The 56,726-nt window shown below is 61.1% G+C and carries 51 protein-coding genes, 1 tRNA gene and 2 pseudogenes (1 of these 54 running past the window's edge); 33 read left to right on the top strand and 21 right to left on the bottom strand.

The window, feature by feature from the left end; genetic code table 11:
* The 7 genes from HX875_RS27530 to HX875_RS27500 form a co-directional block, all read left to right on the top strand.
* Positions 1-703, top strand: partial view of an acetate--CoA ligase family protein gene (locus HX875_RS27530; RefSeq protein ID WP_177047498.1) — the 3' end only. It extends 1,397 nt beyond the left edge of the window; the window shows 703 of its 2,100 coding nt (coding positions 1,398-2,100); its start codon lies beyond the left edge, outside the window; its stop codon occupies positions 701-703.
* A gap of 11 nt (positions 704-714) precedes the next feature.
* On the top strand, positions 715-2,325 hold the full coding sequence (locus HX875_RS27525) for a 5-guanidino-2-oxopentanoate decarboxylase (protein WP_177047497.1): 1,611 nt from the start codon (positions 715-717) through the stop codon (positions 2,323-2,325).
* A 12-nt stretch (positions 2,326-2,337) separates the two neighbouring features.
* Positions 2,338-3,924: an ABC transporter substrate-binding protein gene (locus tag HX875_RS27520; RefSeq protein WP_177047495.1), complete on the top strand. Its 1,587-nt coding sequence runs from the start codon at positions 2,338-2,340 to the stop codon at positions 3,922-3,924.
* Positions 3,925-4,081: 157 nt separating this feature from the next.
* Entirely contained in the window at positions 4,082-5,041 is a 960-nt protein-coding gene (locus HX875_RS27515) for an ABC transporter permease (protein ID WP_017475430.1), read from the top strand.
* A gap of 3 nt (positions 5,042-5,044) precedes the next feature.
* On the top strand, positions 5,045-5,872 hold the full coding sequence (locus HX875_RS27510) for an ABC transporter permease (protein ID WP_177047493.1): 828 nt from the start codon (positions 5,045-5,047) through the stop codon (positions 5,870-5,872).
* Positions 5,873-5,874: 2 nt separating this feature from the next.
* The gene (locus tag HX875_RS27505) at positions 5,875-7,494 is read left to right on the top strand and encodes an ABC transporter ATP-binding protein (protein WP_177047491.1); all 1,620 of its coding nucleotides are present in this window, start codon (positions 5,875-5,877) and stop codon (positions 7,492-7,494) included.
* A 9-nt stretch (positions 7,495-7,503) separates the two neighbouring features.
* A complete protein-coding gene (locus HX875_RS27500; protein ID WP_177047489.1) occupies positions 7,504-8,205 on the top strand; it encodes an NAD(P)H-dependent oxidoreductase in 702 nt (233 codons plus the stop codon).
* 116 nt (positions 8,206-8,321) lie between these two features.
* Here the strand turns inward: HX875_RS27500 and HX875_RS27495 are convergent, their stop codons facing one another.
* Entirely contained in the window at positions 8,322-9,404 is a 1,083-nt protein-coding gene (locus HX875_RS27495) for a 3-deoxy-7-phosphoheptulonate synthase (protein WP_177047487.1), read from the bottom strand.
* Between the two features lie 619 nt (positions 9,405-10,023).
* On the opposite strand from HX875_RS27495, the gene HX875_RS27490 reads away from it, so the two are divergent.
* Together HX875_RS27490 and HX875_RS27485 are read left to right on the top strand one after the other, a co-directional pair.
* A complete protein-coding gene (locus HX875_RS27490) occupies positions 10,024-10,776 on the top strand; it encodes a carbon-nitrogen hydrolase family protein (protein WP_177047485.1) in 753 nt (250 codons plus the stop codon).
* Between the two features lie 13 nt (positions 10,777-10,789).
* A complete protein-coding gene (locus HX875_RS27485) occupies positions 10,790-11,224 on the top strand; it encodes a GNAT family N-acetyltransferase (protein ID WP_177047484.1) in 435 nt (144 codons plus the stop codon).
* 64 nt (positions 11,225-11,288) lie between these two features.
* Here HX875_RS27485 and HX875_RS27480 read toward each other — a convergent pair whose 3' ends face one another.
* A complete protein-coding gene (locus HX875_RS27480; RefSeq protein ID WP_177047483.1) occupies positions 11,289-11,528 on the bottom strand; it encodes a DNA-binding protein in 240 nt (79 codons plus the stop codon).
* 81 nt (positions 11,529-11,609) lie between these two features.
* On the opposite strand from HX875_RS27480, the gene HX875_RS27475 reads away from it, so the two are divergent.
* The 5 genes from HX875_RS27475 (at position 11,610) to HX875_RS27455 (ending at position 15,340) form a co-directional block, all read left to right on the top strand.
* The gene (locus HX875_RS27475) at positions 11,610-11,975 is read left to right on the top strand and encodes a helix-turn-helix domain-containing protein (RefSeq protein WP_177047481.1); all 366 of its coding nucleotides are present in this window, start codon (positions 11,610-11,612) and stop codon (positions 11,973-11,975) included.
* 151 nt (positions 11,976-12,126) lie between these two features.
* Positions 12,127-12,768, top strand: coding sequence for a response regulator transcription factor GacA (gene gacA, locus HX875_RS27470; RefSeq protein ID WP_008436066.1), 642 nt, complete (start codon positions 12,127-12,129; stop codon positions 12,766-12,768).
* A 1-nt stretch (position 12,769) separates the two neighbouring features.
* A complete protein-coding gene (gene uvrC / locus HX875_RS27465) occupies positions 12,770-14,608 on the top strand; it encodes an excinuclease ABC subunit UvrC (protein ID WP_029616035.1) in 1,839 nt (612 codons plus the stop codon).
* Positions 14,609-14,640: 32 nt separating this feature from the next.
* Positions 14,641-15,201: a CDP-diacylglycerol--glycerol-3-phosphate 3-phosphatidyltransferase gene (gene pgsA / locus HX875_RS27460; protein WP_003208929.1), complete on the top strand. Its 561-nt coding sequence runs from the start codon at positions 14,641-14,643 to the stop codon at positions 15,199-15,201.
* A 63-nt stretch (positions 15,202-15,264) separates the two neighbouring features.
* Positions 15,265-15,340: transfer RNA gene (locus tag HX875_RS27455), tRNA-Gly, on the top strand.
* Between the two features lie 49 nt (positions 15,341-15,389).
* On the opposite strand, the gene HX875_RS27450 is transcribed toward HX875_RS27455, so the two are convergent.
* On the bottom strand, positions 15,390-16,391 hold the full coding sequence (locus HX875_RS27450) for a GlxA family transcriptional regulator (protein WP_218172020.1): 1,002 nt from the start codon (positions 16,389-16,391) through the stop codon (positions 15,390-15,392).
* Positions 16,392-16,459: 68 nt separating this feature from the next.
* On the opposite strand from HX875_RS27450, the gene HX875_RS27445 reads away from it, so the two are divergent.
* Positions 16,460-17,191, top strand: a complete 732-nt coding sequence (locus tag HX875_RS27445) for a DJ-1/PfpI family protein (protein ID WP_177047479.1) — start codon at positions 16,460-16,462, stop codon at positions 17,189-17,191.
* Positions 17,192-17,299: 108 nt separating this feature from the next.
* On the opposite strand, the gene HX875_RS27440 is transcribed toward HX875_RS27445, so the two are convergent.
* On the bottom strand, positions 17,300-18,247 hold the full coding sequence (locus HX875_RS27440) for a GlxA family transcriptional regulator (RefSeq protein ID WP_177047478.1): 948 nt from the start codon (positions 18,245-18,247) through the stop codon (positions 17,300-17,302).
* A gap of 204 nt (positions 18,248-18,451) precedes the next feature.
* Between HX875_RS27440 and HX875_RS27435 the strand changes: the two genes are divergently transcribed.
* From HX875_RS27435 to HX875_RS27425, 3 genes are all read left to right on the top strand, one after another.
* Entirely contained in the window at positions 18,452-18,838 is a 387-nt protein-coding gene (locus HX875_RS27435; protein ID WP_177047476.1) for a nuclear transport factor 2 family protein, read from the top strand.
* Positions 18,839-19,083: 245 nt separating this feature from the next.
* Positions 19,084-21,354: a catalase/peroxidase HPI gene (katG, locus tag HX875_RS27430; RefSeq protein WP_177047474.1), complete on the top strand. Its 2,271-nt coding sequence runs from the start codon at positions 19,084-19,086 to the stop codon at positions 21,352-21,354.
* A gap of 234 nt (positions 21,355-21,588) precedes the next feature.
* Positions 21,589-22,896, top strand: coding sequence for a chloride channel protein (locus tag HX875_RS27425; RefSeq protein ID WP_177047472.1), 1,308 nt, complete (start codon positions 21,589-21,591; stop codon positions 22,894-22,896).
* 13 nt (positions 22,897-22,909) lie between these two features.
* Here HX875_RS27425 and HX875_RS27420 read toward each other — a convergent pair whose 3' ends face one another.
* Complete coding sequence (locus tag HX875_RS27420) at positions 22,910-24,688, bottom strand: sensor domain-containing phosphodiesterase (protein WP_177047470.1); 1,779 nt, start codon at positions 24,686-24,688, stop codon at positions 22,910-22,912.
* Positions 24,689-25,077: 389 nt separating this feature from the next.
* Between HX875_RS27420 and HX875_RS27415 the strand changes: the two genes are divergently transcribed.
* The 7 genes from HX875_RS27415 (at position 25,078) to HX875_RS27385 (ending at position 33,372) form a co-directional block, all read left to right on the top strand.
* On the top strand, positions 25,078-28,011 hold the full coding sequence (locus tag HX875_RS27415) for a PAS domain-containing hybrid sensor histidine kinase/response regulator (RefSeq protein ID WP_177047512.1): 2,934 nt from the start codon (positions 25,078-25,080) through the stop codon (positions 28,009-28,011).
* Between the two features lie 190 nt (positions 28,012-28,201).
* Positions 28,202-29,233 (top strand): phosphate ABC transporter substrate-binding protein PstS, encoded by a 1,032-nt coding sequence (gene pstS / locus HX875_RS27410; RefSeq protein ID WP_177047468.1) that lies wholly within the window; start codon positions 28,202-28,204, stop codon positions 29,231-29,233.
* 74 nt (positions 29,234-29,307) lie between these two features.
* Positions 29,308-30,276 (top strand): phosphate ABC transporter permease subunit PstC, encoded by a 969-nt coding sequence (pstC, locus tag HX875_RS27405; protein ID WP_177047466.1) that lies wholly within the window; start codon positions 29,308-29,310, stop codon positions 30,274-30,276.
* Positions 30,273-31,166, top strand: coding sequence for a phosphate ABC transporter permease PstA (gene pstA, locus HX875_RS27400; protein WP_177047464.1), 894 nt, complete (start codon positions 30,273-30,275; stop codon positions 31,164-31,166). Before pstC ends, pstA begins: the two co-directional genes overlap by 4 nt.
* Before the next feature lie 76 nt (positions 31,167-31,242).
* Positions 31,243-32,004 (top strand): phosphate ABC transporter ATP-binding protein PstB, encoded by a 762-nt coding sequence (gene pstB, locus HX875_RS27395; RefSeq protein ID WP_218171024.1) that lies wholly within the window; start codon positions 31,243-31,245, stop codon positions 32,002-32,004.
* A 31-nt stretch (positions 32,005-32,035) separates the two neighbouring features.
* Positions 32,036-32,734 carry a hypothetical protein gene (locus HX875_RS27390; protein WP_177047460.1) on the top strand — a complete coding sequence of 233 codons (699 nt, stop codon included), beginning with the start codon at positions 32,036-32,038 and terminating at the stop codon, positions 32,732-32,734.
* Positions 32,734-33,372 carry a hypothetical protein gene (locus tag HX875_RS27385; protein ID WP_177047458.1) on the top strand — a complete coding sequence of 213 codons (639 nt, stop codon included), beginning with the start codon at positions 32,734-32,736 and terminating at the stop codon, positions 33,370-33,372. The genes HX875_RS27390 and HX875_RS27385 overlap by 1 nt, the downstream gene beginning before the upstream one ends.
* Positions 33,373-33,508: 136 nt before the next feature.
* Here the strand turns inward: HX875_RS27385 and HX875_RS27380 are convergent, their stop codons facing one another.
* The 3 genes from HX875_RS27380 to HX875_RS27370 form a co-directional block, all read right to left on the bottom strand.
* Complete coding sequence (locus tag HX875_RS27380; RefSeq protein WP_177047456.1) at positions 33,509-33,799, bottom strand: type II toxin-antitoxin system RelE/ParE family toxin; 291 nt, start codon at positions 33,797-33,799, stop codon at positions 33,509-33,511.
* Positions 33,792-34,037 (bottom strand): type II toxin-antitoxin system ParD family antitoxin, encoded by a 246-nt coding sequence (locus HX875_RS27375; protein WP_177047454.1) that lies wholly within the window; start codon positions 34,035-34,037, stop codon positions 33,792-33,794. Before HX875_RS27375 ends, HX875_RS27380 begins: the two co-directional genes overlap by 8 nt.
* A gap of 85 nt (positions 34,038-34,122) precedes the next feature.
* Positions 34,123-34,953: an EcsC family protein gene (locus HX875_RS27370; protein WP_177047452.1), complete on the bottom strand. Its 831-nt coding sequence runs from the start codon at positions 34,951-34,953 to the stop codon at positions 34,123-34,125.
* Positions 34,954-35,116: 163 nt separating this feature from the next.
* On the opposite strand from HX875_RS27370, the gene HX875_RS27365 reads away from it, so the two are divergent.
* Both HX875_RS27365 and HX875_RS27360 read left to right on the top strand, forming a co-directional pair.
* Entirely contained in the window at positions 35,117-36,244 is a 1,128-nt protein-coding gene (locus tag HX875_RS27365) for an alpha/beta hydrolase (RefSeq protein ID WP_177047449.1), read from the top strand.
* A 103-nt stretch (positions 36,245-36,347) separates the two neighbouring features.
* A complete protein-coding gene (locus HX875_RS27360) occupies positions 36,348-37,169 on the top strand; it encodes a DeoR/GlpR family DNA-binding transcription regulator (protein ID WP_177047448.1) in 822 nt (273 codons plus the stop codon).
* An 88-nt stretch (positions 37,170-37,257) separates the two neighbouring features.
* On the opposite strand, the gene otnI is transcribed toward HX875_RS27360, so the two are convergent.
* The 5 genes from otnI to ltnD all read right to left on the bottom strand — a co-directional run bounded on the left by otnI (position 37,258) and on the right by ltnD (position 42,632).
* Positions 37,258-38,040, bottom strand: coding sequence for a 2-oxo-tetronate isomerase (otnI, locus tag HX875_RS27355; RefSeq protein ID WP_177047447.1), 783 nt, complete (start codon positions 38,038-38,040; stop codon positions 37,258-37,260).
* 10 nt (positions 38,041-38,050) lie between these two features.
* On the bottom strand, positions 38,051-39,511 hold the full coding sequence (locus tag HX875_RS27350; protein WP_177047446.1) for a GntT/GntP/DsdX family permease: 1,461 nt from the start codon (positions 39,509-39,511) through the stop codon (positions 38,051-38,053).
* A gap of 184 nt (positions 39,512-39,695) precedes the next feature.
* On the bottom strand, positions 39,696-40,334 hold the full coding sequence (gene otnC, locus HX875_RS27345) for a 3-oxo-tetronate 4-phosphate decarboxylase (protein ID WP_177047445.1): 639 nt from the start codon (positions 40,332-40,334) through the stop codon (positions 39,696-39,698).
* Positions 40,331-41,623 carry a 3-oxo-tetronate kinase gene (gene otnK, locus HX875_RS27340; RefSeq protein ID WP_177047444.1) on the bottom strand — a complete coding sequence of 431 codons (1,293 nt, stop codon included), beginning with the start codon at positions 41,621-41,623 and terminating at the stop codon, positions 40,331-40,333. Before otnK ends, otnC begins: the two co-directional genes overlap by 4 nt.
* A 10-nt stretch (positions 41,624-41,633) precedes the next feature.
* Positions 41,634-42,632: an L-threonate dehydrogenase gene (ltnD, locus tag HX875_RS27335; protein WP_256348184.1), complete on the bottom strand. Its 999-nt coding sequence runs from the start codon at positions 42,630-42,632 to the stop codon at positions 41,634-41,636.
* Between the two features lie 122 nt (positions 42,633-42,754).
* Between ltnD and HX875_RS33275 the strand changes: the two genes are divergently transcribed.
* The 3 genes and pseudogenes from HX875_RS33275 to HX875_RS33265 all read left to right on the top strand — a co-directional run bounded on the left by HX875_RS33275 (position 42,755) and on the right by HX875_RS33265 (position 44,109).
* Positions 42,755-43,378: a PAS domain-containing protein gene (locus HX875_RS33275; RefSeq protein ID WP_256348183.1), complete on the top strand. Its 624-nt coding sequence runs from the start codon at positions 42,755-42,757 to the stop codon at positions 43,376-43,378.
* Positions 43,318-43,470 (top strand): annotated as a pseudogene (locus HX875_RS33270) (PAS domain-containing protein); the annotation flags it as partial. The gene HX875_RS33275 and the pseudogene HX875_RS33270, both read left to right, overlap by 61 nt.
* Positions 43,471-43,491: 21 nt before the next feature.
* A complete protein-coding gene (locus HX875_RS33265; RefSeq protein WP_371131991.1) occupies positions 43,492-44,109 on the top strand; it encodes a methyl-accepting chemotaxis protein in 618 nt (205 codons plus the stop codon).
* A 105-nt stretch (positions 44,110-44,214) separates the two neighbouring features.
* Here the strand turns inward: HX875_RS33265 and HX875_RS27325 are convergent, their stop codons facing one another.
* Complete coding sequence (locus tag HX875_RS27325) at positions 44,215-45,258, bottom strand: LLM class flavin-dependent oxidoreductase (RefSeq protein ID WP_177047441.1); 1,044 nt, start codon at positions 45,256-45,258, stop codon at positions 44,215-44,217.
* A 188-nt stretch (positions 45,259-45,446) separates the two neighbouring features.
* On the opposite strand from HX875_RS27325, the pseudogene HX875_RS33260 reads away from it, so the two are divergent.
* Together HX875_RS33260 and HX875_RS33255 are read left to right on the top strand one after the other, a co-directional pair.
* Positions 45,447-46,535 (top strand): annotated as a pseudogene (locus HX875_RS33260) (cache domain-containing protein); the annotation flags it as partial.
* Positions 46,536-46,625: 90 nt separating this feature from the next.
* Positions 46,626-47,393, top strand: a complete 768-nt coding sequence (locus tag HX875_RS33255; protein WP_371131990.1) for a methyl-accepting chemotaxis protein — start codon at positions 46,626-46,628, stop codon at positions 47,391-47,393.
* A gap of 42 nt (positions 47,394-47,435) precedes the next feature.
* Here HX875_RS33255 and HX875_RS27315 read toward each other — a convergent pair whose 3' ends face one another.
* Positions 47,436-47,921: a flavin reductase family protein gene (locus tag HX875_RS27315; protein WP_177047437.1), complete on the bottom strand. Its 486-nt coding sequence runs from the start codon at positions 47,919-47,921 to the stop codon at positions 47,436-47,438.
* A 322-nt stretch (positions 47,922-48,243) separates the two neighbouring features.
* Between HX875_RS27315 and HX875_RS27310 the strand changes: the two genes are divergently transcribed.
* On the top strand, positions 48,244-49,650 hold the full coding sequence (locus tag HX875_RS27310; protein WP_177047435.1) for a purine-cytosine permease family protein: 1,407 nt from the start codon (positions 48,244-48,246) through the stop codon (positions 49,648-49,650).
* Here HX875_RS27310 and HX875_RS27305 read toward each other — a convergent pair.
* From HX875_RS27305 to purU, 6 genes are read right to left on the bottom strand one after another with little or no spacing between them, the layout of a single operon-like run.
* Complete coding sequence (locus HX875_RS27305; RefSeq protein WP_177047433.1) at positions 49,638-50,204, bottom strand: sarcosine oxidase subunit gamma; 567 nt, start codon at positions 50,202-50,204, stop codon at positions 49,638-49,640. The genes HX875_RS27310 and HX875_RS27305 overlap by 13 nt on opposite strands.
* Before the next feature lie 3 nt (positions 50,205-50,207).
* Entirely contained in the window at positions 50,208-53,105 is a 2,898-nt protein-coding gene (locus HX875_RS27300) for a 2Fe-2S iron-sulfur cluster-binding protein (protein ID WP_177047431.1), read from the bottom strand.
* The gene (locus tag HX875_RS27295; RefSeq protein WP_177047429.1) at positions 53,102-53,401 is read right to left on the bottom strand and encodes a sarcosine oxidase subunit delta; all 300 of its coding nucleotides are present in this window, start codon (positions 53,399-53,401) and stop codon (positions 53,102-53,104) included. Before HX875_RS27295 ends, HX875_RS27300 begins: the two co-directional genes overlap by 4 nt.
* 14 nt (positions 53,402-53,415) lie before the next feature.
* Positions 53,416-54,657, bottom strand: coding sequence for an FAD-dependent oxidoreductase (locus tag HX875_RS27290; protein WP_177047427.1), 1,242 nt, complete (start codon positions 54,655-54,657; stop codon positions 53,416-53,418).
* Entirely contained in the window at positions 54,639-55,544 is a 906-nt protein-coding gene (folD, locus tag HX875_RS27285) for a bifunctional methylenetetrahydrofolate dehydrogenase/methenyltetrahydrofolate cyclohydrolase FolD (protein WP_177047425.1), read from the bottom strand. The genes HX875_RS27290 and folD overlap by 19 nt, the downstream gene beginning before the upstream one ends.
* Positions 55,541-56,407, bottom strand: a complete 867-nt coding sequence (purU, locus tag HX875_RS27280; protein ID WP_177047423.1) for a formyltetrahydrofolate deformylase — start codon at positions 56,405-56,407, stop codon at positions 55,541-55,543. The genes folD and purU overlap by 4 nt, the downstream gene beginning before the upstream one ends.
* Between the last annotated feature and the right edge of the window lie 319 nt (positions 56,408-56,726).

Below are 56,726 nucleotides of genomic sequence, written 5' to 3'. Positions count from 1 at the left end.
ATCGATACTGGTTCCGCTGTGTCCACCAGCGCTTGCAGACCTCGGGCAGCCGCTGAATGAATGGGATTCCAAGCAGGCGCTACGGGCTTTCGGGCTGACCACGCCGGCAGGTGTGTTGAGCACGCCCGAGCGAGCCATTGCCGATGCAAAACTGCTGGGCTACCCGTTGGTCCTCAAAGCCGTCAGCGCCGATCTACCGCATAAAACCGAAGCCGGTGCCGTTGCGCTCAACCTGCGAGACGGCTTCGCCTTGACTGCCGCCCTGGCGCATATGCGCGAGCAAATCGCCGCCTATGCGCCGGATGTGTCGTTCGATCACCTGCTGCTGGAATCCATGGCCACGCCACCCCTGGCCGAGTTGATTGTGGGCATCAAGCGCGAAAACGACTTCGGCCTGGCGCTGGTGATCGGCGCTGGTGGAATCCTCGTGGAATTGCTCAAAGACAGCCGCAGCCTGTTGCTGCCGACCACCGACGACGCGATCCGCAATGCCTTGCTCAGCCTGCGCAGCGCGGCATTGCTGCAAGGCTTTCGTGGGCGTGAAGTGGCCGACATGGAAGCGCTGGTGATGGCGATTCGTGCCGTGGCCGACTACGCCTGCGCCAATGCCGGGCAGTTGTTGGAACTGGATGTGAACCCATTGCTGGTCAATGCCCGGGGCGCCACGGCGGTCGATGCATTGATCCGTCTCGCCCACGCGTGAAGGAGATGACGATGCAAAGCAAAACCTTGACGGGCGGCCAGGCCCTGGTGCGATTGCTGGCCAACTATGGCGTCGACACCGTGTTCGGGATTCCCGGCGTGCATACCCTGGAGCTGTATCGCGGCTTGCCCGGCAGCGGCATTCGTCACGTCCTGACGCGCCACGAACAGGGCGCCGGCTTCATGGCTGACGGTTATGCGCGGGTCAGCGGCAAACCGGGGGTGTGCTTCATCATCACCGGGCCCGGCGTGACCAATGCCGCGACGGCCATCGGCCAGGCCTATGCCGATTCGATTCCGCTGCTGGTGATTTCCAGCGTCAACCATACCGCCAGCCTCGGCAAGGGTTGGGGCTGCCTGCATGAAACCCAGGACCAGCGGGCGATGACAGCGCCCATCACCGCGTTCTCGGCGGTGGCGTTGAGTGCCGAGGACCTGCCGGAATTGATCGCGCGGGCTTACGCTGTGTTCGACAGTGAGCGGCCACGCCCGGTGCATATTTCGGTGCCGCTGGATGTGCTGTCGGCGCCGATCAAAAGGGACTGGAGCAATGAAGTGGTGCGCCGTCCCGGACGTGGTTTGCCATCGGCTGAAAGCCTCGATCAGGCGGTGGCGAAACTGGCTGCGGCCAAGCGCCCGATGATCATCGCCGGTGGCGGCGCATTGTTGGCGGCGGATGCCTTGCAACGCTTGAGCACGCAATTGGCGGCGCCGTTTTTCAGCAGTGTGGCCGGCAAGGGATTGCTGCCGGTGGAGCACCCGTTGAATGCCGGTTCGACCTTGTGTGTCGAGCCCGGCTGGCAGTTGATCGCCGAGGCGGATGTGGTGTTGGCCATCGGTACCGAAATGGCCGATACCGACTTCTGGCGAGAACGCCTGCCGATTAATGGCGAGCTGCTGCGAGTGGATATCGACCCGCGCAAGTTCAACGACTTTTATCCCTGCGCCGTGGCCTTGCACGGTGACGCCCAACAAACCGCACTGGCCTTGCTGGAGCGCCTGCCGGCCACGCCGCGCAATGCTGATGCAGCGGCCGAAGCAGTTGCAGCCTTACGCCAGGCAGTCAGCACCGGGCATGGTCCGTTGCAGCGCATTCACCAGGCGATTCTCGACCGCGTGGCCGCCGAGCTGCCGGCCAATGCTTTCATCAGCAGCGACATGACCCAACTGGCCTACACCGGCAACTATGCCTTCGCCAGCAACGCCACCCGCAGTTGGTTGCATCCCACCGGCTACGGCACCTTGGGCTATGGCCTGCCGGCGGGTATCGGCGCCAAGTTCGGCGCGCCTGAACGCCCGGGCCTGGTGCTGGTGGGCGACGGCGGGTTTCTCTACACCGCCCAGGAACTGGCCACGGCGGTGGAAGAACTGGACAGCCCGCTGGTGGTGTTGCTGTGGAACAACGACGCCCTGGGGCAGATTCGCGACGACATGCTGAACCTGGACATCGAACCCATCGGCGTGTTGCCGCGCAACCCGGACTTTGCCGCCCTGGCGCGGGCCTTCGGTTGCACGGTCAGCGAGCCACAGAACCTGGATGAGCTGCAGACGGATTTGCGTAACGGTTTCAAGCGCAACGGCGTGACCTTGATCGAGTTGAAGCATGCCTGTGTGAACCTTTAGAGGAGCGACACCATGAGCGAAAACAACAACAAAATGACTCAAGCGATGCACCGACGGGATTTCCTCAAACACAGTGCCGTAGCCGGTGCGGTGGCCGCCGCGTTTTCCATGGGCCTGCCATTGCAGGCCTTCGCCGAAGAGGCCGTGCCCAAGCCGGGTGGCGTGCTGCGCATGGGCCTGGCCGGGGGCAGCACCACCGACTCTCGCGACCCGGGTTCGTGGGTCGACACTTTCACCTTCGTCGGCTTTTCGGCGGTGTACAACACCCTCACTGAAATCGCAGTGGACGGCAGTGCCATCCCCGAACTGGCCGAAAGTTTTGAGTCAACCCCCGACGCGCGTATCTGGACCTTCAAGTTGCGCCAGGGCGTGACTTTCCATAACGGCAAGAGCCTGACCGCCGAAGACGTGGTGGCCTCGATCAACCACCACCTCGCCGCCAACTCCACCTCGGCGGCCAAGACGGTGATCGGCGATGTGGCCAGTGTCAGCGCCAAGGGCAGCGATGCGGTGGTGTTCGAGTTGCACTCGGGCAATGCCGATTTCGCCTATGTGGTCGCCGATTACCACCTGGTGATCATGCCCGCCAAGGACGGCGCCGCCGACTGGCAGGCCGGGATCGGCACCAGCGGTTATCGCCTGAAAAGCTTCGAGCCCGGCGTGCGCATGGACCTGGAACGCAACCCCGATTACTGGAAACAGGGAAGGGCACATTTCGCCAGTGCCGAGCTGATCGCCATTGCCGACGGCGCGGCGCGGGTCAACGCGCTGGTCACCGGGCAAGTGGATGTGATCAACAAGGTCGACTTGAAAACCGTGGCCCTGCTCAAGCGCAATCCCACGCTGGTCATCGAAGAAACCAAGGGCGCTCAGCACTACACTTTCCCTATGTTGTGCGACAGCAACGAGTTCAAGAACAACGACATTCGCATGGCAATGAAGCATGCGGTCAACCGTGAAACCCTGCTGGCGTCGGTGCTGCATGGCTATGGCCTGGTGGGCAATGACCACCCGATCCAGCCCGGCAGCCGTTTTATCAACGCCGCGCTGGAGCAGCGTACCTACGACCCGGACAAGTCACGCTTCTACCTGCGCAAGGCCGGTGTGGATTCGCTCAAGGTACGCCTGCAAGCCTCCGACGCCGCCTACACCGGCGCGGTGGACGCCTCGGTGCTGTTCAAGGAACAGGCACGCCAGGCCGGGATTGATATCGACGTGGTGCGCGAGCCGGCGGACGGGTTCTTCTCCAACGTCTGGATGAAGCAGCCGTTCACCACCTCGTTCTGGTACAGCAGCCTGACCGCCGACCGCATGTTCAGCATCGGCTACGCCAAGGGCGCGGCGTGGAACGAAACCCATTGGGATAACGCCCGCTTCAACCAGTTGCTCAACGCCGCGCGGGGCGAGATGAACGCGCCGCTGCGCCAGGAGATGTACAACGAAATGCAGAGCCTGTGCCGGGACGATGGCGGGGCGATTGTGCCGCTGTTCGCCAGCTCGGTGGCGGCACGCTCGAACCGCGTCAGCCATGGACCGCTGACGGCGCCGTATGGGGAACTGGATGGGTTGCGGCTGATCGAGCGGTGGTGGCAGGCGTGATTCTTGTGCAGGGCGCTATAGCTCAGGCAATGAAGCTCAACTGTAGGAGCTGGCTTGCCAGCGATGCAGGCACCTCGGTGTTTCAGGAATATCCAGGCGATGCCATCGCCGGCAAGCCAGCTCCTACACAAGCGTGCCCGACTCAAGGAACTGCACGATGAATAGCCTGTTCAAACTGGTGCTCCAACGCCTGGCCCTCGGCCTGCTGTCCTTGTTCGCCGTCTCGGTGATCATCTTTCTGGCCGTGGGCATGCTCCCCGGCGATATCGCCCAGGCCATGCTCGGTCAGTCCGCCACGCCGGAAACCATCGCAGCGTTTCGCGCCCAACTGGGCCTCGACCTGCCGCCCCTGAGTCGCTTCGTGCAATGGTTGCTGCGCCTGCTGCACGGCGACCTCGGCGCCTCCCTGGCCAACCAGCGGCCCATCGCCGAACTGATCGGCGCACGCCTGGGCAACACCTTGCGCCTGGCGGCACTGGCCGCGCTGGTCTCGGTGCCCCTGGCGCTGGTGCTGGGGATGCTCGCCGCGTTGTACCGCAACAGCTGGTTCGACCGCCTGCTCAATACCTCGGCCTTGAGTGCGGTGTCGTTCCCGGAGTTCTTTGTTGCCTACCTGCTGATCCTGGTGTTTTCGGTCAAGCTGGGCTGGTTTCCCAGCCTGTCCAACCTGGCGCCGGACGCCTCATTCGGCACCATCCTCGAACGCTCGGTCCTGCCGGTCGCCACCCTGAGCCTGGTGGTGATCGCGCAAATGATGCGCATGACTCGCGCCTCGCTGATCAACCTGTTGGCCAGCCCCTATATCGAAATGGCCCGGCTCAAGGGCATCAGCCAATCGCGGATTATCTGGCGCCACGCGCTGCCCAATGCCCTGGCGCCGATCGTCAACGTGATCGCGCTGAACCTGGCGTACCTGGTGGTGGGCGTGGTGGTGGTCGAAGTGGTGTTTGTCTACCCGGGGCTCGGGCAGTTGCTGGTGGACTCGGTGTCCAAGCGCGATATCCCGGTGGTGCAGGCCTGCAGCCTGATCTTCGCCGCCACCTACATCCTGCTCAACACCGGCGCCGATGTGCTGTCCATCGCCACCAACCCACGCCTGATGCATCCCAAGGGGTAGTCCATGAGCCTTCTCACACAACTGGCCCGGGCGCCATTGAGCGCGAAGTTCGGCCTGCTGATTATCGTGCTGTATGTGCTGGTGGCGCTGTTTGCACCGGTGCTCGCGCCTTATGGGGAAACCCAGGTGGTGGGCGACGGGTTTGCGCCCTGGAGCGGCCAGTTTTTGCTGGGCACCGATAACCTCGGGCGGGATATGTTCAGCCGCCTGGTGTATGGCGCGCGCAACACCCTGGGCATCGCGTTCCTGACCACGGTGCTGGCGTTTTTGCTGGGGGGCTTGAGTGGCCTGGTTGCGGCGATCAAGGGTGGCTGGGTCGACCAGGGATTGTCGCGGGTGGTGGACATCCTGATGGCGATCCCGCAACTGATCTTCGCCTTGTTGATTCTCAGCGTGGTGGGCACCAATGCCACTTCGCTGGTGCTGGTGATTGCCCTGCTGGATTCGACCCGGGTGTTTCGCCTGTCACGGGCCGTGGCGATGACCGTGGTGGTGCAGGATTTCGTCGAAGCCGCGCGGCTGCGCGGGGAAGGGCTGTGGTGGCTGGTCACCCGCGAAGTGTTGCCCAACGCCGCGGCGCCGTTGATTGCCGAGTTCGGTCTGCGGTTCTGTTTCGTGTTCCTGTTTATCAGCGCGCTGTCGTTCCTTGGCCTGGGGATTCAACCGCCCACCGCCGATTGGGGCAGCATGGTCCGCGACAACGCGGTGCTGATTACCTTCGGCGACATCAGCCCGTTGCTGCCGGCCCTGGCGGTGGCGCTGATCACCGTCAGCGTGAATTTTGTCGTCGACTGGATGCTGCACAAATCCAGCGGCCTGAAGGAGTGTTGAGGATGGACAAGCCACTGCTGGAAATCCGCAACCTGCAGATTGAAGGGCATTACGAGGACGCCTGGCATCCGCTGATCAAGGGCATCGACCTGACCTTGCAACGGGGCGAGGTGTTGGGGCTGATTGGTGAGTCTGGCGCGGGTAAGTCAACGCTTGGCCTGGCAGCCATGGGCTTTGCCCGCGATGGTTGCCGCATCACCGGGGGCTCGGTGTGCTTTGACGGCATCCAGCTGTTGCAGGCCAAGCCCGAAGCCTTGCGCAAGCTGCGCGGCCTGCGCATTGCCTATGTTGCGCAAAGCGCTGCCGCGTCGTTCAACCCGGCGCACCGGCTGATTGACCAGCATGTGGAAACTGCCGTGATCAACGGCGGCATCAGCCGTGCCCAGGCCGAACGCGAGGCGGTGGAGTTGTACCGTGTGCTGCGCCTGCCGAATCCGGAAACCATCGGCCAACGTTATCCGCACCAGGTGTCCGGCGGGCAACTGCAACGGGTGATGACCGCCATGGCGATGGCCTGTCACCCTGACCTGATCATCTTCGATGAACCCACCACCGCTCTCGACGTCACCACCCAGATCGAAGTGCTGGCGGCGATTCGTGATGCGATAAAAACCTTCGGCAGCGCCGCGCTGTATATCAGCCATGACCTGGCGGTGGTCGCGCAAATGGCCGACCGTATCATGGTGCTGCGTCACGGCAAGCTGGTGGAAGAGGCCGAGACCCGCACCATGCTCAGCGCACCGCAGCAGGACTACACCAAATCCCTGTGGGCGGTGCGCAGCTTTCGCACCGAGCCCAAGGCCTGTCCGCAGCAGCAAGTGCCGCTGCTGGAAGTGCGCCAGGTGTGTGCCAGCTACGGGCATCAGCCGGTGCTGCACGACGTGTCGATGAGCCTGTATCGCGGCCAGACGCTGGCGGTGATCGGGGAGTCCGGCAGCGGCAAAAGCTCCACGGCGCGGCTGATCACCGGATTGCTGCCGGCCACGGCGGGGCAGGTGTTGTATGACGGTGAAGCGTTACCGGCGGACTTCCGGCGGCGCAGCAAGGAGCAATTGCGGCGGATCCAGATGATCTACCAGATCCCCGACACGGCCCTGAATCCGCGCCAGCGCATCGTCGACATCATCGGTCGGCCGCTGACCTTCTACCTCGGTCTCAAGGGCAAAGCCATGCGCGCCCGGGTCGCCGAGTTGCTGGAGATGATCGAACTGGACCCGGCCACCTTCATGGAGCGTCAGCCCCGTGAACTGTCCGGCGGCCAGAAACAGCGGATTTGCATCGCCCGCGCCCTGGCGGCTGACCCTCAACTGATTATCTGCGACGAAGTGACCTCGGCCCTGGACCAACTGGTGGCCGAAGGCGTGCTGAAGCTGCTCAACCGTATCCAGCAGCAGTTGGGCGTGGCCTATCTGTTTATCACCCACGACGTGGCCACGGTGCGCGCCATCGCCGATGAAGTGGTGGTGATGCAGCGGGGCAGGGTGGTGGACCAGGGCAGCCGCAGCGCGATCTTCACCCCGCCGTATCAGGATTACACCGGCCTGCTGTTTTCATCGGAGCCGGAAATGGACCCCGACTGGCTCGACCATTTGCTGGCCGAACGGGCCGCGCTTACTTCCTGAGGAGTTTTTATGAAGGTGTTGATTGTCCACGCCCATCCCGAGCCGCAGTCGTTTACCGCGGCCTTGCGCGACCAGGCGATTTCCACCCTGCAGGCGCAGGGGCATGAGGTGCAGGTCAGCGATCTTTATGCGATGAACTGGAACCCGGTGGCCAGTGCCTCGGACTTCACCGCGCGGGAGAATCCCGAGTACCTGGTGTATGCGCTGGAGCAGCGACTGGGGGTGAAAAGCCAATCCATCGCGCCGGATATCCAGCAGGAGTTGGACAAGCTGCTGTGGGCCGATTTGCTGATCCTCAACTTCCCGATCTTCTGGTTCTCGGCGCCGGCCATGCTCAAGGGCTGGATTGACCGGGTGCTGGTGTCGGGCGTGTGCTATGGCGGCAAGCGCTTTTATGATCAGGGCGGGCTCGCCGGCAAGAAGGCGCTGGTCACGGTCACCCTCGGCGGGCGCGAGCATATGTTTGGCGAGGGGGCGATTCATGGACCGCTGGAAGATATGCTGCGGCCGATTCTGCGGGGCACGCTGGCGTATGTCGGGTTTGAGGTGCTGGAGCCGTTTGTGGCGTGGCATGTGCCGTATATCAGCGCCGAGGCCCGGGAGGAGTTTCTGCAAAGTTACCAGCGGCGGCTGGAACGGCTGGCGGATGACCAGCCGTTGGTGTTTCCCAAGTTGGCGCAGTTTGATGAGGGGCTGTATCCACTGCCTTGAACTCAGTGAAGATCCACTGTGGGAGTCGGGCTTGCCCGCGATGGCGGTGCATCAGTCAGCCTATTAGTTCACTGATACACCGCTATCGCAGGCAAGCCAGCTCCCACATTTGATCCTCATTGTCCGCCGGGGTTGTGTGCCCGCAAGCGCTCGGCAGCGCTGCGCAGCAACTGCTCGGTACCGTCCCAGCCCAGGCAGCCATCGGTGATCGACACGCCGTATTTCATCGACGGGCCGAGCGGCTGGCAGCCTTCGAACAGGTGGCTTTCGATCATCATGCCGATCAGCGACGTGTCGCCCTGCAAGCGCTGCTCCAGCACATCGTTGAACACCGCCGGTTGGCGCAGCGGGTCTTTGCCGCTGTTGGCGTGGCTGCAATCGACCATGATCCGTGGCGCGACTTTGCTCTTGGCCAGGTCGGCGTGAACCTGGGCCACGCTCTGGCGATCGTAGTTCGGCCCACGGTGGCCGCCGCGCAACACCAGGTGCGTGTCGGGGTTGCCGGGGGTCTGAATGATCGCCGGATGGCCCTGGCTGTCGACACCAAAGTGGCGGTGTGGGTGAGCCGCGGAGCGCATGGCATCACAGGCGATGGCGACGCCGCCGTCGGTGCCGTTCTTGAAGCCCACGGGCATGCCCAGGCCGCTGGCCATTTCGCGGTGGATCTGCGATTCGGTGGTACGTGCGCCAATCGCGACCCAGCTCAGCAGGTCATCGAAGTAGCCGGCAGCCATGGGTTGCAGCAGTTCGGTGGCGACCGGCAAACCCAGGCGCAGCATTTCGCGCATCAGTTCCCGGGACAGGCTCAGGCCGGCGGCCATGTCGTCGCTGCCGTCCAGGCGCGGGTCGTAGGCCAGGCCTTTCCAACCGATGGTGGTGCGGGGTTTTTCGACGTAGGCGCGGATTACCAGCAGCATCTGGTCACTGACTTCATGGGCCAGTTTCTTCAGGTTGCGCGCGTAGTCCATGGCCGATTCCGGGTCGTGGATCGAGCAGGGGCCGACGATCACCAGCAGGCGTGAGTCTTCACCCTTGAGGATGGCGCGCACGGCTTGGCGATGGGCGTGGATCTGTTCGTTGAGGAACGGGCTCAGGGGCAGTTGGTGCTTGAGCTCAAGGGAACTGGGCAAACGCTGGGTCAGCGCTTCATTGGCGCAGGACAGGGTAGAAACAGGCAGAGCGGCGATCGAGGAGTTCATATTCGGGCTTCCTGGGCAAGCGGCGGGCTGTTCCCGCACGCTCTGCCCTACTGGGGTGTTCGACAATTGGCCGTATTGGCTACGTGTGTTGGCTTGCCACCAATAGGTGACCGATCGGAGGCGGCAGGCTGTCCCGAACGGAGCTTGCTAAATCGCCAGGCGGTGGAGGTGTCGTAGCGGTAATAGGTGGCGTAGTTCATGTCGTGAGTCCTTTAAGTGTTCGGTGTGTGGCAAAAGTAATAAGGGCTGAAAAAACAAAACCCCCGGTCGGGGAGCCGACCGGGGGTTAGATTTCTCTGGTAGGCGACCCCTTGAGTAGTGGGCGCCGATTTCAGGTATCAGGCGCGCCAGTGGCTAAACCAATACCCAAAATAAAAGCTGACCAGTGCGCTCAAACCGCTCACACGGGTAGCCACGACCGAGCGCTGGGCGCTGGCAGCAGGGCAAACCTGAGTGTGGGTGAGTTGCAACATGGTGTTTCTCCAAATTATGGGAGGGAGCTTAACTGAGGCGAGCGGGTGGATTCAATCAGTAATTTCTATCGCGGCTGGGTACTTACGGCTATGACCCAAGTGTCGATATGCTGCACGGACTTCCCAATGATTGCCAGGATGCGACCATGACTGCCTTGACCATTGCTGCTGCCCAATCCATCTCTATTGCGGGCGACGTGCCGGGCAATATCGCCCGTCACCTGGCATTCATGCGCAAGGCGGCGGAGCACGGCGTGCAGTTGCTGGTGTTTCCTGAGCTGTCCCTGACCGGCTATGAGCCGTCGCTGGCCGCCGGGTTGGCGATCGCGCCGGACGATGGCGTGCTGGCGCCGCTGCGGGAGATGGCCCGCGAGCTGCGCATCACCGCCGTGGTGGGTATGCCAATTCGCCTGGGGGCGGCCAGTGAGGTGCTGATCGGCGCGCTGGTGCTGGGGCCGGATGGCTCGGTGGCTGTCTATACCAAGCAGCATCTGCATCCCGGCGAAGAGGCGGCGTTTGCGGCAGGGCAGGGCGGCGATGCCCTTGAGTGGGGCGACGACCGCATCGCCCTGGCGGTATGCGCAGATTTCTCCCATGCCAGTCATCCACGGCAGGCTGCCGAGGCCGGGGCGAATATCTATGCCGCCGGTGTGCTGATCAGCGAAGGCGGCTACGCTCCTGATACCACCGTGCTACAGGGCTACGCCGCCGAGCATCACATGGTGGTGCTGATGGCCAACCATGGCGGCCCAACCGGTGGCTGGGCGTGCGCCGGGCGCAGCGCAATCTGGGGCGCTGATGGCGGTTTGATCACAGCTGCCCCGGGTGTGGGCGATACGCTGGTGATTGCACGCCGCAACACGGCCGGCCAGTGGCACGGGGAACAGCTGGCGATTTAGGGAGCGCAGGCTCATGGCGTTTCAACTGCAGGCCGCAACCAGCCAACATCTGGCGTTCGCCCGAACCCTGACTCATCAGGCCATGGGCAACTACTATCGCCAATACGACTTGTCGTGGTCCGACGCCGGGTTCGATACCGCCTGGGCCGGTCGGGAGAATTGGCTGGTGTGCCGCGATAACGAAGTGCTGGGGTTTGTCAGCCTCAGTCGTGACCCCAAGGCGCTGTATATCCGCGAATTGCACATCCTAGAGGCATTTCGTCATCAAGGGGCGGGCGGTTGGGTCATCGAGCAGATGGTGTACAAGGCGCGCGCCGAAGGGCTGGGTCTTTTACGGTTGACCGTTTTCAAGACCAACCCGGCGCGAAGGCTCTATCAGCGCAAGGGCCTGGACATCGTGGATGCGGAGGATTGCTTCTGGCGCATGGAGCGCAATTGCCAGCCGTGATCAGGTGCGGATTTGTCTGATTTCAGGAAAACAGGCACGTGGTTTTAATAAGCGCATACTGACTTCACGGAGTGACTTCCTGCTCTTGCCTCACGACTTCATCATCATTTGGAATGATGCCGTCCTTCATGCCCAACAGGACCGCCACCTTGTGGGCTTCTCCGCGCCGTCCTTTTTTGCGCCCAGCGAGCACTTGATAAGTGGTTGCCGGGTCCACGCCATGTTCCCGGGCGAACGCTTGAACAGACTTACCTTGATGTTCCAGCCAGGCCTTGGCTTGTGCAGCAGTGCGAATACCGGGCATAGTTCAAAACCGTTCAAGTTTGTGTAAAACGAGATGAGTGTGTCACCTCTTGAGGTGTGCCAAATAGGATCATACATCCAAATGAGTGGAATCGGTTTCCGGTTAAGGCAAGAAAGAGAGCGGCTCGGCCTGTCGCAGAAAAATTTTGGTGAAATAGGAGGAGTAGAGGCAAACGCACAGGGTAAATATGAAAATGGCGGCCGCGCGCCCAAGGCTGATTACCTGTCTCGCGTAGCAGAAAGAGGTGTCGATATCCTGTACGTGTTGACCGGCACACCAACGCCGACTCAACTTGAAAACCTGAGTCAGGTCGAAGAGAAAGTGCTGGGCAACTACCGGGCGATGTTCAAGGAAGACCAGGATGCAATCCATCGTTTAACCTCTACGCTGGCCGAGCATTCAACCTTGAGCAACGGGAAAAACAGGTCGTCGGCCCAGGATTCTTGACCTTTTACCCAGGAAACTAAGCCGCCAGCCGCTCGGCGACGGTCTGTCGTGCATTGAAACTCTATATATATGACGCTTGCAGCTAGGTCTGCGCCTTGGTTTTTTGCTAAGGTGTTCAGCAACCTATAAGACCATATCGCGAGGTGTCTGCTTGATTAGGGTGCTAGTAGTCGATGACCATGATCTCGTTCGTACAGGCATTACACGAATGCTGGCTGACATCGATGGCCTGCAAGTAGTCGGCCAGGCCGAATCAGGGGAGGAATCTCTGATCAAGGCCCGGGAGTTGAAGCCCGACGTGGTTTTGATGGACGTCAAGATGCCCGGGATCGGCGGTCTTGGCGCCACTACGAAGTTGTTGCGCAGCCATCCGGATATCAAAGTCGTCGTAGTCACCGTGTGTGAGGAAGATCCGTTTCCTACACGGCTTCTACAGGCGGGCGCTGCCGGCTACCTGACAAAAGGCGCGGGCCTGGCGGAAATGGTCCAGGCCATTCGCCTGGTGTTTGCCGGCCAACGCTACATCAGCCCGCAGATTGCCCAGCAATTGGCGATCAAGTCATTCCAGCCCACCAGCGACTCGCCGTTCGACGCGCTGTCGGAGCGGGAAATCCAGATCGCCTTGATGATCGTCGGCTGTCAAAAAGTCCAGTCGATCTCCGACAAGCTGTGCCTGTCGCCGAAAACCGTGAACACCTACCGTTATCGGATTTTCGAGAAGCTTTCCATCAGCAGTGATGTTGAATTGACCCTGCTGGCGGTACGCCACGGCATGGTTGACGCCAGCGCCTGAAATGACAGCACCTGAAATAAAATTCCTGTTCGATCCGAGTGCGTTTCTTGCAACCTGCAGTGGCCGCCCCGGCGTGTATCGCATGTTCGACAGCGAAGCGCGCCTGCTCTACGTCGGTAAAGCCAAGAACCTGAAGAGCCGCCTGGCGAGTTACTTCCGCAAGACGGGCCTGGCGCCCAAGACTGCGGCGCTGGTGGCGCGTATCGCCCAGGTCGAAACCACCATCACCGCCAATGAAACCGAGGCGCTGCTGCTTGAGCAGACGCTGATCAAGGAATGGCGGCCGCCCTACAACATCCTGCTGCGTGACGATAAGTCCTACCCGTACGTGTTTCTCTCGGACGGCGACTTCCCGCGCCTGAGCATCCATCGCGGGGCCAAGAAGCAGAAGGGCAAGTATTTCGGGCCTTACCCCAGCGCCGGCGCCATCCGCGAAAGCCTGAGCCTGCTGCAAAAGGCATTTTTCGTGCGCCAGTGCGAAGACAGCTTCTACAAGAACCGCAACCGCCCGTGCCTGCAGTACCAGATCAAGCGCTGCAAGGCGCCGTGTGTGGGCCTGGTTGAGCCGGCGGAATACGCCGAGGACGTGCGTCACTCGGTGATGTTCCTCGAAGGCCGCAGTAACGCCCTGGCCGATGAATTGTCCGGTGCCATGGAGCAAGCGGCCAGCACCCTGGATTTCGAGCGTGCTGCCGAGCTGCGTGACCAGATATCCCTGCTGCGCCGCGTCCAGGACCAGCAGAGCATGGAAGGCGGCACCGGCGACGTCGACGTCATCGCTGCCTTCGTCAACCCGGGCGGCGCCTGTGTGCACCTGATCAGCGTGCGCGGCGGCCGGGTGCTGGGCAGCAAGAACTTCTTCCCCCAGACCGGTATAGAAGAGGAGGTCGCCGAAGTCATGGCGGCGTTCCTCGGCCAGTACTACGTCAGCAGCCCCGAGCGCGACCTGCCGAGCGAGCTGATCGTCAACGTGGTGCACGAGGACTTCCCGGCGCTGATCGAAGCGATTCACGAACTGCGTGGCCGCGAGCTGGACATCAGCCACCGCGTGCGCGGCACCCGTGCCCGCTGGCAGCAACTGGCCGTGACCAATGCCGAACAGGCCCTGGGCGCGCGCCTTGCCAACCGGCAACACGTTGCTGCACGGTTTGACGCCCTGGCCGAAGTGCTCAAGCTCGACGAGCCGCCCCAGCGCCTCGAGTGTTACGACATCAGCCACTCCAGCGGCGAGGCCACCGTGGCCTCCTGCGTGGTGTTTGGGCCGGAGGGGCCGATCAAGTCCGATTACCGGCGCTACAACATCGAAGGCGTCACCCCGGGCGATGACTACGCCGCCATGCACCAGGCCCTGACCCGGCGCTTCAGCAAGCTGAAGGACGGCGAGGGCAAGCTGCCGGACATCCTGCTGGTGGACGGCGGCAAGGGGCAGTTGTCCATGGCCCGCGACGTGCTCAACGAATTGGCGGTGCCCGACCTGATCCTGCTCGGCGTGGCCAAGGGCGCCACCCGCAAGGCCGGTTTCGAAACCTTATACTTGAATGATGCGGCCCATGAGTTCACCTTGAAGGGCGACTCCCCGGCGCTGCACCTTATCCAGCAGATCCGCGACGAAGCCCACCGTTTCGCCATTACCGGCCACCGTGCCCGGCGTGGCAAAACCCGGCGTACCTCAACCCTGGAAGGGGTGGCGGGGGTCGGGCCGACACGGCGGCGCGACTTGTTAAAACATTTTGGTGGCTTGCAGGAGCTGTCCCGTGCCAGCATCGAAGAAATAGCCAAAGCTCCCGGTATCAGTAAAAAGCTCGCAGAGTTGATTTATGCAAATCTGCACAGCGAGTAGAATGCCTTCTCACCTCGTAGCCAGTTGTGCCGATGAATATCCCTAATCTGATCACCGTACTACGCGTCCTGCTCATCCCGATTTTCATTTTGCTGTTTTACCTGCCGTACGAATGGAGCTACATGGCATCCAGTTCGGTGTTTGCCTTTGCGGCCGCCACCGACTGGCTGGACGGCTACCTGGCCCGCCGCCTGGAGCAGAGCACGCCGTTTGGCGCGTTCCTCGACCCGGTGGCCGACAAATTGATGGTAGCGGTGGCCCTGGTGCTGCTGGTGCAGGAACACGGCAACCTCTGGCTGACCTTGCCGGCGGCCGTGATCATTGGGCGCGAGATCGTCGTCTCGGCCCTGCGGGAATGGATGGCCGAAATCGGCGCCCGAGCCCATGTGGCCGTGTCCAACATGGGCAAATGGAAAACCGCGGCGCAGATGTTGGCCTTGGTGATCCTGCTGGCCAACCCGTCGGACTTCTCCTTCTGGGTATTGCTGGGCTACGCCTTGCTGCTGATCGCCGCAGGCCTGACCTTGTGGTCCATGCTGCAATATTTGCGCGCCGCCTGGCCGCATCTGCGCACCGAGGTTGAAAAGAAATAAAACTTTTTTGAATCAAGGGGTTGACGGGTGATGAGGATTCTATAGAATGCGCATCACCAAGACGCGGGAATAGCTCAGTTGGTAGAGCACGACCTTGCCAAGGTCGGGGTCGCGAGTTCGAGTCTCGTTTCCCGCTCCAAACACAAAGAAAAAGCCACTCTAACGAGTGGCTTTTTTTTGCCTGTGATTTAGTTGGCCGGGCTGAAACGACGACGGTACTCAGTTGGCGTGAGGCCAACGACTTTTCTGAACCGCGACCGGAAGGTCACTGCAGACCCGAATCCGGAAAGAAATGCTGTTTGATCAATCGATGTCTCGCTCTCCTCAAGCAATGCACGCGCTCGATCAATACGAGCGGTGAGAAGCCACTGTAAAGGAGTAGTACCGGTCTGTTCTTGAAATCGCCGAGCAAAGGTGCGGGAGCTCATGTTGGCGCGAGCCGCAAGACTATCGACCGTGTGCGAACTGTTCAAATTGTCTCGTATCCATTCGATCAAGGGCGCCAAGCTTGTTGGAGAGCCTGGAAGCTCCTGACGAATAAACTGGGCCTGACCACCATCACGGTACAGTGGCGCGACCGCTAGGCGGGCAGTGTTTGCCGCAACAGACTGACCATAATCGCGTCGCACGAGATGCAAACACATATCCAATCCTGCTGACGCTCCCGCCGAAGTCACGATGCTACCTTCATCAACGAATAGAACATTAGGTTCTACTCTTATCTCTGGGTGAAGCCTGGCCAAGTCCTCGGCGAAGCGCCAATGCGTCGTGACGCGCTTTCCGCTTAGAAGACCGCTCGCGGCAAGGATAAAAGCTCCTGTGCAGATTGACGCTAATCTTGCACCACGAGCGTGTGCCTGGCGAAGAGCAATTCTTACCGCCTCTGGAACCTCTCCAAACGGGTCTTCACACCCGGGAATGACAATGGTGTGGGCCAGCTCAAGACGGTCGAGGCCGTACCGCACATTCATATCAAAGCCAGTGGCCCGAATTGTCCGCTCGGGTGCGCACACCTCCACCTCGTAAGCTTTGCTCCCATCAACTTGAGAAGCCAAAGCGAAAACCTGATAAGCGATACCAAAGTCCAACGGCACCACGTCATTCAATACCAGAACCGCAATTTTATGCACGGCGTCGACCTCCGCTCTCACAATCAAAATAACTGGCAGAAAACGATCGCTCGATGTCATTTAAGCCACTCACGTGCAGCGTCCGGCAGGAATACTCTTTTAGTCAAGTACGACGAGAGGAGACGGTAATGTCTGATGAGATGAGCAATGAGAGTGAAGGCCGCCAACTGCAGATTGGCATGGTGATTTTTCCTGGTTTCACTCTGCAGGACTTGGCCGGCCCACAGACGGCATTCGGCCTTCATGCCAAAACCCACATAATCTGGAAGACCCTGGAGCCCGTTCCCACGGATATGGGCGTCACCATGAACCCCACGATCACGATTGATGACGTTCCAGATAACCTGGACGTGCTGTTTGTCGCAGGTGGCGGAGGAACGCCTGAGATCATGAAGGACCAGGAGCTGCTCGATTTTATTGCTCGCGCAGGCAAGACTGCCACCTATGTCACCGCTGTATGCACAGGCTCTGTACTTCTTGCTATGGCGGGACTATTGGAGGGCTACCGTGCAGCGACCTATTGGCCTTTCTACGAACCCCTTATCGCACTGGGTATCGAACCGAGCTACGAACGGGTATGCGTCGACAGGAACCGAATCACAGGCGGCGGTGTAACGGCAGGTATCGACTTTGCGCTGCAGGTCATCGCCGAACTCAAAGGTCGGGACGCGGCTGAGTTTACGCAACTCGTGCTCGAGTACGACCCGCAGCCGACAATGAACTCGGGGAATCCACGTACCGCGCGGCCAGAGATCGTCGCACAGATAACGGGGCTGTGGGGGCGGACTGACGAAGCGGTGAGAGTCGCGAATGAGCATATGGCGCGTCGAGCGCAATTATCAAAACTGGCTGCCACCTGATCTTGGTTTCGTAGCGCTGTTCTCGGCGGACCATCCGGCGGGGGCTGCTCTACGGTCAGTTCCTGGGTATGGACGCGGGCTAAGTACCGCCAATTGACCATCGAGGGCTCACCGCTCCTCACTCAACCGATTCTCGCGGCGGACATATTGCGGTGAATATCCATGCAGCCGAACGAATGCCCTACGCATCCGTTCTGGGTCAGTAAAGCCCACCGCCAGAGCAATTTGCTCGATCGGCTCGCTGCCTTCTTGCAGGCGTAAACACGCCGCTTCGACGCGTAAGCGTTCTACTGCTTTAGCGGGTGTTTCTCCCGTTTCTCGGCGGAATGCTCGTCCGAACTGTCGCAGGCTCAATCTCGCCGCATCGGCGAGTCGCTCGATTGGTAACGCCTCAGACAGATGCTCTCTGGCGAATTTCAGCGCAATACGGATGCGATCTGACTCTGGTTCCATTTGCGACATCGCGGAAATCTGCGACTGGCCACCCAGTCGGCGGTATGGAACGACCAGCAATCTGGAGACATCGCGCGCTACATTAGCACCCATATCTTTCTCAATCATAGAGAGCGCCAGATCGATCCCGGAAGCAATGCCCGCCGACGTCCAGACGTGTCCGTCCTCTATAAAAATAACGTCCCCTTCAACTTTGATGCGGGGAAAACGCGATTGCAGTTGTGCAGTGTGAAACCAGTGCGTCGTGGCCCGGCGATCGTTCAGCAGGCCGATTTCTGCCAACAAGAACGCACCCGTGCATACGCTTGCGACTCGCGAAGCGTTGACGATCAATTGCCTTGCAGCGTCGAGATTCTCTGCTGTCAGCATTGGTTCGACTTCACCACCCACAAAAATGACGGTGTCAAAGGTGTCCTTGCCAAAGGGAGTTGTTTCGACCGGAAGGCCTGAATTGCCAATAACCGACCCTCCGAAGCGCGATACGACGCGAAGCTCATACGGCTTATAACCAACAGCTGTCGCCACTTGATTGAACGCAGACAATGGCCCAGCAAGATCAAGGGCATCGTGACCAGGGCAGACAAAAAATCCAATTCGGTACATCGCAGCTCAGCTCCAGCGTTTTCAGTCCCAGGTTACCGGGAGCCCTAGTGTAACGCCACGGGGCCTGGCGTTCTTGATGGCTCTCAGGAGTGATATTTTTTTGGCCTGAAGTGAGGGATAAACGTCGTTTTCGTTTCCCGTACTCATACGTAAAGTTGTTGGCACGAACAACATCTTTCGCTAAGTAGCTTTCGAGGGTTCAACATGACTTTGCATATAAAACCAGTGGACACCACTGAGTACGATGATGTGATTCAGGCAGCACAGGCTTATATCGACGGCTATCGCTCTGGGGATATCGCCGGAATTGAGAAGGCCTTCCACGCAGATGCGATCATGTGGGGCTATAGCGGCGACGAGCTGCTGCAAGGTCCAGCTATTCCGGCATTTGCGGGCTTCTTCAACGCACTGGGTGCCTCACCCGACGCTCGCAGTCGTCTGGATATCCTGGCTATCGCACCCACAGCGGCAGTCGTGCGCGTGGACATGGAGAATGACGTTTTGGGCGCGAGCTTCCATGACTTTCTTTCGCTGCTCAAAATAGAGGGTCAATGGAAAATCATCTCGAAGATTTTTCAACGGTACGACTAAGTACGACTAAGTCAGCGACGGTGTCGCATCCGATAAAATTGCCTGCCCGATGAGGAGGTCACTCGACACCTTGAGCACCTGCCTCTTTTTTTGGGCATTCAGTTAACGTTGCCTATCGAGCGATAACGTTCTGGCTATTAGAGTTTTCTGCGATCAAGGCTAATCTTGAGATTCAGCCATCAATGTCTGAAGTGCTGCAATGGGCGCGATGGTACGGATGAACATGACGGAAAGGTAGATCAAGCATGTCAACTGAATCGAAATGCCCGTTCAACCACGCTGCGGGTGGCGGCACCACGAATCGGGACTGGTGGCCACAGCAACTGAATCTCAAGATCCTGCACCAGCATTCGTCCCTCAGCGACCCCATGGGGGAGGGCTTCGACTACGCCAAGGCATTCAAGAGCCTTGACTTCGAAGCCGTCAAGCGGGATTTGCGCGATGTCATGACGCACTCCCAGGACTGGTGGCCGGCGGACTTTGGCCACTACGGCCCGCTGTTCATTCGCATGGCCTGGCACAGCGCCGGGACCTATCGTACCGCTGATGGTCGTGGCGGTGCCGGTGCGGGACAGCAGCGCTTTGCACCGCTCAACAGCTGGCCTGACAACGTCAGCCTGGACAAAGCGCGTCGCCTGATCTGGCCGGTCAAGCAAAAGTACGGCCGCCAGATTTCCTGGGCCGATCTGATCGTACTCACCGGTAACGTTGCGCTGGAGTCCATGGGCTTCAAGACTTTCGGGTTCTCTGGCGGTCGCCCGGATGTGTGGGAGCCGGACGAAGATGTGTACTGGGGCTCCGAGACCACCTGGCTGGGGGGAGAGGAGCGTTACGGCGCGCAAAAGAAAATGCAGCAGCCGGGCGACGGTACGTTGGTGGCCGAGCCGCAGATTCATGGCAGCGAAGAAAGCCGCACCGGGAGCGGTGAGCGCAATCTGGAAAACCCCCTCGCGGCGGTACAGATGGGCCTGATCTACGTGAACCCGGAAGGGCCTGAAGGTGTTCCGGACCCGGTTGCCTCGGCGAAGGATATTCGTGAGACCTTCGGTCGCATGGCGATGAATGATGAAGAGACCGTTGCGCTGATTGCCGGCGGTCACGCCTTTGGCAAGACTCACGGCGCAGGCCCGGCTGATAACGTCGGCCCGGAACCGGAGGCGGCAGGCCTGGAAGAGCAGGGGCTTGGCTGGAAAAACACATTCGGCAGCGGCAAGGGCGGTGACACCATCACCAGCGGGCTGGAAGTGACCTGGACGTCTACACCGACGAAATGGAGCAATGAGTACCTCGAAAACCTCTTTGGCTTTGAATGGGAGCTGACCAGGAGCCCGGCGGGCGCACATCAGTGGACACCGAAGAACGGGGCGGGCGCCGGCAAGATTCCGGATGCCCATAACGCTGGCAAGCGGCATGCGCCGAGCATGCTCACATCGGACCTGGCGCTGCGTTTCGACCCGGCGTACGAACAGATTTCCCGACGTTTCCTCGCCAACCCTGACCAACTGGCCGACGCGTTTGCCCGCGCCTGGTTCAAGCTGACCCACCGTGACATGGGCCCGCTTGCCCGTTATCTCGGCCCGCAAACCCCGACGGAAGAGTTGCTGTGGCAGGACCCGATTCCCAACGTCGATCATCCGCTGGTGGACGAACAGGACGTCGCTGCGCTCAAGCAAAAGCTGCTCGCATCGGGGCTTACGGTTTCGCAGCTGGTTTCGACGGCATGGGCGGCAGCTTCCACCTTCCGTGGCTCCGATAAACGCGGGGGCGCCAATGGCGGACGCCTGCGCCTGGCGCCGCAGAAGGATTGGGCGGTCAACCAGCCTGAGCAACTGTCGGGCGTGTTGAAGCGTCTGGAAGCTGTTCAGAGCGACTTCAACTCCGCACAGGCGGGGGGCAAAAAGATTTCGCTGGCCGATTTGATCGTGCTGGCGGGCAGTGTGGGTGTTGAGCTGGCGGCAAAAAATGCGGGCCGTCAGATCTCGGTGCCTTTCACGGCCGGGCGTACGGATGCTTCTCAGGAACAGACGGATGTCGAGTCGTTCGGCTTCCTTGAGCCGGTCGCCGATGGCTTTCGGAACTACCAGAAGGGCCACTACAAGGTGTCGGCTGAAGCGCTGCTGGTCGACAAGGCGCAGTTGCTGACATTGACCGCACCCGAAATGACCGTGCTGTTGGGCGGCCTGCGGGCCTTGAATATCAATGTCGGGCAGAGCAGGCACGGCGTCTTCACGGATCGCCCGGGGACCCTGAGCAATGACTTCTTCAGGAACCTGCTGGACATGGGGGTTGAATGGAAGCCAGCCCCAGGCTCCCACGATACCTTTGAGGCCCACGACCGCAAGACCGGTGCAGTCAAGTGGACGGGTACACGTGTCGACCTGGTGTTCGGTTCCCATGCCCAGCTGCGGGCGCTGTCGGAGGTTTATGGCAGTGCCGACGCCGAGGACAAATTCGTCGAGGACTTCGTGTCGGCCTGGACCAAAGTGATGAATCTGGACCGTTTCGAACTGGCCTGACATTCACGCGTTTCTTGCGAAGGCCCACGATGTGGGCCTTTTTTCTGCCTGGCCTGGCAGCTATCCCGCCGCGTCATAGCTCACAAAATCGATCGGCCGTTGCGGGATAAACTCGTGACACCATTGCTGCGCGCGCACTAGAGTGGTTGCGCCTGGATATCGGCGCGTCTGAAGCAAGGGCATCCGGGGTTTTTGACGCTGCATGCCATCGAACCTCAACGGGAATCTGCTCGGGTGATCAAACCGTTATTGTTGCTACGCCGTCGCTTTACCTCTATCCGCTGGCGCACCCGCGTGACGCTCTGGGCGGCGGCTACCTGTGCGGGCCTGCTGGTGGTGATGTTTGCCCGCTTGGCCGACCTGGCACTGATGCAGTTTGCTCAGCAGACGACAGGGCGCCCTTGGCTGCCATTTATCTACACACCGCTGGTCGGCATGCTGGTGGTGTGGCTGACGACCCGGTTTTTTGCCGGGGCCCAGGGCAGCGGTATTCCCCAGGTGATCGCTGCCACGCGGCTGGCCCACCAGGGCAAACCTGTCAGCCAACTGGTGTCTTTGCGTATTGCGTTTGCCAAGATCGGTCTTGGAACACTGGCGCTGACGGGGGGCTTTTCGGCGGGGCGCGAAGGTCCCTCGGTTCAGGTGGCTGCGTCGATCATGCACTTCTTTCACCGCTACCTGCCCAATGCGCGGATTATCCGCCCCGAAGACCTGATCCTGGCCGGAGGCGCCGCGGGCATTGCTGCTGCATTCAACACGCCGTTGGCCGGTGTGGCCTTTGCAGTAGAGGAGCTTGGGCGAAAGCTGGAAACCCGGACCAGTGGCGTGCTGCTCAGCACGATCATCCTGTCGGGGATGGTCGCGATCGCTTTACAGGGCAACTACAACTATTTCGGCCACCTGGACGTGCAAGATCTCAGCTTGGACATCATCGTTCCGGCGCTGGCATCCGGAATCGGTTGCGGCCTCCTCGGAGGATTATTCAGCCGGATGCTGCTGTGGCCACAACGGCATCATCGGTTCGTGCTCTGGGAGTGGCGCCGCTTGCACCCGGTGTGGTTCGCCGGTGGCTGCGGGCTGATTGTGGCTGTGCTCGGCTGGCTCAGCGGCGGTATGTCATTTGGCAGCGGCTACGGCATCACTTCACAGATCATCGTGTCCGACATCGGCCTGCCATGGCATGCGCCCATCACGCGTTTTCTTGCCACTGTCGTGACCTATTTTTCCGGTATCCCCGGCGGTATTTTTGCTCCGTCCCTGGCAGTAGGCGCAGCCGTGGGGGCCAATGCCGCCGACTTTTTCCACGTGGCGGCCCAACCGATGATTGCGCTGTGCATGGTGGGTTTCCTGGCGGCTGTCACACAGTCGCCGATCACGTCCGCCATCATCGTCATGGAGATGATCGACAGCCATGGGATGGTGATCAGTCTGATGGCCGTCGCCCTGATTGCCAAAGCGGTCAGCGCGAGGATGGGGCCGGAGTTATACCAGCAGTTGGCGCGGGGCTTTCTGCAAGCGCCCGCAACGCCGAACAAACCTTAGCGTCTGAGGGTGGCTACTGTGCCGATTCGCGGTCGCTGACTTGATTGATCCAGGTTTCCAGGTCCGTTGCGCTCATGGGCCTTGCTATCAGGTAGCCCTGTGCTTCGGAACATCCCCACTGTATTAAAAGGTCCAGGATTTCCTGATTTTCCACGCCTTCGGCAACGATGCGGTAGCCGAGCCCCTTCGCCAGGCCGATCAGGGTTTTGACCAATTGTTTGTCATTTTGATTGCTGCCCAGCCCGCTGATCAGTGACTGATCAAGCTTGACGGTGGTGGCCGGTAGTTCCTTCAAATACGCCCAGTTACTGTAGCCCGTTCCGAAATCATCCACGGCAACCTCTACGCCAAACCTGCGCACACGCTCCAGCTGCCGGATGACTTCTTCAGGGTTGGTCATCAGCATGCTTTCGGTGAACTCAAGCTCAAAGCCGGCCGGGTCCAGGCCGCAGGTTTGAATTTCATGAATCATGGCGTCCACGAACTCGGCGCTTTCCAGATCGCTGACGGTGATATTCATCGCGATCCGCAGGCGCAGGCCTTGCGCCTTCCAGACAATCGCTTGCCGGATGATTGCGTTGAGCACCCATAACCCGACGGAGGGTATCAGGGCGGTTTTTTCAGCCAGGGGTATGAATTCGGCAGGGCTGATGGGACCAAGCAACGGATGGGTCCACCGCAGCAATGCCTCGACCGAATGACAGGTTCCCGAAGGCAGTTTGATCTTGGGCTGATACACCAGGCTGAACTGTTGGTCGGAGCTGACCGCTTCCGGCAACGAACTCAATAACATGAAAGCGCGTTGTTGAGCAGCGTCAAACTGGGGTTCGTAGAGCGACCATCCCAGCTTGCGGTCACGCGCCTCATCTGCCGCGCTCACCAGCAGGCGCAGCCAGTCTTGCTGCCCTGCACCATGAATAGGCAGCACACCAATCCCCACTTGCATGAGTATGGGGATGCCATGGCATTCAACCGGCATTTTGAAGTCGGTGAGAATACTTTCGCAGATGTGTGCGGTGGTTTGATCCTCCTCAAGGAGGAAGCCAAACCGGGTCGGGCTTATTTTGTAAAGCAGGCACCGCGCGGGTAAGAGTTTTTGCAAGCGTGATTTGATCGCCAGCACCAAGTCTCCCGCAAAGCTATAACCCAGGGCCTTTACAATATCGTTGAGGAATTTTGGCGAGATAATGTCAACGGCATACACCTGGCACCGGTTGTTAAGCTTGACCGCTTGACGGATATCCTCCTCAAGCCTGAGCCGGTTAAACAGCCCCGTGGGTTGGTCCACAAAATTGCGCGAGCGCATGCCCTGTATGCGCATCATTACAAGCTCAGCGAAGCCGTTGAGCATTGCACTGTCACGCTCGCTCATGGGCGGGCGGGGGACGGTATCGATGATGCAGAGACTTCCCAGGGTAAAACCATCCTCGGTGATCAAGGGGGCGCCCGCGTAATAACGAATATGCGGCGGGCCTGTTACCAGGGGATTGTCTTTGAAGCGGGCATCCCGCGTTGCGTCCGACACCTCCAACAGGGAGTTGTCCAGCGTAGAGTAGGCGCAGAAAGACACTTCTCGCGGAGTCTGCGTTTCTTTAAGACCCACCCGTGCCTTGAACCATTGCCGGTGTTTTTCGACGATTGAAATCAGTGCGATGGGGACGTTGTAGTAGGCAGCCGCCATCTCGACGATTTTATCAAACACATCATCTTCATCGCTGTCGGTTGGACAAAATCTTGCGACCTCTTTTAGCCGTTCAATTTCATTCGGCGGAATAGGAGCGCCTTCGCCCATGACAATCCTCGGAGTGGCTGTATTCGTACGATAAGGTATCAGACAGTGCCATCATTATGATGTTGTTTTTTTCTATGCCCCGAATAGCTCAAGGGGATGCATTCGGGCAATTTCTCCCGGCGAACCTGCGTGCGAGGGAGGGGCAGGCGCCAGGCGGAGTCGCGCTTTTGCAAGCTTCGCAAGAAACTTGCAGCGCTGAGTTCTTGTCACAACGCTGAGCGACGTCACCAGGACGATTGATCATGGGCAATGGGCATTGCTGGGGGTTCAAGCTGCCAATGGCCTTGTGAGTCTATATTCCAAATCTGGCTGTATTCCGTGACGCCTACTGATTCAGGCCTGCCCCCCAAAAAGCCAATAATGAACGAGCGGTGAAAATCTTGAAAAGTATGACCCGCGAGGAGCTTGAGTCAGAGATCAAGCGCTTACGATTGGCTCTCGGTAACGCCGGGATCGAGGCCCCTGACACTCAGGACATGGCGGCTCAACTGAAAGCCAGTCGAGCGGCACTTGCCGGGAGCGAGGCACGCCAGAGGGCGATCTTCGACAGTGCGGTCGATTTCGCGATGGTCGTGATCGACCCGCTCGGGTACATCACCGATTGGAATTCGGGAGCCACTCATGTCATGGGCTGGACCGCCGAAGAGGTGCGCGGTCAGAGCGTTGCGCTGTTCTTCACCCCCGCTGATCGCGCAAGCGGGCAGGTTGAGCGGGAAATGCAAAATGCGCTCCTGGAGGGCCGCGCCTCGGATGAGCGCTGGCACCTTCGCAAGGATGGCCGGCGGTTCTGGGCTTCAGGCGAGTTGCTGCCACTTTATGATGACGCCAGGGCCCACCTTGGTTTCGTGAAAATCCTGCGTGATCGCACCAACGAGCACCTGGCCGGCCGCGCGATTGTCGATGCACAGGAACGCTATCGATTGGCCGTCAAGGCCACCAGCGATGCGGTCTGGGACTGGGACCTGAATACCCACCAGATCATCTGGAACGAAGCACTGCAACAGGCCTACGGATTCCCGCTGGAGACCGTCGATACCACGGCTGAGTGGCGCTTCAGCCAAATTCACCCTCAGGACCGGGATCGTGTAGAGAGCTCGATCCGCACCGCGCTTGAGGGGCATGGCACCACGTGGAGCGCCGAATATCGCTTTTGCTGCCAGGACGGTTCCTACGCCGAGGTGCTTGACCGAGGACACGTGATCCGTAACACCGACGGCCAGGCCGAGCGAATGATCGGCGCGATGCTGGACATGACCCGTTCCCGCAGCGCCGAAACGGCCTTGCGCCGCAGTGAAGAGCGCTTCAGCACGATCCTGGAAACGATCGAGGCGGCGTTCGCTATCGTCAAAGTCAAATTCGATGCCGACGACCGGCCGGTGGACTACTGCTTCGTCGAAGCCAACCCGGCTTTCGAGCGTCAAGCCGGCGTCAACCTGCGGGGCAAATGGGTGACCGAGTTTGCCCCCAATCTGGAGAGCTTTTGGTTCGAGAAATACGGGCACGTTGCCAAGACCGGAGAGCCGGCCAATTTCGAGAGCTACGCCAATACGTTCGAACGATGGTTCGATGTTCGCGCGGTCCGTGTCGGCGACCCAGCCGACCGGCAGATCGCAATCTTCTTCAGCGACGTCACCGAACGGCGAAATGCCCAGGAACGCCTTCTGGCAAGCGAGGCGGTTGCGCGCGAAAACATTGAGCGCGTCCAGCTCGCCCTCGCAGCGGGTGCCATTTTAGGCACGTGGCACTGGGACCTGCCCACCGACTGCTTCACCGTGGACGAAGCCTTCGCCAGGGTTTTTGACCTGGACCCAACGCTGGGCCTTGAAGGCCTCAGCCTCAATCAGATTGTTAGAAACGTGCACCCTGACGACAGAGAGGGACTTTCGGGGGCCTTGAATGAGGCCATTACGCGAGGAGGCGCGTATTCCCACCAATATCGCGTGCGTCGGGCTGACGGGAAGTACTACTGGATTGAAGCGAACGGACGAATTGAATGCGCCGAGGATGGCAGCCCGCTGCGCTTCCCCGGCGTGCTTATCGACGTAGAAGAACGTCGCGCGATGGAGGCCGAGCGAGATCGGGCGACGGCGGCGTTGAGGACGCTCAACGAAACGCTGGAGCAGCGGGTGTTGGCAAGAACGGCCGAACTGATGCAAACCGAAGAGAAATTGCGCCAGTCTCAAAAAATGGAAGCGGTTGGACAACTGACCGGTGGCATCGCGCATGACTTCAACAACCTGCTGGCCGGGATTTCAGGGGCATTGGAGCTGATGGGCACCCGGATAGCCCAAGGCCGCTTGATGGAGGTCGACAAGTACATGACGACTGCACAGGGCGCCGCCAAGCGAGCGGCGGCCCTCACGCATCGCCTTCTGGCCTTCTCCCGGCGACAGACACTCGACCCGCGGCCCACCGATGTGAATGCGCTGATGGAAGGGATGACTGAGCTGATTCAGCGCACGGTGGGCCCCGGCATTGTGGTGGAAACCGTCGAAGCCACGGGGCTTTGGCCCGCGCTTGTGGACGCAAGCCAACTGGAGAACTCGCTGCTGAATCTCTGCATCAATGCACGCGACGCCATGCCCGATGGCGGGCGCATCACCATCGAGACGGCCAATCGGTTGATGGGCGCAGAGGCTGCAAGCGCCCACGACATGCCCGAAGGCGAATACCTTTCTCTGTGTGTCACCGACACCGGCATGGGCATGACACCCGACGTCATCGCAAAGGCATTCGACCCGTTCTTCACCACCAAACCCCTCGGCCAGGGCACAGGCCTCGGGCTTTCGATGATCTATGGATTCGCCAAACAATCCGGCGGTCAGGTCAGAGCCTATTCGCAAGTGGGTCAAGGCACGACGATGTGCATCTACTTGCCACGCTACTTCGGGGAAGCCGGGCAAAACCGCGACGATAAAGAAAAAAGCCTAGCCACGGTCAGCAAAACCGGGGGGACGATCCTGGTGGTGGACGATGAACCCACCGTTCGGCTGCTCCTGACGGAAGTGCTGGGTGAACTGGGCTATACGCTGATAGAGGCGGCCGACAGTATCGCCGGGCTGGAGATATTGCGCTCCAACACACACATCGACTTGCTCATCACCGACGTGGGCTTACCAGGCGGAATGAATGGCCGGCAAATGGCGGATGCGGGCAGGGACGTCCGGCCAAACCTGAAGACGCTGTTCATTACGGGTTATGCGGAAAACGCCGCCATCGGCAACGGCCAGCTAGAAGCAGGGATGCAGGTGCTGACTAAGCCGTTTGCGGTCAAAACCCTGGTTTCCCGTGTCAGTGAACTCATGTCCTTGAGCACTGAATGACCGGCGACGCCCCATGAGTCCAAGGGGCGTGGCTGAGCGTTAGTCGCAACTTGTTACAACTACCAGCACGCGCAAACCCTGTCGCTGAGGCGAAAAACAGGGACAAAAGCACGTCGCCACTCAATTTTCATAAAACTGTAACAACCCTATTGCAGAGTGCGGAGGCCAATTATCACAAGGAGTTTCCTTAATGAAGAGCTTGATGAAGTCCGCTGCACTCGCCGTTTCGGTATCTCTTTGTGCCAGCTCCATGGCTTTTGCTGCCGAAAGCGTTCGCCTGACCGGTTCCGGTGCAAGCTTCCCGGCACCGATCTACCTGACCTGGCTCAAGGATTTCAGCAAGAAGACCCCAGGTGTCACGGTGGATTACCAGTCCAAGGGCAGCGGCGCGGGCGTGCAGGACTTCCTGAATAAAACCGTCGATTTCGCCGCCAGCGACTCGGCCATGAAAGACGAAGACATTGCCAAGGTTGCCGAAGGCGTGCAGTTGCTGCCGATGACCGCGGGTGAAATCGTGCTGGCCTATAACCTGCCAGGCAACCCAAAAGGGTTGAAGTTGCCACGTGATGTTTACTCCAACATCTTCCTGGGCAAGATCACCAAGTGGAACGATCCACAGATCGTCGCCGCCAACCCGGACCTGAAGCTGACCGATACGCCAATCACCGTGGTCGTGCGTGCAGACTCCAGCGGTACCACCGCGGTATTCACCAAGCACCTGGCGGCGATCAACCCGACGTTCCAGAAGGAACTGGGTGAAGGCAACACCGTTAACTGGCCAGCCAGTGACAAATTCATCAAATCGCCTAAAAACGACGGTGTGACCGCCACCGTACGCCAGACCCCTGGCGCCATCGGCTACATCGAATACGGCTTCGCCAAGCTGGCCAAGGTTGACTTCGCCCAGTTGCAGAACAAGGCCGGCCATTATGTTGTACCGAACGCCGAAAGCGGTGCCGAGGCACTGGCAGCGGTGAAGATGCCGGAAAGCCTGGTGGCCTGGCTGCCGGACCCGGATGGCGCCAAATCCTACCCGATCACGTCCTACACCTGGATGATCTTCCGCAAGGACAACGGCAACCCGGCCAAGGCCAAGGCCATGCGTGAAATGGTCGAATACAGCCTGACCGAGGGGCAGAAAATCGCCGACTCGATGGGTTACATCCCTCTGCCGCAATCGGTTGTCGATCAGGTTCGCAAAGCGTCCGCCAACATCCAGTAATGCGCGTGAGGCCTCTCCCGGTGTGTGCTGTCAGCCACGCCGGGAGAGTTTCCCCCCTGGTCCGGAATTAGCCAATGAACAAACCCTTCGTCGTACCGGTTAACCCGGATTCTGCCTGCCAACCCCCCTCCGCAAAGGATTTCCTGGTTGACCGCACCTTCCGTGCGCTTGCCCGAATCGGGGTGGTACTGATTCTGGCATTGGTCGCCGCCTTGGTATTCGAGGTGGGACGCAAGGCCCTTCCCGGCATGGAGAAGCACGGTTTTGACGTGCTGTTCGGCAGTGTCTGGGACGTTAACCAAGGCAAGTACGGCATTCTGCCGGCCATTTGGGGCACGCTCTACAGCGCCCTGATCGCGCTGCTGATTGCAGGCTTTTTCGGCGTCAGCATGGCGATTTTCCTGACCCAGGATTTTCTGCCGGCAAAGCTGGCAGCCGTGTTTCGCACCATTGTCGAATTGCTCGCAGCCATCCCCAGCGTCGTCTACGGCCTGTGGGGTATCTACGTCGTGATTCCGGCGATTCGTCCATTGACGGCTTGGCTGAACAGCGAGCTGGGCTGGATACCTTTTTTCGGCACGTCCTTGAGCGGGCCTGGGTTGCTCCCAGCCGCGCTGGTACTGGCCATCATGATTCTGCCGACCATTGCCGCGGTTTCCCAGGACGCCCTCACCAGCGTCCCGATGAAAACCAAGCAGGCCGCCTACGGCATGGGGACCACCCACTGGGAAGCCATTCTCAAAGTGATGGTGCCATCCGCCGCCACCGGTATTTTCGGCTCCCTGGTCCTTGGCCTCGGCCGCGCACTGGGTGAAACCATGGCCCTGGCCATGTTGGTGGGCAACGCCAACAACATTTCGCTTTCCCTGTTTGCGCCGGCCAACACGCTGGCCGCCTTGTTGGCGCTGAACTTCCCCGAAGCCGGGCCCAACGAGATCGAGGTGTTGATGTACGCAGCCCTGGTGCTGATGTTCATCACGCTGCTGGTCAACGTCATCGGTTCGATGATCATGCTCTACGCCCAGCGGGGTACCAAACAATGACAGACCTCACGTCCCCAATCAGCGCTGTGCCCAGCCTGCAGCGCAAATTTGAAGGTCGCGCCCTGCGCAGCCTGGTGCTGACCACGCTGGTCTGGCTTGGCGCACTGGTGGCCAGCGTGCCGCTGATCTCCGTGCTCTACATGCTGATCACCCGTGGCGGCGCACGCCTGAGCCTGGAAGTGTTCACCGAACTGCCGCCGACCGGCTTCGAGACCGGCGGCGGTTTCGGCAACGCCATGGCCGGTACCTTTGTGATGGTCGGCATCGCCGCTGCCATCGCGGTGCCGGTGGGCATCATGGCCGCCGTCTTCCTGGCTGAACTGGGGCCGGACAGCAAACTGGCGAACGCCTCGCGCTTTGCCGCCAAAATGCTCACCGGCCTGCCTTCGATCCTGGCCGGGGTATTTGCCTACGCCCTGGTGGTGATGACCACCGGTACCTACTCCGCTCCGGCGGGTGGCGTGGCACTGGCGGTACTGATGCTGCCCATCGTGGTGCTGACCGCCGAAGAGTCGATGCGCATGGTGCCCAAGATCATGAAGGACGCCGCCTACGGCATGGGCTGCACCCGCTCCCAGGTCATCTGGAAAATCATCTTGCCAACCGGCATGCCGGCGATCCTCACGGGCGTCATGCTCGCCGTGGCACGTGCTGCCGGTGAAACCGCGCCGTTGCTGTTTACCGCGCTGTTCAGCAACTACTGGATCTTCCACGACGGCAGCCTGGAGGTGATGAATCCCACGGCATCCCTGGCCGTGCTGATTTACAACTTCTCCGGCATGCCTTTCGACAACCAGCTCGAGCTCGCCTGGGCGGCCTCGCTGGTATTGGTGATGATCGTGCTGGTCGTGAATATTGTCAGCCGGATTTTCGGCAAGCCCAAGTATTGAGAACGGGAGCACCTGAATTTTGAACGTATCAACTGCGCAAATAGCCGCTCCGTTTGTCACCCAGGAGCCTGTGGTCATGGACTGCAAGCTCGACAAGATTTTCTACGGCAACTTCATGGCGGTACGTGACAGCCATGTGCCGATCGAGAAAAACAAGATCACCGGCTTCATCGGTCCTTCCGGCTGCGGTAAAAGTACCGTGCTGCGCAGCCTGAACCGCATGAACGACCTGGTGAAGGGCTTTCGTTTCGAAGGCCACGTGCATTTCCTCGGCCAGGACGTGTATGGCAAGGGTGTCGACCCGGTGGTCGTACGCCGCTACATCGGCATGGTGTTCCAGCAGCCCAACCCGTTTTCCATGAGCATCTTCGACAACGTCGCCTTCGGCCTGCGGCTGAACCGCTACAAAGGCGACCTGGGCGACCGCGTCAAGCACGCCCTGCAAGGTGCTGCGCTGTGGGACGAGGTCAAGGACAAGCTCAAGGTCAGCGGCCTGTCCCTCTCCGGTGGCCAGCAGCAACGGCTGTGTATTGCCCGTGCCATCGCTACCGAGCCCGAAGTACTCCTGCTGGATGAGCCGTGTTCGGCACTCGACCCGATCGCCACCCGCCGGGTTGAAGAGTTGATGGTCGAGTTGAAGAAGGACTACACCATCGCCCTGGTGACCCACAACATGCAGCAGGCCATCCGTGTGGCGGATACCACCGCGTTTTTCTCGGTGGACATCTCCCAGGGCACGCGCACCGGGTACCTGGTTGAAATGGGCCCGACTGCCCAGATCTTCGGCAGCCCGCGTGAACAAATGACCGAGGATTACATCAGCGGCAAGTTCAGCTGACCGGCCCCTTTACCGTTTCCCAGGATTGCCAATGCCCGCTCCACGTCGCCTTGATCTACCTGCCATTGAACGCGCACTGCGTGAGGTACAGCGCCGCTTTGCCGAGCTCAGCCAGCACTTTACCGAGCAGCGCGACCCGTTGACCGACGAAGTGCTGCTCAATGTGCTTGAGGGCTACGCGCTGATTGACGATTATGTCGCTCGGGGTGTCGACCTGTTTGACCTTCAGCACCTGGACCTGATGCTGGAAATCAATGCCACCGTGCTCTGCGGCAAGGACCCGGCACGTCGCCAGGAGTACAGTCACCACCTGGCGGCCACCGAGCAGCACTTCTTCAACAACGTTGAAGGCGGTATCAAGGACTTGTACAACTGGTACTGCGCGTATCGCAGCGAATCAGTCTGGAAGCGCGCAGCCGGTGTCTATGTGCGAATCCTCAGCAAGCCGCAATTGTTCATCGAAGGCAACAACCGCAGCGGCTCGCTGATCGTCAGCTACTTGCTGATGCGCGCAGGTTTGCCGCCGTTCGTGCTGACACTTGAAAATGCCGAGGGCTACTTCAATCCCTCCTCGGTGATACGCAACTCTGCCAAGCATGGAGTCAAGGCGTTGTACGAATTGCCCAAGATCAAGAAAAAATACGCCGCCTTCCTGGAGGAACAGGCACCTGATCCACAGGCGTTTTTCTTGAGCGACACACCGCAGCCTATCTATCAGGGAGGCCATTAATGAGCGGGTATCCAACGCTTGCCAGCAAATGCCGGACCTCCGGCAGGCGAGTCTTGCAAGCCGTGCGGCATGCCATGCCCACGGGTGTGCTCAAGCGCCCGCGCGTGCGTATCTCGTTTGATATCGATGACACGCTGGCCTGCCAACTCCATCATTCTGCCGTCGAGGCAAGCTGGCTACCCAATTGCGTTCATCGCTGGTGGGGCGAGCCGCTGCGTAGCGGCACCCGTTCCCTGACGCGGGAGCTGCGCCGCCAGGGGTGCAGCATCTGGGTCTACACGTCGTCTGGCCGGGCGCCTTCCTACATCAGGCGTTGGTTGATGCTGTACGGCATCCGTGTCGACGGGGTGGTGAACAGCGTGCTGCACACCCGCGCCCTGACGGTGCGCGGGCTGTCGAACACACCTTCGAAATTTCCGCCGGCCTTTGATATCGACCTGCACGTGGATGACTCCGAGGGCGTGCGGGCCGAGGGGCATGATCACGGCTTTCGCGTGGTCGTGGTTAATCCGCAGGATGAGAACTGGGCCCAGGCTGTTCTGGATGCGGTTGCAGGGGTGCAGGCGCAGCTTGTGAGGCAGCAGGCGCCCAGATGCAAGAAGTCTGTGCGGCCGCGGGGTGAGGTTTTTTCGTCCTGAAGATCGGAGCGAGGTCCTGCCGTTCATTTTTGGGGTAGATCATCAGCAGCACGATCTGCGACATCGAGACGAAGTGGTAGTCGCTGGGGAAGGCCTGATGCTCAGGCCCTGGCTCTGCAACAGCCGATAGGTAGGGTCATAGTTTGCGTGGCGCGTCCATTCGGTCATGCAAAATACGGATAATCGATACCCCATACGTGGTGATCCGAAAGTAAATCATATGCTGCTCAATGCTGCGTCTTCGGTAGCCAAGCCGTATATGGTCACAGGCCGGGGCCGTTTTAGGGTGTTGTGCCAGATCAGAAAACGTTGTCGTCAAGATATCGATGTAGCGATTTGCCTGGTCCACATCCCACTGCCGAGCGGTGTAAACCCAAATGCCTTCAAGGTCACGCTCGGCAGCGGGTGTAAGACGGTATTCAGCCATGGGCATTCAACATCCTCTGTTTGAACGCTGCGGGGTCAAATGCACGTGGTTTGCCACTGGCCTCGCCTTCAAGTAACGCGGCACGAATGGCGTCTACTTCCGCACTGCGCTCCTGTTCGCGACGAATCAAATCGCGGATGTACTCGCTGTCATTGGTGTAATGACCCGCTTCGATCTGCGCCTTTATCCAGCCATCTTGCTGGTCGGTCACGGTGATGGTTTTTCGAACAGTAGCCATGAGTAGCTCCCAAGATATAAGCAGTGGTGAAAACTTATCATACTATTGGTGCGATATTGCGCGCTTGAGACGGTCGGTCAAAGTTTCATGGCGTCGCCTTGATCGCCATGTACTCACTCTTGACCGCCTCAAACCCATACTTCTCCTCAAGCCGTTTGACGATGAAATGCCCCCGCGCCATGTCCTGATAGAAATGCGTAAACAGCGCATTGATCGTCGCCCCGGTAAACGCGCCCATCACCGGCACGGCCTGCGCCGCGAACTTGCTGGAAATGGTAAAGCCAAAGCGTGTCGCGACCTTGTCGATCAGGATCGCCAGCCATTTCCCGGCTTGCCCCGGGGACAGGCTGCCGATGGCCTTGGAACCCTGCTTGGCGGCGATTCCCGCCAGCTCCTTCGACAGCTGTTGCATGGTCTGGGTGGTGAAGCTGCGGGTGATGTAGTAACCGGTCTCTGTGGCGTCGTCGGCCTGGCTGTTGCCGCCCATGGCAAACACTTCGATGCACGCCTGCTTGGTGGCAAAGTCTGCCAGGTCAAAACCTTCGCTGCGCGCGACGTCGGCGACCGAGCGCATCATGATGGTGGTGGAGATTGGCAGCTCGATAAACAGCGCCGCAATACCGAAGGCTCCGCCGATGGCGCCCGAGGTTGCCGCGTAAAACTTGTGCAACCGGGTCGAGGCGGTTTTTTTCGGATTGTTCTCCAGGCTCCACAACGCCGCGTCAGCGGATGAATGCAGGGCCGCCGCCACTGCGCCATTGATCCGTTTTGAAACCACTCCCGGCAAGGCCTTTACCGCGCTTTCGATGGGGGAGCCGATCATGCCGGACAGCCTGGCCGTCAGGGAGGGGGATTCCAGCAAGCCGACGGCCCGCTTGAGATCCTGGTAGTCCTCGGGGTTGTCTCTGATGCTCACAGGCGTCTCCTTGAAAATTTTCCGACGTTCATAAAACAAAGACCTGCGAGGAAGGCCATCGTGCCGTCACGCTTTACCCATTCTTTACCCGCGCTTGCGATTCGTTAACCCGCGGGTCGGTTAGGCTGCCACTCATCTTGAACTGAACGGCGGTGTGAATCGAATGAACCTTCAACCTCGGTACTGGCTGGCGGTGGGCGCCCTGGTGGGCAGCCTGGGATTGATCGCGGGGTGTGCGGGCGATCCGCCCAACCCGCGAGCCGCTTTCAGCGAGCGGGTCGATAAAGAGTTGAGCACCGCTTATCAACCCGCCCACCACGAAACGGCCGGCTGGGGCGCGACCTGGCAAGTCGATCAGCAATCGGTGAATGTGGCGTGGCTGGCGCCGGTGACCCAGGAGCGTGTGCCACTGATCATTTATTTGCCTGGCCTGGGGGAGTCGGCCTCGGGCGGCGTGGCGTGGCGCAAGGCTTGGGCACAGGCCGGTTATGCGGTGCTGTCGGTTCAGGAACACGCCCACGATCAGTCGGTGTTTGCCTCGCAGCAGGCGACGTATGGCGACTTTCGCGGAATGGCGAGCCCCCATTATTCCGCCGCCGCTTTACGCGAAAGGCTGTCCACCTTGCAGAAGGTCCTGACCGAAGTTCGGGCAAGGGCCGCCAAGGGTGATGCACAGTTGGCAGCCATCGACTGGAACCAGGTGGTGGTCGCCGGCTTCGACTTTGGCGCACAGACCGCCGAGGCGCTCGCCGGGGCGCTGGAGCCTGGCGCTACGTCGGGCGTCGCGATCCAGCCCAAGGCGGTGGTGTTGCTCAGCCCTTACGTGGACGCCGACGCCCGTCCAGACATGTACGCCCGAATATCGGCCCCGGTGCTGTCGATGACCGGCCAGCAGGATGAAGACCCGTTCAACTGGGTCAGTTCCTATCGCCAGCGGGAAGTCCTGGGTGACTCGGTGACGGTGGCCGGCAGTGTCCGGTTGGACCTGAACAGCGCGACTCACAAGACCTTGGCGGGCAGCGAGTTATTCAGCCGACCGGCAAAGCAGCCCGAAAAGGGCAGTGATGCGTCCGGCGATGCGCCCAAAGGTCGAGGCCACAAGCATGGCCCCAAACTTGGCGGCAACAGTTCGATGGCGGGCGAGCCTGCCCCCGATCCCAAGCAGGTCGCAGCGATCCAGGCCATTGGTGTGGCGTTCCTGGACAGCCGCGTCAAACACAATCCCGCGGCCACTGAGTGGCTGCAGAAAAGCGCACCCGCCTGGCTGGGCGAGGCAGGGCGGTTGAAGTAGTTGCGTGGGGCGACTGTTTTTTTGCCAGGCTCGCGCGGGTCACGGTGGATTCGCTACTATGTGGTTCACCCGAACCCACCCGCCGTACTCGTTGGAGCCTTGAATGCCAAGCCAGAAGGACATCACCGCCGAGAGCGGCGCACCGATGATTCCTGATCAGCGCCGTGAGCTGATATTGCGTCAGTTGCGCAAGCATCAAGTGCTGAGTGTTCATCAGTTGATGGAGATGTTCGACTGCTCCCACATGACCGTGCGGCGCGATATCGCGTTGCTGGAGCAGGAAGGCCGGGCGTATTCGGTCACCGGTGGGGTGCGCATTGCGAGCCAGCTTCACAGCGAGCCGAGCCATCAACTCAAGGCGGTGGTTGAGTTGCCGCAGAAGCAGGCCATGGCCAGGCTTGCCGCGCGCTTGCTGCGGGCGGACATGACGGTTTACCTGGACGCAGGCACCAGCACGCTGGAGATCGTTCCCTACATCAAGGCACTCGCCGGCATGACCGTGGTGACCAACGACTTCGGGGTGGTGCAGGCGTTGATGGATGCCCCGCAGGTGACGGTGATTCACACGGGCGGGCAGTTGGATCACTCCAACCATTCGTGTGTCGGCGGGCTCGCGGTGGCCACCCTGCGCCAGGTGGTCACCGACATCGCCTTCATCTCCACCAGTTCCTGGGACCTTCTGCGCGGCATCACCACGCCTTCGGCGTTGAAAGTGGAGGTCAAGCAAGTCGCCATGCAGTCGGCGTCGCAAGCGGTACTGGTGGCCAGCAGTTCCAAGTACGGCACCTTCAGCATGTACAAGATCGCCGGGTTGGAGCAGTTCGATATCGTCATCAGTGACGCCGCGTTGGCTCCCGCCGCCGCAGACGGCATCCGCAAGCAAGGGGTCGAACTGATGTTGCCGTCCGACCACGAACCGGCCTAGCGCGCTTTTTCGGTCTGCTGCATGAACTGCCCCAACTCTTTCGCATAGAACGTCGCCATGCCCGTGGTGCCATGCCCACGGGTTTGGCTTAACGCGCCTTCCAGTCCCGCAACCATTGCAGGCCAGCCGAGGTGTCGCCCCGCGGTCGGTATTCGCAGCCTATCCAGCCGTCATACCCCAGTTCATCGATCAGCGCGAACAGGTATGGGTAATTCAGCTCACCGAGGTCTGGCTCATGCCGGTCAGGCACGCCGGCAATCTGGATATGGCCAATGCCGCCCATGTCGCGCCGCAGCTTGACGGCCAGGTCGCCCTCGACGATCTGGCAGTGATAGCAGTCGAACTGCACTTTCAGGTTGCTGGCGCCGACCTCCTTGCAGATGGCCTGGGCCTGATCCTGGCGGTTGAGGAAAAACCCCGGCATGTCCCGGGTGTTGATCGGCTCCAGCAGCACCGTGACGCCGGCCTGCTGCGCCTGGGCGGCAGCGTAGGCGAGGTTTTCCAGGTACACGCCGTGGTGACGCGCACGCTCATTTTCCGACGGCAGCAAACCAGCCATCACGTGGATGCGGGTGTTGCCCAGCACGGCGGCGTATTCCAGCGCCCGGTCGAAACCGGCGCGAAATTCGTCCTCGCGGCCCGGCAAGGTCGCGATGCCACGCTCGCCTGCGGCCCAATCACCGGGCGGCGCGTTGAACAGGGCTTGCACCAGGCCGTTATCGGTCAGGCGTTGTTGGAGATCCTGTGGGCTGTACTCATAGGGAAAGAGGTACTCCACTGCTTCGAACCCATCGGCGGCGGCCGCGGCGAAGCGTTCCAGAAACGGGTGTTCGGGGTAGAGCATGCTCAGGTTGGCAGCAAAGCGAGGCATGTGAACTCCTTCAGACAAAAGGCCAGATCAACAGAGTGATCAGGAAACCCAGGGTGCCCAGGAGGGTGGTGATCACCGTCCAGGTGCGCAGGCCGTCAGCCACGTTGAGCCCGGCCAGTTTAGTGAAAATCCAGTAGCCGGCGTCGTTGATGTGCGACATCGCCAGCCCGCCACCGCCCATGGCCAGGCACAGCAGCGCCATATGGTTGGGCGTCAGGTTGAGCGTGGCAATCAGCGGGCTGATGATACCCGCAGTCGTCACCAGTGCCACGGTGGTCGAGCCCTGCACCGCACGCAGCAGCATGGTCAGCAAGAAGCCCAGCGCCAGTACCGGCAACCCGGTGGTGCGCAGCAGGTCGGAGACCACTGCACCGATCCCGGTGTCCACCAGCACCTTGCCGAACACACCGCCGGCGCCGGCAATCAGGATCACCATGGCCACGCCAGGCAATGCCGAGCCGATCACGTCGGACACCTGGGTACGGCTCCAGCCGCGACGGGAGCCGAGCAGCCAGGCACACAGCAAAGTGTCGAGCAGCAGCGCCACCAATGGTGCGCCGAGCACGGTCATGATCGCCCGCAGGGTCGATTCGATGGGCAGCAGCGACGTCGCCAGAGTGCCCAGCAGGATCAGAATGATGGGCAACAGGATCAGGCTGACGATCAGCCCGAAACCCGGCGCCGGGGCGGGTGGCAGCTTGGCAACGATGCTGCTGGTGGATTCCTCTAGCCCCATGTGTGCCACGGCGGCAGTGCTGCTTTCAACGTTTTGGGCGTTGCCGTCATGCCAGGCGCGCAGGTCATCGTTGGTCACGTGCGGCCCGTAGACTTCCGCACGGATATCATCCGACATCGGGTAGAAACGCCGCGTCATGTATCCCGCCACGCGGTAGCCGACGTAGCACAGGAATGCCGTGAGCGGCAGCCCGAACATCAGCACCCGGCCCAGGTCGGCGCCCAGTTGGCTGGCGGCTGCCACGGCACCCGGATGCGGCGGCAGGAACGCATGCACCGTGAGCAATGCCGCGCACATCGGCAAGGCAAACATCAGCAGCGGCTTGCGTGCCCGGCGGGCAACGCCATACGCCAGCGGCATCAGGATGATCACCCCCACTTCGAAGAACACCGGCACACCGATGATGAAGCCGGCCATGGTCAGCGCCAGGGGCGTGCGCCGGTTGCCGAAGCGTTCGATCAGGGTTTTCGCCAGCGCCTCGGCGCCGCCGGACAGTTCGATGATGCGACCGATCATGGCGCCCAGGGCGATGATGATTGCGATGTGGCCGAGGGTCTTGCCCATTCCGCCTTCGATGGTGGCGACCAGGTCAGCCGGTTTCACCCCGGCCACCAGCGCCACCAGGATGCTCACCAGCATCAGCGCCACAAACGGCTGGAACTTGTACTTGAGGACCAGGAACAGCAGAAGGGCGATCCCGAGACCGGCGGTTGCCATCAGAATAAGCGGGCTCATAGCACCCACCCGCCACGTTGAACGTGTGAAGGGTGAGTGCCACGGTAAGCGTCAACACTGCAGTAGGGCTGGGTCATGCTGGAATGTCCTGTTGTTTTTATTGTTCAGGCACGTTGTCGCGACAGCTTGGCTGCCTCTCGTCGCGAAGGCGTGCATCAAGGGGGTTGCGGGTAAATCCCGGGGCCTACCACTGGGCGCCGAACGTCTCCCGCAGTTCGTCCAGGGCGGCCTGGTCCAGTGGCGCCGGGCGCGGGTTGCTCATCAGCCAAAGCCGTGCGGTTTCTTCGAGTTCTTCGAGGGCATAGCTGGCCCTGGACACGGAGCTTTCCCAGACCACCGGCCCCAGGCGCTCGAGCATCACGCCACGCACGCGGTTGGCGAGCTGCGCCACCTGTTCGGCGACATTGGGTGCGCCAGGGCGTTGATAGTTGATCAGCGGGATATGACCGACCTTCATCACTTGATACGGCGTCAGCGGCGGCAGGATGTCGTCCTGGCTCCACACGCCGGCAAGCGTCAGTGCCACCAGGTGGGTGGAGTGGGTATGCACCACGCCACCGACCCCGGGGTTGCGATCGTAGACCTGGCGATGCAGGGCCAGGGTCTTCGAGGGCTTGTCACCCGAGACCCATTTGCCCGTCAGATCGACCTTGGCGATCGCCGCCGGGTCCAGGCGCCCAAGGCAGGCGTCGGTGGGGGTGATCAGCCAGCCGTCATCGAGCCGGGCGCTGATATTGCCGGCGCTGCCCACGGTAAACCCGCGCTGGTAGAGGCTGTGCCCGACCGTACAAATCTCCTCGCGCAGAGCGTTTTCGCGACTCATTGCGCACCTCCGGCCAGTTGCTTCAGGGCCTTGTCGAAAAAGTCCCGGCCGCCGAAGTTGCCGGACTTGAGGGCCAGCGCCAGCGGCTCGGCGCTGTTGCTGACGGTGGCCGGTACGCCGGGGTCGATCTGTGCGCCAATCTGCAACAGGTGTACGCCGAGGGCTTTCACCACGGCACCGGAGGTTTCACCGCCGGCCACCACAAAGCGCCGCACGCCGCTGTCGCGAAGGGCGTGGGCGATGGCGCCCAGGGCGTTCTCTACCAGCTCACCGGCCCGCTCGACGCCCAGTTGTTGCTGGACGGCCTTGACCTCGTCCGGGGTGCTGGTGGCGTAGATCAATACGGTGTGTGGTTGGTTGCGCGCAAAGGCCACGGCGTTTGCCACCACCGGCTCTGCGGCCGCCAGGGCCAGCGGGTCGATGCGCAGCGCCGGACGCCCGGCCTCGATCCAGGCGGCAACCTGGCCGTTGGTGGCGATCGACGCACTGCCAGCCAGCACCACTTCGCCGCCTTTCACGGTTGGCAGCGAGGCCGGATCGAAGTCGCGCAGCTTGCCGGCACGGCGGAAGTTTTCCGGAAGCCCCAGGGCTAGGCCCGAGCCGCCGGTCAACAGGGGCAAGTCGGCGCAGGCAGCGCCGAGGGTATAAAGGTCCTGGTCGGACAGGGCATCGGCAACCGCCATGCCGACACCCTGGGCGCGCAGCTCGGCGATCTTCTCGCGAACCTGCGACACGCCCTGGGCGATGCTGTCGTAGCGCAGCAGGCCGACCTTGTGTGAGGTTTGCGATTGCAGCACGCGCACCAGGTTGGCATCGGTCATGGGGGTGAGCGGATGGTGCTGCATGCCCGACTCGTTGAGTAACTGGTCTTGCACGAACAGATGGCCGCGGAAAATCGTCCGACCGTTTTCCGGAAACGCCGGGCAGGCGAGGGTGAAGTCACTGCCCAACGCCTTGAGCAGCGCTTCGCTGACCTGGCCGATATTGCCGGCGGGCGTCGAATCGAACGTGGAGCAGTACTTGAAGAAAATCTGCTCGCAACCCTGTGCGCGCAGCCATTCCAGGGCCGCCAAGGAGTCGGCGACGGCCTCGGCAACCGGCAGGGTGCGGGATTTCAGGGCAATGACGATGGCATCGGCGTCCAGCCCGGCCGCGACTTCGTCGCTCGGGATGCCAATGCTCTGCACGGTGCGCATTCCGCCGCGCACCAGCATGTTGGCGAGGTCGGTGGCCCCGGTGAAATCGTCGGCGATGCAGCCCAGCAAGGGGCGTGCGGCAGGTCGGTTCATGGAGCGGTCCTTATACGGAGTCAGGCTTGGCGGTCGGCAGTTCGATGCCCGGGAAAATCTTGATCACCGCCGAATCGTCTTCACGCCCGAACCCCGCGCTGGAGGCCTGCATGAACATCTGGTGTGCGGTGGCCGACAGCGGCAGCGGGAACTTGCTGGCCCGTGCGGTATCCAGCACCAGGCCCAGGTCCTTGACGAAAATATCCACGGCGGACAACGGCGTGTAATCGGCCTTGAGAATGTGCGGCACGCGGTTCTCGAACATCCAGGAGTTGCCGGCGCTGTGGGTGATCACTTCATACAAGGCATCGGCGTCGACCCCTTCGCGCAGCCCCAGCGCCATCGCTTCGGCGGAGGCGGCAATGTGCACGCCCGCCAGCAACTGGTTGATGATCTTGACCTTGGAGCCCAGGCCATGCACGTCGCCCAGGCGATAGACCTTGCCGGCCATGCCCGCGAGAACGTGGTCAGCCTTGGCATAGGCCTGGGCCGGGCCGGAAGTCATCATGGTCATTTCGCCGGCGGCGGCCTTGGCGGCCCCCCCGGAGATAGGGGCGTCGAGGTACAGCAACCCGGCGTCGGCCAGGCGCTTGCCCAGCTCCACGGCGTAGGTCGGTGCCACCGTGGCGCAGCCAATCACCAGGCTTCCCGGGCGCAATGCAGCGGCCGCTGAGTGCTCGCCAAACAACACGGTCTCGGTCTGTTCGGCATTCACCACCACGGTGATGATCACATCGCATTCACCTGCCATATGGGCCGGTGAACTGCAGGCCACGCCGCCTTCGCTGGCGAACTGTTGGGTGACGGCTTCGCGCACGTCACAGGCATGCACATTGAAGCCGTTGCGCAGCAACGAGCGGGCGATGCCCAGGCCCATCGCGCCAAGTCCGATAACGCCTACGTTTTTATTATTCATGGGGGTTCCTGTTCTGTGGTCAGGGTGTGTTGCGTGTACGGCTGATAATCCACCAGTGATCAGATTATGTGAAGTTATTTTTTCAAATAACATATTTTAACATCGGTGCTTCAGTCGTTAAATTGACGTCAAATGAAAATTCAGCGAGCTGCGTTCAGTTCCGTGCCTGACAGCCGATAGCGCCTTTAGAGTCCACTGCTCTGAAGGGGTACGTCATGTTCAATAAAACGTTAAAAACGGAACTGGCGGCCAGGACGGCCGATGTTGCAGGGTACAAAGGACTGATGGCTGCACTTGAGCGCTCGATGGCCGTGGTCGAGTTCGACTTGAACGGCAAGGTGCTTCGCGCCAACGAAAATTTCTTGCAGGCGTTGGGGTATCGCGCGGATGAATGGAGCGCAAAGTCACACCGGGACTTTTGTTTGCCGGCGTTGACGAACAGCGCGGCGTACAGCCAGTTCTGGGCAGAGCTTCGGGCCGGCAAGTTCGTCTCCGGCACGTTTCAGCGGGTCAACAAAGAGGGGCAGACGGTCTGGCTGGAGGCCAGTTACAACCCGGTGCTGGACGAGCGTGGCCAGGTGTTGAGGATCGTCAAGTACGCGCTTGTCGTCACCGACAAGGTGGCGCAGGAGGCCGCTACCCGCAGCAAGCTCGTGGCGCTGGACCGGGCCATGGCGGTGATCGAATTCGACCTGAGCGGCAATGTATTGGTTGCCAACGAAAACTTTCTGAATGTGATGGGTATGGGATGGCGGAACTTCAGGGCAAGCATCACCGCCTGTTTTGCGAACCCGGCCTTGTTAACAGCAGTGAGTACACGGACTTCTGGCGTCGCCTGAATGCGGGTGAGTTTTTCAGCGGGCAATTCAAGCGCCTCGGCAAGCACGGCCGCGTCGTGTGGCTGGAGGCAAGCTATAACCCGGTCTATGACGCCGACGGCAAGTTAACCAAAATCGTCAAGTTCGCCAGCGATATCACCGAGCGGGTCGAGAAATTCGAGGCCGATTCCCGCGGAGCCTCTCGGGCTTACCATATCTCTGCCGAGACGGAGAAGTTCGCCGAGCAGGGCACTCAGGTCATTCAAGAGACGGCCAGCGAGATGCGCCGAATTGCCGACAATATCGGTGCGTCCGCGCGATTGGTGGGGCAACTGGGCGATCGCTCCGAGCAGATCACGGCGATCGTCAACACCATTCGCGGGATCGCCGACCAGACCAACCTGCTGGCACTCAACGCGGCCATCGAGGCGGCCCGCGCGGGGGATCAAGGGCGCGGGTTTGCAGTCGTTGCCGACGAGGTCAGGCAACTGGCGGGGCGCACCAGTCGTTCGACGGCGGAAATTTCCGAGATGATCAGCAAGATACTCGCCGAGACACGCGACGCCGTCGTCAGCATGAATGCCACCCAGGAAGGCGCGCAGCGCGGCGTTACCCTGGCCGATCAAGCCGGCTCGGTGATTTTGCAGATTCGCAATGGCACCAGCGACGCGGTCGAGGCCGTGAGCATGTTTGCTTCCAAGCTGGATGAGTCCGAGGTGATTCCAAAGACTGCGATCAGTTGGGTGGGGTAGCGCTTCGAGCCGGGCCTTGGTCTTGACGTCCAGCAGGGGATGAAAAACGCCACTCATTGAGTGGCGTTTTTTTTGTCGGCGCGGTGTGCGGCTCAGGGATTGACCTCAGCGAAATGCCGGCACCACGTGCTTGATAAACAGCTCAAGGGATTTTTTCTTCTCTGCGTGGGGCAGGCTGTTGTCACACCAGAAGCTGAACTCGTCGACCCCCAGGGACTGGTAATACTGGATGCGCGGGATGATCTCTTCCGGCGTGCCAATCATCGCGGTCTTGTGCAGGCTCTCCAGTTCAAACTCCGGGCGGCCGGCGAATTTTTCTTCCGGGCTCGGGTCGAGGAAGCCGTTGACCGGTACGGTCTTGTTGCCGAACCAGGCATCGAAGGTGCGATAAAACCGGGCGATGGCCTTGGCCCCGACTTTCCAGCCTTCAGGGTCGTCCACGGCGTGCACGTGGGTGTGGCGCAGCACCATCAGTTGCGGGCGCGGTACGTCCGGGTTGTTGTCCAGCGCGGCCTGGAACTTGTTCTTCAGGTCGAGGACTTCTTCGTCGCCCTTCATCAAGGGGGTGACCATCACGTTGCAGCCGTTGGCCACCGCAAAGTTGTGGGAGTCGGGGTCGCGAGCGGCAATCCACATCGGCGGGTTGGGCTGCTGGATGGGCTTGGGCACGCTGGTGGAGGTGGGGAATTTCCAGATGTCACCGTCGTGGGCGTAGTCGCCTTTCCACAACGCACGCACCACCGGCACCATCTCGCGCAGGGCCTGGCCGCCGCTGGAGGCGGGCATGCCGCCGGCCATGCGGTCGAACTCGACCTGGTAGGCACCACGGGCCAGGCCGACTTCCATGCGCCCGTTGCTGATCACATCGAGCAGCGCGCATTCGCCTGCCACCCGCAGCGGGTGCCAGAACGGCGCGATGATCGTGCCCGCGCCCAGGTGAATGGTGCTGGTCTTGGCTGCGAGGTAAGCCAGCAGCGGCATCGGGCTGGGCGAGATGGTGTATTCCATGGCGTGGTGTTCGCCAATCCAGACTGTGCTGAAACCACCGGCTTCGGCCATCAGGGTCAGTTCGGTCAAGTCTTCGAACAACTGGCGATGGCTGACACTTTCATCCCAGCGTTCCATGTGCACGAACAGGGAAAATTTCATGACGCTTACCTCGGATCTATTGTGATCGGCCTGTCGACTGCGGGCCCTTAAGTGCTCTCGCCAATGTGAAGCGTGCCAGTGATGACGGCTGTTCGGCGGATTGATTGTTGGTATACCATAATACGGAATATCCGCAAAACTTTTCTCTCCAACGGTCGCACACTTACCTCACAAGGAAAGCGAGCTCGATGAACATAAAACAAAAATTGATCCTGGCGTTTGCGGTGATCGCCAGCCTGCCGGTTATTCTGGTGGCGGTGATGATCATCCTCAACGTGCGCCATGAGGCACGGGACGGCTTTATCGACGGCAGCGAACGTGAGATTCGCCAGGTCGACAACGCCATGCAGCTGTTTTTCGAAGGCATCAGTCAGAACGTCGCCTACCTGGCGGCGCACCCGCAGTTGCAGGGCATCAATGGCGACGTGAAACGCTACCTGGCCAGCGATGCCGCCCAGGTCGCGCCCGGTGAGCGTGACCAGCAGTTGTTCAAGCTGTTCGAGGGGTTGGCCAAGAGTCATGGGGCCTACACCTACTTGTCATTGGGTACCGAAGACGGCGGTTATGTGTTCTGGCCGGGCGATCCCAAACTCGCAAGCTACGACCCGCGCACCCGGCCCTGGTACAAGACGGCCATGGCGCAACCCGGCAAGACCCTGCGCACCGAGGCCTATTACTGGGCCGCCGATGACGTGGTGCTGGTCAGCACGGTGCAAAGCTTCAACGACCGCCAGGGCAAGGCGAGCGGGGTGGTGAACATTGACGTTTCCCTCAAGCAACTGACCGACCTGGTCAAACAGATCAAGCTGGGTGACAGCGGCTACCTGATGTTGATGGAAGCCAATAACACAGTGCTGGTGGACCCGAATGACCCGTCCCACAACTTCAAGAAGCTCGGCGAGTTGGGCGACGGTTACCGGCAGCTGAGCGAGGCCGGCCAGGGCCTGGTGCAGGTCGAGTTGGCCGGGGAACGCTACATGGCGTTTGTCTGGCCGTCCAAGGCGTTGGGCTGGCGGTTTGTCGGGGTGGTGCGGGAAAGTGAAGTGATGGCCGGCGCAGCGCGGCTCACCTGGCTGATTGCGGCCATCGCGCTGGTGTGCGCGGTGTTGTTTGCGGTGGTGGGCGCCTGGTTTGCCGGGCTGATCGTCAAGCCGATTCGCGGCGTGGCCAGCGGGCTGGAAGGCATCGCCCAGGGCGAAGGCGACCTGACGGCGCGCCTGCCCGTCAAAGGGCGCGACGAGACGGCGCAGCTCGCCGGCTGGTTCAACCAGTTCCTTGAAGCCATCCGCACACTGATCCAGCGCATTGGCCAGGCGGCCGCACAGATCCACAGCAGCTCCGGCAGTGCCACCGAAGTCTCGGTGGAAATGGCCGAGGTCGCCGAACGCCAGCGCGAAGCGGTGGACATGGTCTCCACGGCGTTTCACGAAATGGTCGCCACCTCCAACGAAGTCGCGCGTTCCTGCAGCCAGGCCGCGGACTCGGCCGACAACGGCCAGCGCCAGGCGCACACCGGCCAGCAGCAGATCGACGCGGCGGTAAGCAGCGTCGGGCGCCTGAGCGAAGAAGTCGGCCATTGCGCGCAGTCCATGGAGCAGCTGGAAAAAGACAGCAACGACATCCAGTCGATCCTCGGCACCATCCGCTCCATCGCCGAGCAGACCAACCTGCTGGCGTTGAACGCCGCCATCGAGGCCGCACGGGCCGGTGAGCAGGGCCGTGGATTTGCCGTGGTGGCGGACGAGGTACGGGCCTTGGCCAAGCGCACCTCAGACTCCACCGGCGAGATCGACGGGCTGCTGGGCAACCTGGCGCGGCGCACCCATCAGATGGGCAAGCAGATGCATGCCAGCCTGGAGGTGTCCCAGGAAACGGTGGTGTCGATCAACGATGCACGGGCCAGCTTCGGCTTGATTCGCGAGTCGGTGGACGTGATCCGCGACATGAATACGCAAATCGCCACGGCCGCCGAAGAGCAGCACCAGGTGGCGGAAGACATCAATCGGCATATCAGCCAGATTCACGGGGATGCGCAGTTGGTGGCGAGCCTGGCCGATTCCACGCGCCAGGATGCGCAGCAGTTGACGGCGTTGTCGCAGACGTTGAATCAGTTGGTCAGCCGTTTTCGCACATGACCGATGGGCGCCCGGCCTGCCGGGCGCCTGCCAGCGCAACGATCAGGCAATGACGGGCAGGGCGCCCATCTTGCCGTGGCAATACACCAGTGGCCCGGCGTTCTGCTGGGGCACGATCAGGTTCTTCACCGAACCGACCATGATGGCGTGGTCGCCGCCTTCATATTCGCGCCACAACTCGCATTCGATCACCGCCGTGGCATTGGCGAGGATCGGGTTGCCCAGCTCGCTCAAGGTCCACTCGATACCCTGCGCCTTGTCTTTGCCCTTGCGCGCGAAGGCATAGGCTTCGCTCTGCTGCCCACCGGACAGCACATGGATGGCAAAGCGTTTGTTCTTGATCAGCACGGGGTAGGAGTCGGAGCTGTAGTTGGGGCAGAACAGCACCAGGGCCGGGTCCATGGACAACGAGCTGAAGGCACTGGCGGTCAACCCGACAATTTGCCCGTCGTCATCGAGCGTGGTGATCACGGTGACCCCGGACGGAAACGAACCCATCACTTGTTTGTAGATGGCGGCATCGATCATGGGACGGTCCTCTGGCGGTGAAGCGGATTTTATGGATTTGTAGGTCTGATGGTATACCGTAATACAATCTAATCAAGGGCTTTTTCAAGCCGCCGACCAACGTCAGCCTTTGGTCTTATAACCAATAAATACGGGGGTTAAGGCGCGAAAGCGCGAGAGGGCATGTGGCACAATTACGGATCAGATGCAGCTTGAGACTACGGATCAGTCTTGTGAAAATGTTGGAATACCATAATATGGTGTTCATCTGAGGGGCGGCCAGAGAGCTCCCCCGGTTTGGCGTCAAACAACTATAAGATCAGACAAACGCGAGTTCATTTCCATGCCCCAGATGTCCCGGCAAGATCCCCTGATCGAGAATCACACGGTCGATTACGTCCCCCTCGCGGAGCGCCATGGAAAGGCCCGCGACCTGTTCACCTTATGGTTCAGCACCAACATTGCACCGCTGCCCATCGTCACCGGCGCCATGGTGGCCCAGGTGTTCCATCTCAACCTGGTGTGGGGGCTGCTGGCGATTGCCCTCGGGCACATGCTCGGCGGCATCGTGATTGCCCTCGCCTCGGCCCAGGGCCCGCGCATGGGCATCCCGCAGATGGTGCAGAGCCGGGGCCAGTTCGGCCGTTACGGCGCGCTGCTGATCGTGTTCTTCGCGGCCCTGATCTACATCGGCTTCTTCATCTCCAACATCGTGCTGGCTGGCAAATCCATCGTCGGCATCGTGCCGTCGGTACCGGTGCCGGCCAGCATCCTGATCGGCGCGCTCAGCGCCACGGCCATTGGCGTCATCGGCTATCGCTTTATCCATACCCTGAACCGCATCGGCACCTGGGTGATGGGCAGCGCATTGCTGGCGGGCTTCCTCTACATTTTTGCCCATGACCTGCCGGCCGACTTCCTCACCCGTGGCGGCTTCAACCTGGCCGGCTGGTTGGCAACGGTGTCGCTGGGGGTGATCTGGCAGATCAGCTTCTCCCCCTACACCAGCGATTATTCGCGCTACCTGCCGGTGGATATCGGCATCACCCGACCCTTTGTCGCCACCTACCTGGGCGCCACCCTTGGCACCATTTTGTCGTTCTCCTTTGGCTTGGTCGCCGCCCTGGCAACCCCTGAAGGCACCGAAGCGATGGTCGCGGTCAAGCAGGCCACAGGCTGGCTGGGGCCGATCCTGATGGTGTTGTTCCTGCTCAATATCATCAGCCACAACGCGCTGAATCTGTACGGCGCGGTGCTGTCGATCATTACTTCGATACAGACCTTTGCCAGCCAGTGGACACCCAGCATCAAGGTGCGGGTGGTGTTGTCGGCAGTGGTGCTCGCCGGATGCTGTGTGGTTGCATTGGGCGCGTCAGCGGACTTTATCTCGCAATTCATCGGGTTGATTCTGGCGCTGTTGATCGTGCTGGTGCCGTGGGCATCGATCAACCTGATTGACTTCTATGTCATCAAGCGCGGCGTCTACGACATTGCCTCGATCTTCCAGGCGGACGGCGGGATTTACGGGCGCTTTAACCTGCACGCGATCGTGGCGTATTTCATCGGCATCATCGTGCAACTGCCGTTTGCCAATACGTCGCTGTATGTGGGGCCCTACGCCAACCTGGTGGAAGGCGCAGACCTGTCGTGGCTGGTGGGGTTGGTGGTGACGTGCCCGTTGTATTACTGCCTGGCGACACGTCAACGCAGCCAAAAGGTCAGGGCGGCACGGTTGGGCTACACCGACTGAGCCACCCCGCCGAACTCCTGCAACGCATCCCGCAACGCGCCATCGAAGTACTCCTTCGAGGCGCGATCCCACAGGATATGAAACGCCGGCACCTCCACACTCCCTGTGTGGATGACAATCGCATTCACCCGCGCCACCGATGTCTGCGCCACCGCCCCGGGCTTGAAGGCGGCAGCGCTGAGGTCGACACCACAGAGCTTCGCCATCACCTGGGCAATCACATCGCCGCTGAGCCATACGCAGGCATGGCTGTCCTGGCGCGGCAGCAGGTAATTGGCGCGGTGGTCCAGTTCCCAACGCGCTTCTTCATCGGCAATCCGCTGCCCCTGATCCTGCGGGCTGCCCAGCACCAGGTATTCGTTCTGCGACAGGCGTACCACCCAACTGCCATCCGCTTGCGCGCAGGCCTGGTTGGGCGCGCCCGGCAACGTGAAGCCGCGCGCCGTAAGGTACTCGGCGCTCTGCGCGCCGCGAAAACCAACCCGGGGCAGGTCGGTCTGGTCCACCAGGCGGCACGCCGGCGTGAGCATCTCGTGGGCTTTCAGACTGGTCATGGCTTAACCCTCCTGGCGTTGGTTGGTGGGGTCGAAAAAGGGCAATGGCACGACCTCGGCCTGGACGACAATGCCGCCCTCGACGCGAATCGCAATCCGCTGCCCCGGCGTGCTCTGGTCGATACCGGCGTAGGCCAGGCCGATTATTTTGCCCAGGGTGGTGGAGTACTCGCAGGAGGTGACGTTGCCGCTGATGTCCGGGCCGTTGAGCACCAGGTGGCCTTCCAGCGGTTGCACGCTGCCCTTGGGCAAGGTGAAACCCACCAGTTTGCGTTTCAGCGGCTGGGCTTCAAGGATGTCTACCGAGCGCCGGCCGACGAAGAACGGCTTGTTGCGGCTGACTGCCCAGCCCATGTCGATTTCTGCCGGGTGGGTCATGCCGTCAGTGTCCTGGCTGATGATCACGTGGCCTTTTTCCAGGCGCAGCAGGCGCTGGGTTTCGACGCCAAAGGGGCGAATGTCAAAGGCCTTGCCGGCCGTCATCAAGGCATCCCACAACGCCAGGCCGTGGCGCGCAGGCACGTGGATTTCGTAACCCAGTTCGCCGACAAAACCGACCCGCAGCAACCGGGCCTTGATCCCGGCCACTGTGCCCTGGCGCACGCCCAGGTAGGGGAAGCCTTCGGCGCTGAGGTCGAGGTCGCTGCAGACTTGCTCCAGCACCTTGCGCGAATCCGGCCCGGCCACGTTCACCGCGCAGATCGCGGCGGTGACGTTGGCCACGTCCACGTCCAGGCGCCATTGTGCATTCCACTTGAGCATCTGCTGGTAGATCCGGTCGACGCCGCTGGTGGTCGCGGTGACGTAGAAGTGGTTGTCGCCCAGCCTTGCGCACACACCGTCGTCGATCACCACCCCATGCTCATTGGTCATCAGCGCATAGCGCGACCGGCCCACCGGCTGCTTGAGAAACGCGAAGGTGTACATCCGGTTGAGCAATTCGGCGGCGTCCGGGCCGCGCACATCCAGGCCGCCCAGGGTCGAGACATCGATCAGGCCGACCTTGTTGCGCACCTGCAGGGCTTCGGCCTGCATGCACGCCTCGCGATCCTGCGGCTTGCCGTAATACGCCGGGCGTTGCCAGATGCCGGCGGGCATCATTTTCGCCCCGGCCTGCACATGCCGGGCATGCATCGGCGTTTGCCGGTATGGGTCGAAAGCGCGCCCGGCGACATGCGCCAGTTTCTCCGCCACGAATGGCGGCCGCGCCGTGGTGACCCCGGTTTCACTGATATTGCGCTGGGTCGCCCAAGCCACCAGCCGCGCCGTCGGCAGCGCCGAGTGACGCCCCTGGGACGGGCCCATGCCCACGGTGGAGTAGCGTTTGACCAACTGCACGTCGCGGTAGCCGATGCGGGTCGCGTTGACGATATCCGCCACTTGCAGGTCTTCGTCGAAGTCGACGAAATCCTTGCCTTTGGGGTGCGGGAAGATCGGCCAGTTGAAATTCACCTGGGCTTCGCTGTGCAACGGCAACTGAGGGCTGGCGGCACTCAAGCCGAGGGCGAGCACGCTGTTGGCCGCGGCATTGGTCGCGTCCACCAGCACGTTGTCCAACTGGTGCCGACCGTGGACGGAACCCGCCACATTCAGGTTATGGGGCAAACCGCTGAGGCTGAACGCCGCACGCTGGTCGTCATAAGCCAGCTTGCCGCCGGCCTGGCACAGCAGTTGATAGACCGGCATATAGCCGGCGGACATGCACAGCAGGTCGCAGTCAATCAGTTGCCCACTGCTGCTGACCTGGCCCTGGCCAGTGATCTGGCGCACATCGACGCTCTTCACATGGCGCATGCCTTTTTCATGCAAAGCCTCGAATACCGTGCTGTTGTTCAGGCAACGGATGTTGCGTTGGGCCAGGGCGCCAGGCAGTGCTTGGTCGGCGGGGGCGTGACGCAGGTCGATCACGGCGGCCACGTCCACGCCCTGGTCGTGCAGGTCGAGGGCGGCGAGGTAACCGTCATCGTTGCCGGTCAGCACCACGGCACGTTTGCCGGGCTTGACCGCGTACAGTTTCATCAGGCGTTGTGCGGCACTGGTCAGCATCACGCCCGGCAGGTCGTTATTGCGAAAGATCACCGGCTGGTCGAACGAGCCGCTGCACACCAGGCACTGGCGCGCGCGCACCTTGTACATCCGCTTGCCCTGGATCACCGGCAGGTAGTTGTCGGTGAACCAGGCGTTGCAGGTGGCTTCGGTCAGCACCTGGATATTGGCGTGTTGCTGCACTGCGCCGAGCAGCTCGCGGCGCAGGGCGTCGGCGCGCGTGCCTTCGATATCGAAGCGGGCATAGGTCAGCGAGCCGCCCAGGATCGGCTGCTGCTCGATCAGCAACACCTTGGCCCCGGCATTCGCGGCGGTGAGGGCCGCCTGCAAACCGGCGGGGCCGGCGCCGATCACCGCAAGGTCGGTAAACAGGTAGGCCTTGTCGTAGTACTCGGGCTGGAATTTCAGGTCGAGCACACCCAGGCCGGCCTTTTTGCGGATGATCGGTTCCCAGACTTTCCACATGCCCTTGGGCTTGTAGAACGAACGGTAGTAGAACCCCACCGGCATGAATTTGGAGAACTTGCCCAGGTAGGCATCCCGGTCGTGGTCCAGCGAGCCGTTGACGTTCTGCGCACTCACCTGCAAACCGCCGGACAGCGCGTGGGCGTCGGCCAGCACGTTCGGCTCCTGGGGCAACTGCACCAGGCTGTTGGCGTCCTGGCCGGCCATGGTCAGCGGGCCGCGGGGGCGGTGGTATTTGAACGAACGGGAGATCAGGAAACGCCCGTTGGCCAACAGTGCGCTGGCGATGCTGTCGCCTTGCAAGCCCTGGTAGCGTTGGCCATCGAAACTGAAATCGAGCAACTGATCACGCTGGATCAGCAAGCCCATGGGGGCGGGTAGGCGGTTCATCCGGCGATCTCCCTGGCGGTGTTGAAGTCGACGCGGGCACTGAACAGTTCCTTGGGATCGAAGGTGCGCAGGATCTCGTCGGTGACGGTGTGGCGCTCGGCGAGGAACCAATAGCTCGATGGCGTGTGCATCCACCATTCGCGCACCACACCGGCGAGGTTGTCGGTGTTGAACACGTAGTCGGCCCATTCGGCGTCGCTGCAGTTCACCGGATCGGGCATCGGCTTGAACTCGCCGCCGTAGGTGAACTCGCTGATATTGCGCGGCCCGTTGAGCGGGCAAGTCATGATTTTCATAGTCCGCTCTCCACTTAGTGACTGGCCGCCGTGGCGCCCATTTCGTTGACTTGCTGGAAGGTTGAGAACCGTTCGAGCCCAAAGGGTTTGATCAGCTCCGGCACCTTGCCGCCGCTGGCCACCAGTTCGGCCATGGTCTTGCCGCAAATGGGCGTGGCCTTGAACCCCCAGGTGCCCCAGCCGGCGTCGAGGTAGTAATTCTTCACGGGCGACAGGCCCATGATCGGGCTGTAGTCGGGCGTCATGTCGGTGATCCCGGCCCATTGGCGCATCAACCTGGCGTTGGCCAGGAACGGGAACATCTCGATGGCATGGGCCAGCAGGCTTTCTTTCAGGTCCAGGGTCGAGCGCGTATTGAACAGCGGATAAGGGTCGGAACCGCCGCCGAACACCACTTCGCCACGGCTGGTTTGCTGCACGTAGCAGTGCAGGGCCGAGGAGCTCACCAGCGGGTCGAGGAACGGCTTGAACGGCTGGGTCACCATTGCCTGCAGCGGGAAGGTCTGGATCGGCGAGCGGATGCCGGCCTTGGCCATCAGCAACGAACTGTGCCCGGCAATCGCCTGCACCGCGCAGCCACATTTGATGGTGCCGCGATTGGTCTTGACCGCGGTGATCGCGCCGTTTTCGATGATCAGGTCCTGCACTTCGGTGAGCTGGTGGATTTCCACGCCACGCTTGGCCGCTTGCTTGGCGTAGCCCCAGGCCACGGCGTCATGGCGCGCGGTGGCGCCGTCGATGTGCCAGAGCCCGGCGATCACCGGCAAGTGGCCGGGGTCGAGGTTGAGGCTGGGCACCAACTCGCGGATCTGTTGGCGGTCGATCATCTCGGTACGCCCGCCAAAGTGCTTGTTGACCTCGGCCCGCTGGCGAAACGAACGCACGGTGGCATCGGTATGCGCGAGGGTCAGCTGACCGCGCTCGGAGTACATGATGTTGAAGTCGAATTCGTTGGACAGCGACTGGAACATCTTCACCGACTCAGCATAGAAACGGACGCCCTCGCTGGTCAGGTAATTGGAGCGGATCACCGCCGTATTGCGCGCGGTATTGCCGCCGCCCAGGTATGACTTTTCCAGCACGGCAATGTTGGTGATGCCGTGGTACTTGGCCAGGTAGTAAGCGGTGGCGAGGCCATGGCCGCCGGCACCGATGATCACCACGTCGTAGCTGGCCTTGAGTTCCTTGGGCGGTGGCAGGTCCACCTCCACCGGGTACTCCGAGCTCAGTCCGTATTTCAATAGATTGAATGGCATACGGCCTCCGATTGGCTGCGTAAGGCGTGGTGTTGCGCAAGGGCTGCGGCCACGGTGTTTTTCATCAGGAAGGCAATGGTCATCGGGCCGACACCGCCGGGCACCGGGGTGATGGCGGCGACATGGGGCAGGGCACCGTCGAAGTCGACATCGCCCACCAGACGGCTGCGGCCCTCGTCGTCGATGCGGTTGATGCCGACGTCGATCACCACCGCGCCGGGCTTCAACCAGCTGGCATCGATCAAGCGCGGGCGACCAACGGCGGCGATCACGATGTCGGCTTGTCGGCATAAGGCCTGTGCGTTCTGGCTGCGGGAATGCAGCACGGTGACCGAGCAATCCGCCTTGAGCAGCAGGGCGGCCATGGGCTTGCCGACGATGTTCGAACGGCCGATCACCACCGCATGTTTGCCCTGCAGATCACCCAGGGTTTGTTCCAGCAAATACAGGCAACCGCTGGGGGTGCAAGGCGTCAGCACCGCGCGACCCTGGCTGAGGCCGCCGACATTCTGGCTGTGGAAGCCGTCCACGTCCTTCTCCGGCGCGATGGCTTCCAGGGCGCGTAATTCGTCCATCTGCGGCGGCAGCGGCAATTGCAGGAGGATCCCGTTGATCGCCGGGTTGGCATTCAACTGGCCGATCAGGATCAGCAACTGTTCGGTGCTGGTGTCGCCGGGCAGCCGGTGCTCCAGTGAGCGAATGCCCACCTCGTCGGCGCGCAGGATCTTGTTGCGCACATAGACCTGGCTGGCCGGGTCGCTGCCCACCAGGATCACCGCCAGTGCCGGTTCAATGTCGTGCTCACGCAGGCGTGCCACATCCTCGCGCACTTGCAGCAGCACCCGGGCGGCGGCGGCTTTGCCGTCGATCAGTTTAGGGTCACTCACCGGAACACCACCGTTCTGTCCTGGTTGAGGAATACCCGGTGTTCGAGGTGGTACTTGACCGCCTTGGACAGGGCGACGGTTTCGGTGTCACGGCCGATGGCGACCAGGTCGTCAGGCTTGTACACGTGGTCTACGCGCTGGACTTCCTGTTCGATGATCGGGCCTTCATCGAGGTCGCTGGTGACGTAGTGCGCCGTGGCCCCGATCAGCTTCACCCCGCGCTGATAGGCTTGGTGGTAGGGCTTCGCGCCTTTGAAACCGGGCAGGAACGAATGGTGAATGTTGATCGCTCGCCCCGACAGTTGCCGGCACAGGTCGTCGGACAGGATCTGCATGTAGCGCGCCAGCACCACCAGTTCGGTGCGGGTGTCGTCGACGATCTTCATCAGTTCGGCTTCCTGGGTGGCTTTGTTGTCCTTGGCCACTGGCAGGTAGATAAAGCGAATGCCCTCGCGCTCGGCCATGGGCCGCAGGTCGAGGTGGTTGGAGACGATGGCGGTGATGGTCATGTCCATCTCGCCCTTGTGGTAGCGGTAGAGCAGGTCGGTGAGGCAGTGGTCGAACTTGCTGACCATCAGCATCACGCGCATGGGTTCGCGGGTGTCGTGCAGTTCCCACTGCATGTCGAAGGCCTGGGCGATGTCGGCGAAGCCGGCCTTGATCTGTTCGAGGTCGCCGGGGTGGCCGTCATTGAAGCGGAACACGGCGCGCATGAAGAAGCGGCCGCTGAAGTCGTCGTCGAATTGCGCCATCTCCCCGATGTAGCAAGCGTTGTCTGCCAGGTAGGTGGTCACGGCTGCGACGATGCCGGACACCGCAGGACAGGTGACCTTGATGATGAAATGGTTTTTTTCGTGTTGCATGACACGTCCTCGGGATGATGGCGGCAGCTCATCGCATAGCGAAAAAATGTCTGAGGACAGCTGGCTCGTTCCATGAGCGCGGTTTCTTGTGGGGAATAAAATATTCCTGAAGTGGCTTTATAGGGGAATGGGGGCGGGGCGTCTAGGGGTTTGGGAAAGTTTTTTAACTGGGGGGAAAGTTTTTGCCGGAGGCTTTTGGGGTGTATATCCGTTATTTAGGTAACGGCCGCCTATGGTTTCGCTCTTACAGCGACTCACTTTGGAAAAGCCCCAAAGTAAGCAAAGGGCTCTGCCCCGCCTGTCGGCGCCTCGCTAGGGC

It is taken from the genome of Pseudomonas yamanorum (genome assembly GCF_013386765.1).
Lineage (GTDB): Bacteria > Pseudomonadota > Gammaproteobacteria > Pseudomonadales > Pseudomonadaceae > Aquipseudomonas > Aquipseudomonas yamanorum_A.
Note: the sequence above shows the minus strand (reverse complement) of the source record. Positions and strands in the feature narration are given on the sequence as shown.

What these genes read in the sequence shown, in the direction of transcription:
- purU (WP_177047423.1), bottom strand. Translation starts at nt 56,407, where the DNA reads ATGCAACACGAAAAAAACCATTTCATCATCAAGGTCACCTGTCCTGCG.
- HX875_RS27350 (WP_177047446.1), bottom strand. Translation starts at nt 39,511, where the DNA reads ATGAGCCCGCTTATTCTGATGGCAACCGCCGGTCTCGGGATCGCCCTT.
- HX875_RS27325 (WP_177047441.1), bottom strand. Translation starts at nt 45,258, where the DNA reads ATGAAATTTTCCCTGTTCGTGCACATGGAACGCTGGGATGAAAGTGTC.
- pstA (WP_177047464.1), top strand. Translation starts at nt 30,273, where the DNA reads ATGACAGACCTCACGTCCCCAATCAGCGCTGTGCCCAGCCTGCAGCGC.
- ltnD (WP_256348184.1), bottom strand. Translation starts at nt 42,632, where the DNA reads ATGTTATTTGAAAAAATAACTTCACATAATCTGATCACTGGTGGATTA.
- HX875_RS27510 (WP_177047493.1), top strand. Translation starts at nt 5,045, where the DNA reads ATGAGCCTTCTCACACAACTGGCCCGGGCGCCATTGAGCGCGAAGTTC.
- HX875_RS27380 (WP_177047456.1), bottom strand. Translation starts at nt 33,799, where the DNA reads ATGGCTGAATACCGTCTTACACCCGCTGCCGAGCGTGACCTTGAAGGC.
- HX875_RS27520 (WP_177047495.1), top strand. Translation starts at nt 2,338, where the DNA reads ATGAGCGAAAACAACAACAAAATGACTCAAGCGATGCACCGACGGGAT.
- HX875_RS27505 (WP_177047491.1), top strand. Translation starts at nt 5,875, where the DNA reads ATGGACAAGCCACTGCTGGAAATCCGCAACCTGCAGATTGAAGGGCAT.
- HX875_RS27415 (WP_177047512.1), top strand. Translation starts at nt 25,078, where the DNA reads ATGACCCGCGAGGAGCTTGAGTCAGAGATCAAGCGCTTACGATTGGCT.
- HX875_RS27495 (WP_177047487.1), bottom strand. Translation starts at nt 9,404, where the DNA reads ATGAACTCCTCGATCGCCGCTCTGCCTGTTTCTACCCTGTCCTGCGCC.
- HX875_RS27360 (WP_177047448.1), top strand. Translation starts at nt 36,348, where the DNA reads ATGCCAAGCCAGAAGGACATCACCGCCGAGAGCGGCGCACCGATGATT.
- pstS (WP_177047468.1), top strand. Translation starts at nt 28,202, where the DNA reads ATGAAGAGCTTGATGAAGTCCGCTGCACTCGCCGTTTCGGTATCTCTT.
- HX875_RS27290 (WP_177047427.1), bottom strand. Translation starts at nt 54,657, where the DNA reads ATGCCATTCAATCTATTGAAATACGGACTGAGCTCGGAGTACCCGGTG.
- uvrC (WP_029616035.1), top strand. Translation starts at nt 12,770, where the DNA reads ATGACAGCACCTGAAATAAAATTCCTGTTCGATCCGAGTGCGTTTCTT.
- HX875_RS27515 (WP_017475430.1), top strand. Translation starts at nt 4,082, where the DNA reads ATGAATAGCCTGTTCAAACTGGTGCTCCAACGCCTGGCCCTCGGCCTG.
- HX875_RS27435 (WP_177047476.1), top strand. Translation starts at nt 18,452, where the DNA reads ATGACTTTGCATATAAAACCAGTGGACACCACTGAGTACGATGATGTG.
- pgsA (WP_003208929.1), top strand. Translation starts at nt 14,641, where the DNA reads ATGAATATCCCTAATCTGATCACCGTACTACGCGTCCTGCTCATCCCG.
- HX875_RS27440 (WP_177047478.1), bottom strand. Translation starts at nt 18,247, where the DNA reads ATGTACCGAATTGGATTTTTTGTCTGCCCTGGTCACGATGCCCTTGAT.
- pstB (WP_218171024.1), top strand. Translation starts at nt 31,243, where the DNA reads ATGGACTGCAAGCTCGACAAGATTTTCTACGGCAACTTCATGGCGGTA.
- HX875_RS27375 (WP_177047454.1), bottom strand. Translation starts at nt 34,037, where the DNA reads ATGGCTACTGTTCGAAAAACCATCACCGTGACCGACCAGCAAGATGGC.
- otnC (WP_177047445.1), bottom strand. Translation starts at nt 40,334, where the DNA reads ATGAGTCGCGAAAACGCTCTGCGCGAGGAGATTTGTACGGTCGGGCAC.
- HX875_RS27300 (WP_177047431.1), bottom strand. Translation starts at nt 53,105, where the DNA reads ATGAACCGCCTACCCGCCCCCATGGGCTTGCTGATCCAGCGTGATCAG.
- HX875_RS27490 (WP_177047485.1), top strand. Translation starts at nt 10,024, where the DNA reads ATGACTGCCTTGACCATTGCTGCTGCCCAATCCATCTCTATTGCGGGC.
- HX875_RS33255 (WP_371131990.1), top strand. Translation starts at nt 46,626, where the DNA reads ATGGCCGAGGTCGCCGAACGCCAGCGCGAAGCGGTGGACATGGTCTCC.
- HX875_RS27390 (WP_177047460.1), top strand. Translation starts at nt 32,036, where the DNA reads ATGCCCGCTCCACGTCGCCTTGATCTACCTGCCATTGAACGCGCACTG.
- otnI (WP_177047447.1), bottom strand. Translation starts at nt 38,040, where the DNA reads ATGCCTCGCTTTGCTGCCAACCTGAGCATGCTCTACCCCGAACACCCG.
- otnK (WP_177047444.1), bottom strand. Translation starts at nt 41,623, where the DNA reads ATGAACCGACCTGCCGCACGCCCCTTGCTGGGCTGCATCGCCGACGAT.
- HX875_RS27525 (WP_177047497.1), top strand. Translation starts at nt 715, where the DNA reads ATGCAAAGCAAAACCTTGACGGGCGGCCAGGCCCTGGTGCGATTGCTG.
- HX875_RS27480 (WP_177047483.1), bottom strand. Translation starts at nt 11,528, where the DNA reads ATGCCCGGTATTCGCACTGCTGCACAAGCCAAGGCCTGGCTGGAACAT.
- HX875_RS27295 (WP_177047429.1), bottom strand. Translation starts at nt 53,401, where the DNA reads ATGAAAATCATGACTTGCCCGCTCAACGGGCCGCGCAATATCAGCGAG.
- HX875_RS27305 (WP_177047433.1), bottom strand. Translation starts at nt 50,204, where the DNA reads ATGACCAGTCTGAAAGCCCACGAGATGCTCACGCCGGCGTGCCGCCTG.
- HX875_RS27365 (WP_177047449.1), top strand. Translation starts at nt 35,117, where the DNA reads ATGAACCTTCAACCTCGGTACTGGCTGGCGGTGGGCGCCCTGGTGGGC.
- HX875_RS27385 (WP_177047458.1), top strand. Translation starts at nt 32,734, where the DNA reads ATGAGCGGGTATCCAACGCTTGCCAGCAAATGCCGGACCTCCGGCAGG.
- HX875_RS27500 (WP_177047489.1), top strand. Translation starts at nt 7,504, where the DNA reads ATGAAGGTGTTGATTGTCCACGCCCATCCCGAGCCGCAGTCGTTTACC.
- HX875_RS27420 (WP_177047470.1), bottom strand. Translation starts at nt 24,688, where the DNA reads ATGGGCGAAGGCGCTCCTATTCCGCCGAATGAAATTGAACGGCTAAAA.
- HX875_RS27475 (WP_177047481.1), top strand. Translation starts at nt 11,610, where the DNA reads ATGAGTGGAATCGGTTTCCGGTTAAGGCAAGAAAGAGAGCGGCTCGGC.
- HX875_RS27485 (WP_177047484.1), top strand. Translation starts at nt 10,790, where the DNA reads ATGGCGTTTCAACTGCAGGCCGCAACCAGCCAACATCTGGCGTTCGCC.
- HX875_RS33275 (WP_256348183.1), top strand. Translation starts at nt 42,755, where the DNA reads ATGTTCAATAAAACGTTAAAAACGGAACTGGCGGCCAGGACGGCCGAT.
- HX875_RS27450 (WP_218172020.1), bottom strand. Translation starts at nt 16,391, where the DNA reads ATGACATCGAGCGATCGTTTTCTGCCAGTTATTTTGATTGTGAGAGCG.
- HX875_RS27310 (WP_177047435.1), top strand. Translation starts at nt 48,244, where the DNA reads ATGCCCCAGATGTCCCGGCAAGATCCCCTGATCGAGAATCACACGGTC.
- katG (WP_177047474.1), top strand. Translation starts at nt 19,084, where the DNA reads ATGTCAACTGAATCGAAATGCCCGTTCAACCACGCTGCGGGTGGCGGC.
- pstC (WP_177047466.1), top strand. Translation starts at nt 29,308, where the DNA reads ATGAACAAACCCTTCGTCGTACCGGTTAACCCGGATTCTGCCTGCCAA.
- HX875_RS27315 (WP_177047437.1), bottom strand. Translation starts at nt 47,921, where the DNA reads ATGATCGATGCCGCCATCTACAAACAAGTGATGGGTTCGTTTCCGTCC.
- HX875_RS27445 (WP_177047479.1), top strand. Translation starts at nt 16,460, where the DNA reads ATGTCTGATGAGATGAGCAATGAGAGTGAAGGCCGCCAACTGCAGATT.